The sequence below is a fragment of the Paenibacillus sp. PsM32 genome (assembly GCF_030433815.1).
Lineage (GTDB): Bacteria > Bacillota > Bacilli > Paenibacillales > Paenibacillaceae > Saccharibacillus > Saccharibacillus kyungheensis.
The window spans coordinates 1-51,158 of sequence record NZ_JARUWY010000019.1 but is presented as its reverse complement, the minus strand read 5'-3'; the positions used below and the strand labels follow the sequence as shown (position 1 = coordinate 51,158).

Below are 51,158 nucleotides of genomic sequence, written 5' to 3'. Positions count from 1 at the left end.
ACTTGGACCGCAGGGTCCTGGGAGAGTAGGACGTTGCCAAGCAACGCGCAAGACCCAAAAGAGCGATTCCTGATTGTAGGATTCGCTCTTTTTTTGTGTATAAAATTGTGTGTAAAGGCATCTAAACCATAGTGTTGGAATAAGTCTGGTGAACGGGGTAGAGGGACAGGTGTAGGGATAGATGATTTACTGCTGTTGATGTAGGCGAGGAATATACAAAATCTGGTGGCTGGATCGCTTCGTTTGATGAGTCGTCTGGCGAGTCTTTCTAACTTTCTTCAAGTAGTTTTTTAGTGGGCGTTCCTTCGTCTCTCTAAAAAAACGTTTCCGATACCCGCGCTCACGTTCCATTATTTCTATGTACTGTTGATGCTCCGTTCTCTCTACTGATTGGCTCTGCCTAAATGCTGTCTTTCTCTTCCCCTAGTGCCATTTATGATTTCCTGATAGTACATTACATATATATTAGTAGAGTTCTCTGTTTTTCTACTTTAGGCTTGTTGGATAGCTTTCCTTAGGTATTTTTACTTTGCTTTTCTAATTATGTTTATTTCTATCAGCTTTCTGCTATTTAAGGAGGAAGATTATAATTATTTGCGCTATCTCTTATCATCTATATGCATACTCATTAAGCTAAATATAAAAATATTATCATTTTATAATCTATATACAGCTAGAAAAAATAAAAGTATAAAAAAACCTTTTTTGCATCATACTTATATTTCTTTTCCTTGATAAATAAGGAAAAACGTAGGTGAATGTCTCTACTAGGTGGACATTCGTTTGCGAGGAGAAATCAATTGTAGATAATACTTTAACATTCTTGACAGTCTGTAATACGCTTTGCTAAGATTGCAATAATATATTTTCAGAAACTAATGCAGAAACTCATTTTCAGCTATTTTAACGCCTTATTTGTGTAAGGTTTTTTTATTATAGAATAAAAAAGAATAAGGGAGGAACATCCTTGTGTGGGAAACAAAATTTGCTAAAGAGGGACTAACATTTGATGATGTATTGTTGGTACCCCGTAAGTCTGAAGTTTTACCAAAAGAGGTAAGTGTTGCTACAGTTCTTAGCAAGCACGTGAAATTAAATATTCCTTTGATCAGTGCAGGAATGGATACAGTAACCGAAGCAGCTCTAGCTATCGCTATGGCTCGTGAAGGCGGTATTGGTATCATTCACAAAAATATGTCTGTAGAACAACAAGCAGAAGAGGTAGACCGTGTAAAACGTTCTGAAAGTGGTGTTATCACGAATCCATTTTCTTTGACACCGGACAAAAAAGTATCTGATGCTGAAGCAGTAATGGCGAAATATCGTATTTCTGGTGTACCTATCGTAGATGAGAATAATGCATTAGTAGGTATTATTACTAACCGCGATCTTCGTTTTATTCATGATTACAATATTGATATTACAGAAGTGATGACTAGTGAGAAATTGGTCACTGCTCCTGTAGGAACTACTTTACAAGAAGCAGAAGTATTATTGCAACAACACAAAATCGAGAAATTACCTTTGGTGGATGAGAATAATATTCTTAAAGGTCTTATTACGATTAAAGATATTGAAAAAGCTATTCAATTCCCTAATGCAGCTAAAGATGCTCAAGGACGTTTGTTAGTAGGTGCGGCTATTGGCGTATCTCAAGATTCGTTTGTACGTGCCGAAGCATTAGTAAATGCAGGTGTGGATTTGTTAGTAGTAGATTCAGCTCATGGTCATCATATTAATATTTTGGATGCTGTACGCAAACTACGCTCGATGTTCCCTGAACTTACTATTGTAGCGGGTAATGTGGCTACTGGTGAAGCAACTCGTGATCTGATCCAAGCAGGAGCTTCTGTCGTTAAAGTCGGTATTGGCCCAGGTTCGATCTGTACAACACGTGTTATTGCAGGTATTGGTGTACCGCAAATTACAGCGATCTATGATTGCGCAACAGTAGCTCGTGAATATGGTATTCCGATCATTGCAGACGGCGGTATCAAGTATTCTGGTGAAATCACTAAAGCTCTGGCCGCTGGTGCGGATGCTGTTATGTTAGGAAGTCTATTTGCTGGAACAGAAGAAAGCCCGGGCGAATCTGAAATTTATCAAGGTCGTCGCTTTAAAGTGTATCGTGGTATGGGTTCTATGGCGGCAATGAAACAAGGAAGTAAAGATCGTTATTTCCAAGATGATGATAAAAAGCTTGTTCCTGAAGGTATTGAAGGACGTGTCGCTTATAAAGGACCTTTATCTGAGACGATTCATCAGTTGATTGGTGGTCTTCGTTCTGGTATGGGTTACTGTGGTACAGGGGATCTAACTGAATTACGTAATGATACTCAATTTATTCGTATTACAGGTGCTGGATTACGCGAAAGTCATCCACATGATATTCAAATTACAAAAGAAGCTCCTAACTATTCGATGTAATTGCGTTTATTCTATAATGTAGCTTTGTCTAAAGCTACATTATAGATATAAATAAGCCAATATAAGCAAAAGAATGAAGATTTTATAGCTTCTTCTTTTACATTTTAATTGACGTTTAGACAAGCTTGTGATTTTAAGACAAGCTTGTCTTTTTTTGCGTTTAACCGTATGTTAAAATGAGAAAGTCGTTGTGATATTCGGTAATTTTCGGTATATACCTCTATATGGTGATACATAATGACCAAGAACAAGAAATTGTAGAGATTTATACGAATTTATTGGATTGTATGACTATTTTTGAATTTAATTTAGGTTAAATTGTACCGTTCATATAACTGTAAGCTACTTATTTGGAATAGACTCCTAATAAGGTCTTGGTATATTCACACATACCAAGTTTATTTTGAATTGAATTGCAATCAAGTAGTAGGTAGTCTTTGAACAATATTCACATGCTTAAACATTTGAGGGGAGCATCAGCACATTGAAACGCAACAAATGGTTAGAAAACGGAATTTGGAATAAGTCGAAACGTCAAATGGTTACAAAAGGAATTACAGTTATTATGGTGGCAAATATGTTCTGTATGGCGGTTATTCCTACAGTTACTATGGCTGCGGCATCTGCTACAGATTCGAAGAGCACCACTACAGACAGTAAATCTACACCAGCTACTTCAAATGCTACAGGCAAATTACCTACTGCTGAATCACTTGGTTTGGATGTAAAATCGGCTGTCTTAATGGAAGCTTCTACAGGTAAGATTTTATTGTCTATTAATGCAGATGAAGCATTACCACCTGCTAGTATGTCCAAAATGATGACAGAATATCTAGTATCTGATTATGTCAAACAAGGTAAAATTAAATGGGACGATGTAGTAACTGTATCTGAAAATGCTGCTGCTCAAATCGGATCACGAGTATTTTTGGCTAAAGGCGACAAGCATACAGTACTTGATCTTTATAAAGCGATGGCTATAGGATCAGCAAATGATGCTTCGGTAGCGCTAGCAGAATTTATTGGTGGAACAGAACAAGACTTTGTAAAAATCATGAATGAAAAAGCAAAAGAATTTGGCATGAAAACTGCTCATTTTGCTAACTCTACAGGCTTAGATATTGCAGATATGCCTGCTGCAACAAGACCGGATTCAAATCAAGAAACGATCATGTCCGCAATGGATACTGCGTTGTTAGCTCAACATATTGTAGATGATCATCCTGATTTTAACGATGTTACTAAAATTCAATCGTTCAAATTCCGTCCAACCGATAAAGATCCGGTTGTCAACTGGAACTGGATGTTAGAATCGAATGCTTCGATCACTAACTTTAAAGCTTATGCTTATAAAGGATTAGACGGTCTAAAAACAGGGCATACGAATGCAGCCGGTCAATGTTTTACAGGTACAGCTGAGCGTAATGGTATGCGTCTAATTAGCGTCGTAATGGGTACAACTTCTGAACCTGAACGCTTTATTCAAACGAAAAAGATTCTTGATTATGGATTTGATAATTTTGAAGTCAAACAAGTAGTTGGTGCAAAAGCGGCTGTATCGGGTCTTGCTTCTCTGCCAGTTGTAAAAGGTACAGCGAAAGAAGTTCCTGTTGTCACAGATGCAGCTGTCAATGTGGTTGTTCCTAAAGGGACAGCACCTAAAAATGTTACGTATACTGTAGCAGCGGCAAATGAAGCAACACGTACAGCACCGATAGCAGCAGGTAAAGCATTAGGAACGATTACGTACACGTATAAAGATTCCAATATGCCAGAAGATCAAGTTGAAACGGTAAACTTGATTGCCGCAGAACCTGTAGAAAAAGGTAGTTGGATACGATTATTTTTCCGGGCTATTGGTGATTTGTTCGTTGATTTATTCGATTCCGCTAAAAATATGTTTTAATACCTAAAAGTTGGCTGATTGCAATATAGATGATCCTATCAAATGTATTGTATATTCAATAGCTCTACTGTAAAATGATGAGTTAGATTCTGTCTCAAATTTAACGATGAATTTGAGACGTAAGCATCCAGTTATTTATGATTCCTTATGGAGTATAAATAGTCTTTGTAATCGAAGAATAATCTTATGTTATATATCGAATTCAGGGGGCATGAACATGGAAACCGGTACATCCAGAGTTAAAAGAGGTATGGCAGAAATGCAAAAAGGCGGCGTCATTATGGACGTTATGAATGCAGAGCAAGCTAAGATTGCAGAAGCTGCTGGTGCTACAGCAGTTATGGCTCTTGAACGTGTGCCTTCTGATATTCGCGCCGCTGGTGGCGTAGCTCGTATGGCTGATCCAACGATCGTAGAAGAAGTTATGAAAGTTGTATCAATTCCGGTAATGGCTAAGTCTCGTATCGGTCATTATGTAGAAGCTAAAGTATTAGAATCCCTAGGCGTAGATTATCTGGATGAGAGTGAAGTTTTGACTCCAGCGGATGAAGTGTTCCATATTGATAAACATGAATTTACAGTTCCATTTGTGTGCGGTGCTAAAGATTTGGGTGAAGCTCTTCGTCGTATTGGTGAAGGTGCATCAATGATCCGTACCAAAGGTGAGCCAGGAACAGGTAATATTGTAGAAGCTGTTCGTCATATGCGCTTTATCAATAGCCAAATTCGTAAAGTAACGAATATGTCTAAAGATGAGTTATATGCTGAAGCGAAAAATCTTGGTGTTTCTTACGATCTATTGGTAGGTGTACACGAAGCAGGTAGTCTTCCAGTAGTTAACTTTGCAGCAGGTGGAATTGCAACTCCAGCAGATGCAGCATTGATGATGTATTTGGGAGCAGACGGAGTATTTGTTGGTTCTGGTATTTTCAAATCAGATAGCCCTGAGAAATTCGCACGTGCTATCGTTGAAGCAACTACACATTTTGATGATTATAAATTGATTGCAGAAGTATCCAAAAACTTGGGTGCTCCTATGAAGGGTATCGAAATCTCCAAATTGGCTCCTTCAGAACGTATGCAGGATCGTGGCTGGTAAGAAAGAAGGTAGACCATGAAGATTGGTGTATTAGCATTACAAGGTGCTGTTGCAGAGCATTTGAAAAGCCTTCAACTGGCGGGTGCAGAAGCGATCCGTATTAAGCGTATCGAGCAATTAGAAGAGATTGATGGATTAGTAATCCCTGGTGGGGAAAGTACTACGATCGGTAAATTGATGCGTAAGTATGGATTTATCGAAGCGATTCAGCAATTTTCGGAGCAAGGAAAGCCACTGTTTGGAACGTGTGCAGGACTGATTGTATTATCAGAACGAATTGCCGGGCAAGATCAACCTCATCTTTCTTTAATGGATATGACCGTTTCACGTAATGCTTTTGGCAGACAACGTGAAAGCTTTGAAACCGATCTGGATGTGGTTGGAATTGACGAACCGATTCGTGCAGTATTTATACGCGCTCCTCTTATTCAAGAAGTTGGAGAAGGCGTACAAGTATTGTCTACGTATCATGATGAGATTGTAACAGCAAGACAAGGGCATTTGTTAGCTTGTTCTTTTCATCCAGAGTTAACAGATGATTATCGCTTGCATCAGTATTTCGCAGACATGGTGCAAGAGTACGTCTCTCATAAGTAATCGCATGTTGTAATTAGCTAGATCGTTTAAATACATTACACCTTAACTCTTGGCAGCTTCTGTGATTAGGAATTTCTCCTGATACAGATGGCGGCAAGTTCTCACTTGCCCGGTATAAAGCGTTCACTCTTTTTGTAAAAGAATGAAGCTTGACGGCGGAAAAGAGAACCAGGAGTTAAGGTTATTTTCATTAGGAGGGGTTTATTGATGTTAGACGTAAAGATATTACGTAATGACTATGCACGTGTAGAACAAGCATTACAAAGCCGTGGCAAATCGTTAGATTTAATCGCAGAATTTCCTGCACTTGATTCCAAGCGTCGTGAATTATTACAAGAAACAGAATTACTTAAAAATCGCCGTAATGTGGTATCAGGTGATGTAGCTAAACGTAAAAAGAACAAAGAAGATGCCGAAGAATTAATTCTTGAAATGCGTGAAGTATCTGATCGTATTAAAGGATTAGATGAAGAGATTCGTCAATTGGAAGCACAAATCGATATGATGATGTTATCGATTCCTAATATTCCGCATAGCAGTGTACCTATTGGTGCTTCTGAAGACGATAATGTAGAGATTCGTCGTCATGGAGAACCACGTGAGTTCGCATTTACTCCAAAAGCACACTGGGATGTTGCTCAAGATCTAGATATTATTGATTTTGAAGCGGCTGCTAAAGTAACAGGTTCACGCTTTGCTTTTTATAAAGGGTTTGGAGCACGTTTAGAACGCGCACTGATTAACTTTATGATGGATCTGCATAGCAGTGAGCATGGATATGAAGAAATTCTACCTCCATATATCGTAAACAAAGATAGCCTTGTAGGTACAGGACAACTTCCTAAGTTTGAAGAAGATTTGTTTAAGCTAAATGATACGGAATATTATCTTATTCCTACAGCAGAAGTACCGGTGACCAATTATCATCGTGAAGAGATTTTGCCAGCCGATCAATTACCAAAACATTACGTAGCATATAGCTCTTGTTTCCGTTCTGAAGCAGGTGCTTCGGGTCGTGATACTCGTGGCTTGATTCGTCAACATCAATTTAACAAAGTTGAAATGATCAAAATCGTACAACCAGAGACATCTTATGATGAATTAGAAAAAATGACAGCCAATGCAGAGCGTGTATTGCAGTTATTGGGTCTACCTTATCGTGTACTTGCTCTATGTACAGGGGATATGGGCTTCACAGCTGCTAAGACGTATGATTTGGAAGTATGGTTGCCTGAGAGTAATATGTACCGCGAAATCTCTTCTTGCTCGAATGTAGAGGATTTCCAAGCACGTCGTGCCAATATCCGTTTCCGTCAAGATACGAAGAGCAAACCTGAATTTTTGCATACGTTGAATGGATCAGGATTGGCTGTAGGCCGTACGGTTGCAGCGATTCTAGAGAACTATCAACAGGAAGATGGCAGTGTCATTATTCCTGAAGTATTGCGTCCATATATGCGCGGAGCAGAAGCAATTACAAGCAAAAAATAATTTTTTAAATCTTTTTTTATAAAAAGCTTGTCAAATCTTAGAATCCATGATATGATATTTATGTTGTGCAAGATTGATAAAGCTTTTCTGGAGAGGTACCGAAGCGGTCATAACGGGGCGGTCTTGAAAACCGTTAGGGGGCAACTCCACGTGGGTTCGAATCCCACCCTCTCCGCCATATATTTAAATCCAAGTCGTTCCTTTACAGGAGCGGCTTTTTTGTTGTTCATTGATAAGCTATAAGTATTTTTATACTATCTGCATTTGATTTTTGTAGGACAACCAACTATTTTATGTCATAATAAATAGTGACTACTCTGATATATAGATTATGGACTCCTGATCATATGGTATGTGGTCATTTCACCCATTATCATCTACTGCAAGAAAAAGATGTTACCAAACTCTATATCTCTACGTACATAAGAATAGGAGGACATACCATGGTAGATATGAATCAACCTCCCGATTTATCCACATTCGTGCCGATCAAGCACGGTAGACGGTCTTTGAAAAGTACAGTGATGCGTACATTGCTTATCGTGCTCGGTGCTATGATTGTAGCTGTCGCGTTAGAGCTGTTTCTGGTTCCTAACAATATTACAGATGGCGGAATTACAGGCATATCTATTATTTTGTCCTATATCACAAAGTGGCAATTAGGTCTGTTTCTATTTGTAATTAATATTCCGTTTTTGATTATTGGTTATAAGCAAATAGGTAAAACATTCGCTTTGTCTACTTTGTTAGGTATAACTGTGATGTCGATAGGCACATTTTTATTGCACCCTGTAGAAGCATTTGTAAAAGAAACCGTACTTGCTTTTGTATTTGGAGGTATGTTTCTCGGATTAGGCACAGGACTTGTACTACGTTCTGGCGGATCATTAGACGGTACAGAGATTGTAGCAATCTTATTGTCGCGACGGTCTATTTTTTCAGTAGGCGAGATTGTTATGATTATCAACGTGTTTATTCTATGCGGAGCAGGTTTTGTATTTGGCTGGGATCGAGCAATGTATTCTATTATTGCGTATTATATTGCCACCAAAGTGATCGATATTACAATTGATGGTCTGGATCAATCCAAGTCCGTATGGATTATAAGTGATCGTATTCAGGATATCGGAGATGCTATTATTCATCGTCTGGGACGAACAGTCACCTATCTGTCCGGTGAAGGTGGATTTTCCGGAGAAGAGAAGAAAGTCATTTTCTGTGTAATCACCCGCTTAGAAGAAGCCAAGTTAAAAGAAATTGTGAATCATTTTGATGAAACCGCATTTATGGCTGTTGGTAATATCCATGATGTTAAAGGTGGAAGATTCAAGAAAAAAGATATCCATTAACAAAGTGTAACTTCATTTTCCAGAATGTATGTTATGTTGGTAAAAGCTTCATCGTCAGTATATTCGTAAAAAGTAAGTATTAATAACCAATTTTGAGTTTTTGTATTTCAAAATTAGCTAAAATGGGTTATTATGTATGCTGGCTTTATACCTGTCGTATTTTGAAAATGAAGTAAAACTTCATCGCTGTAAAAAAAGAGAGGGGTAACAAAATGAAAAAAAGAATGACACTTGGGCTGTTAGTTATGCTCATGATACTTACAGTTGCACTTGTAGGTTGTACAAAGAAAGCTGAACCGAAAGAAGCGGTAAAGGCGGCAACAACCAACGCAGCTAAAATGACATCTTATGCAATTGCAACTAAGTTGAAAGTAAATGAATTATCTTTTACTACTGCTGATGGCAAAGCTACAACAGATGCTCAAAGTGCACAAATCGCAAGTTTACTTAAAAATGCAGAATTTAACGTAACAGGGGTATATCAAGGTGACCCTATGCAAACAGAATTGACGATGGAGTTGAAATTGAGCGGCGATATGGCAATGACATTTACAGTGCCTATGGTTATGACTCAAGAAGTTCTGTATATCAAAATTCCACAGATTCCAATGTTGGCTTTGCCTGATACATTAGTAGGTAAATTCTTGAAATTGGATCTAAAAGAATTGGCTGCTCAACAAGGTCAAGAATACAAACCTTTAAGCCCTGCTACAACACAACAATTAACTCAAGACTTGTCTAATGCAGTGTTAGACAAATATGACCAAGCTAAATACTTCAAAGATGTAGATACAAAAGATGCTGCGCTTCCTGAAGGTGTAGATGCAAAACAAGTAGTTCAATTCGCAGTAACAAATGACAATGCTAAAGAAGCAGTAACAATCTTCGTAAAACAAGCCTTGCCAGCTGTATTGGATGTATTGTCTAAAGAAGAATACCGTAATGCTTTGAATATCAAACAAACAGATATTGATGAAATGAAAAAAGAACTTCAATCTGAAGATTCTCAAAACAGCTTCAGCAAATCTGTCAACGAATTGGATAAATATTTGACTCTAAACCAATTCCATATCAATACAGCAATCAACAAAGATGATTTCCCTGTATATCAACAAATGGTAATGGATGCTGTATTCTCTGATCCTGATACTAAGCAGAATGTGAAATTGTCTGTAGATGGTAGCAGTCAGTATTCCAAAATCAACGAAAAACAAACATTTGCTATTGGTATCCCAGCAGATGCTGATGTTGTAACAATGGATGAATTCCAAAAACAAGTTGGTTCCATGTACGGTGGTAACTAATCATTTGGTAGCAAAAAGCTCACTGCTTATACGCAGTGAGCTTTTTTTATGTGTGAAATCAATCTAGATACCAGTCAGTTTAGTTATAATGTAGAAGTATCTGCTGTAGAATCTGTTGAGAGACGCGTAAATTCTTCTTCTAAAATCGAAAACATCTGGTGGTCTTCCCACTGATCGTTGATTTTGACCAACTTGCGTGCAATTCCTTCTGCTTGAAAGCCGCATTTCTCCAGTACACGCCTTGAAGCAATATTATGAGGCAAAATACCTGCTTGTACCCGGTGAAGCCCTAGAGAGCGAAAAGCGTACGCTAAAAGCAATTTTACACCGCCAGTCATATACCCTTTACCTTGAAAACTAGAATCCATAGAATAACCGATGTCTGCAAATTGACCTACACCGCGTACTAGATGTGTCAAAGATAACGTACCTCGTAACTCATGATCTTCTGAAGAAAATAAGCCAAACAGATACGCTTTATCTTCCCATGCTTCCTGTTGTCTGCGATAGATCAAGTCCAATTGACTAGGAAGTGTAAAAAACTCATTGGGATATCTCGGTTCAAAGGCTTGATTGGCTTCACGACTATTGACTCGTAACTGGAGAAGGGCAGAAGCATCCTCTGGCTCAAGTAAACGAATATAAAGACCTAATGTACGATCAGACAATTCTAGCGACATACAACCCCTCCTTATACAGAATTATGATTGTAACGGTTTGCGCTTTTTGAGTCGCAAGCGTAGCTGTTTGAAAAAGTCAGTTAATAGTAACGCACATTCAGGTTGCAATATATCTGTAATGATCTCTGTACGATGGTTAAATCTAGGTTCTTGTAGCAGATTCATCAATGTACCAGCACAGCCTGCTTTGGGATCTACAGTTCCGTAGACTACAGTTGGTACACGACTCTGTACAATCGCCCCTGCACACATCGGGCAAGGTTCTAAAGTAACATAAAGGGTACAATCTAATAATCTCCAGGCGCCCAATGTTTCACTTGCCTGTCTAATCGCTATAATTTCGGCATGAGCAGTAGCATCGAATGAAGTTTCACGTAAATTATAACCCCGGCCAACGATCACATTATCTTTGACTACAATCGCTCCGATCGGTACTTCACCGAGCTGTTCAGCTTTGCGAGCTTCGGCTATCGCTTCTCGCATCCAATACTCATGTACTTCTTGAGAAATAATAAACCCAACCTTTCACTGTGGATACTTTCTTTACTTGTACATCGAACAGATATTCGTTGTTAACACGTTGTGGATAGAACTGTGGATAACTCTTGAAAAACGAAAATGATACCGTTTTAGCGGAAAAAGTTGTGGATAACTATATTTAAATGATAAAAATTAGCCCGTATTCTATTTTAGGCAAACTATTGTCTATTTTCAATCTATCGTTATTATTTTGAAATAAAAAAGAAACTTTAGAGAGATCTCTAAAGTTTCTTTTGTTAGTTTGATTGTTATTTACCGTTGTTCGCCATAGATTGAAGTGTAGGATTCACATCTTCGTCTACATACTTACGAATAATCGATACTTCTACCCGGCGATTTTCTGCACGTCCTAGATTAGTAGAGTTACTAGCCACAGGTCGATATTGTCCATATCCGATTGCACTGAATTTACGAGGATCTAATTTGTTGTTTAACAGTAGAATTTTCATAAAGTTGAGTGCACGGTCTGAACTTAGATTCCAGTTCGATTCATATTGCGAGTTCGAGATTGGAATATTGTCTGTATGACCAGACACGATAATATCGTAATTCGGGAATTGTTGCAAAATATTAGAGATCGATTTGGCTAGTATACGAGATTCTGGTTTTACGGTAGCTCGTCCAGAAGCAAATAACGTATTATCACTGATTGTGATACTTAATTGAGATTGATTGAGCTTGGTAGCTAACTGCTGGCTCAATCCATTGTTTTTGATATAACTATCTAATTGTTTTTTTAGTTTTTCTAAATTTTCTTGTTCTTGCTGTTTGAGTTTTTCACGTAAACTTTCTCTGCTTTTTTGAGTATTGTCTGCCGGTGAAGCCGCAGAAGCAGGTGTTTCATTATCGTCGGATTTAGGTGTTTGTCCGCTGGTTTCTTCCATAGCATTTTGATCCAAAACACCTGTACCACCGGTGAACGCTGCATTCATCGCTGCTGCCATTTGTTGAAATTTGGATGCATCCAATGAACTCATAGCAAATAGAGTAATAAATAATGCTAGCAAAAGGGTCATTAAGTCAGAATAAGGAAGCAACCAACTTTCATCTGGGTGTTCTTCATGAGGCTCGTGTCTACCTTTTTTACTCACTGGCTACCGCCTCCCCTACAGCCCCACCGCTACTTTCTTCGCTGTTCATTTTTGCATTTTCAGTAGGTGTTAAGAACACAGCTAATTTCTGGCTAATCGCAATAGTAGATACACCGGATTGAATAGATAGTAAGCCTTCTACCATCATTAATTTAACTTCTACTTCAGCTTTGGATAAACGTTTAAGCTTCGTTGCAATAGGATGCCATAATACATAACCACTAAAGATACCGAGCAATGTTGCCATAAAAGCCCCTGCAATCGCATGAGAAAGCTTTTCCAAGTCAGTCAAATCCGCCATCGCAGCAATCAGACCTACTACCGCTCCAAGTACACCCAGTGTAGGAGCATACATACCTGCTTGTGAGAAAAGAAGTGCACCTGAACGGTGACGTTCTTCTGTCGCATTAATATCTTCCATCAATACATCTTGTACAAACTCTTGATCATTACCATCAATAATCATACGCATTCCGTTACGAAGGAAAGGATGATCAATTTCTTCGACTTTGGATTCCAATGCAAGTAGACCTTCACGACGCGTAATAGAAGCCCACTCCATAAACATACCTACTAGATCTTTTTTGTCCATTAATTTTTGTTGAACAAAAACAACTTTGAACAATTTGCCAAGACGTTTAACTTCATTCATTGGAAAAGCCATAAAGATTGTTGCTGCTGTACCAACAAAAATGATGACATAAGCAGCCGGGTTATTAACCAGATTGATAAGGGGGGCACCTTTTAGAAGCATACCGAATATAAGTGAACCCAAACCAAGTATTAGACCAATAATTGTTGAAATTTGCATAATACACCTCGTCCGTGAGTATATAGTTTATCTCTCTCATCATCCACTTCCATGTAATGATGTGTTTTCCAAAAACATCTGATACTCTTTTATCGACAAGATATGCTGCATTGTTAAGAGTTTTTTAGTGTATATTTGCGTTATAATGTAAATAAGTTGGGAATTGTAACAATATCGACAGATCGGGAGGTTGAGTATGGGCGTTAAGCATGGAAGAGATTATGAAGAGATATTGAGTGATTTAACATCAGCAGTAGCCATGATTCCAGACAGTTATTTGTTTTTTGATATGGAACCTCAAGAGTGGGAAGTGCTTGCTGAAGGTGAACGAAATGAAGTAAATGAAGCGTTGGCAGAAGACTTATTTTTTGCGCTCGGTTCACAATCTATGATCCATGTAGGTAGTGGGGTCGTTATCTATGATGCAGATACACATCGCATTGATATTTTGATTGGCAAAGAAGAAATGACATTTGTGACCTTGATCTAACAAAAGATTAATAAAATACGTATATAGCAAAAGCACAGAGCAGATGAACTAGAAGATCATCTACGCTGTGCTTTTTGTTTGTTTATATATCAAGATAACGTGCATCAGTAGGTGCTTGATAGACCATACAATAAAAAGGCTTCATACCATCAGGCGTTCTACGCTCATACATATCTGTAATATAAAAGCCTGCTTTTTGATACGTACGAATAGCCCGCTGATTCCAGGTCAACACTTCCAGATCGATTTCGGCTGTCGCGTTACGGTTTTGAGCCGTTTTTACAATAGCTGCTACAAAATCTTCTCCATAACCATGACCACAAAGATCAGGACGCATACCAATCCCTAAGCGTATCGTATCTCCTAATGGAAAAAGTTGAGCAAATCCGGCTAACTGTTCTGTCTGATCCAATACCGATACATACTGTTGTTGCCGAATCTCAGGATCACCGAACTCAATCCCTAATTCTTTCATTTGATCCCAGGGCATCCAGCCGTAGATATTATAAGGAGGATCATATATCCATGTACATACTTGGGCAGCATGTTGTTCTGTCAAAGGAATCGTATGAAAAATAGAATGTGACAGTGAGCTCATGACATAACCTCCTCTGACTGTACTTTATATATACCATAAAAAAAACTTAAAAAATTTGCAATATCCTGTTTACCATAATTACGAGTAGGTTAATAATAAGTAGACATAATTATAAAGAACAATTGATATAAATTTATTATTTTATGTAACCTATTGGATGTTTAATACGTCTTACTTATATAGGAACATAAAAAAACCACTAAAGATTCTGGCGGGAATCTTCAATGGTTTATAGGTTCATTTATATGAGTTGTAAATACGATGATTAATTGTCAGTTGCGAAGGTGTTATATGTGGAATCGCTCATAACACGTTTAGCACCAACGTAACGATTTTGATAGTAATCCATGCTCAAACTGTCAATTCTCACACCTTTGGAAGTAGAAGCGTGTGCGAAGTTACCATTTCCTACATAAACTGCTACATGTGAAACGCCAGCCCCAGTAGTATTGAAAAATAACAGATCTCCAGCAATTAAATCACTTTTTGATACAGGCTCGCCTACTTGATATTGAGAGCTAGATTGGCGAGGAAGATCAATGTTCATTTTGCTGAATACATATTGTGTAAATCCCGAGCAGTCAAAACCGCTAAAAGATGTTCCACCAATACGATAAGGTGTTCCAATAGCTCCATCGATAACTTGATCCATTTTAGAATCTGCATGCGCACTTGTTACTCCAAGTGACGTAAATGCAATAGCAAGTCCCATTACTGCGGCTGTTAGTTTCTTTTTCATGTTCAAAATCAATTGTCCCCTTCCAATTGCCTACGAGGTTAGCTTAAGGATTCGGTAGAAGGTATTCCCCTATGATCCCTCCGAAACAAGATCAATTCACCCAAAACGGTTCCCCCGTTTCCCGGTACCACGGAATTTGGCTCAAAGCTTGGTGTGTACCGTACACGGATCATTACGACAAAACGACAAAATTTTCAGTTGCTATAAAGGTTACAGCATTTAGTTTTAAAGTTTACAAAGTTGTTACTAAAATCTCACTGGATTTATTCTACCAGAGGTTTTTTACTTTGGCAAACGTTTATTCATCTGTTTTTAAGATTTACTTTTGTATTTTAGTATTAAATCTCTGTGAAACCCTACGGTTATCGTCTTTTTAAAAGTTAAAAAATTTTAATCTTTTGCTCATATAGTGGCGTTTGATGAAGAATTGTGATCACTATATATACTTTATTCGGTTCGTCGATCCCAATAATGAACGTTTTTTTCCTTTTTTTATGAAAATTGATGACAATAATCGACTTTATTGGCTTTTAAGGCAATATTCGATACAATATGAATAATAAATCGAACCATAAATCTATGTATAATAACCTTATTTATACTGACCCCACAAAGGAGTATTTGAACGATATGGATGAAAATCAACCAAGTAAAAAGTCGATGTCACTTAATATTGTAAGTAGTAGTGCAAAAAGCAGTAAACACAAAGGTTTTGGAGCAGGAGCGATTAACCTCAATAATGTGTCCCCTATCATTATAGACCATGGCGAAGCAAAAATCGATGTTGGTGCAATGCACGCCAAAAGTAAAGTAGAAAAAGGGATCAAATTTACGACTAACCGCGAAGAAGTAAATGGCGGTCGTCAAGTATGGTTAGTATGGGTAGCAGTCGATAAATTAGCTGAAGGTGTCAATTATGCTGGTGCTACAGCTTGCGAAATGTGGATTAATGAAGAAGAGAAAAAAGGCTGGAAAATCCTCGCAGAGCATGTGAACAAATTGGATTATGCTATCAAGCGTCGCATTATGTTAGAAGGTTTGGGAAGCGAAGAAAAAGCTGCACTTAAAAAATTATTGGTCGCTCATAACAAAGAATGGTGGAACCAATCTTCTGAAGAGTTTAAAACAGCATTAGAAGGTTAATAATACTTTATATAGTCTACTATTTACACAAAAGACCGACGACCCTCAGATCGTCGGTCTTTTATTATTCGTAGTGTTTTGAAGCATTCTCCAAATATGTAGCTTCTATAGAAGAATTATATTTTAAAAGCAATTATTCAGGATTCAAAATAGTAGGATTATCTTTATTTATATCATATAATAACAAGTAAAATATGGTAAAAAAGGTTGTGAATACAATGCGTCTTTTTCTGCCCTTACCAAAATTGGAAATTTGCTTTCTTCTATCGATAAAGCCTTGCTATAATTAAGATAAAGTTATCATCGTAAGAAGCTGTCCCTTGCTTGACTAAAATATTCTACAGATGGAGGGAACACTACATGCAAAAAAGTGAAGCTGCTTATATTAGTACATTAAAACAGCCAATTAGTACAGGTATCCCGGGACTGGATGATATTTTATGTGGAGGCATACCGCCAGGAGGCGTCGTGATTCTGGAAGGTGAACCAGGCACAGGAAAAACTACAATAGGCATGCAATTTTTGGTTGAAGGTGCTATTAAACATAATGAACCGGGGATATACATTACATTTGAAGAACTTCCTGAACAAATTTACGATGATATGGAACGGTTCGGTTGGAATTTGAAAGAGTTGGAACGGCGTAACTTATTACGTGTGATCTGTATAGAACCCGAGATTTTATTAGAGCAAATGCTCGAACCCAATGGTCTTTTTGAACATATGATCAAAGAAATTGGTTGTAAACGCGTAGTTATGGATAGTATCAGTTTATTTCGCTTACTCAGTAGTGAACAAGAAGCCAGGACAAATGTTTATACCATTCGTAACATTATGCGCAAGCATGCTTTAACTTCTTTTTTTATAAGAGAATATTCAGAAGTAGAAGGGATGAATATTCCTTTCGAGAATTATATCTGTGATGGGATTATCAGACTTTCGTTAAAGCCTTTAATGGAAAAGTATCGTAAGCGTACTATTGAAGTGCTTAAAATGCGTGGTACCCGAATTTTGGAAGGCGAACATACTTATAAGTTTATCGAAGATGGAGTATATATCATTCCTTCGTTATCAATGGCAGAAGATAAAATATTGGTACAGGAAACTGAAGTGCTATCCACAGGTATTGATTCATTAGATGATCTGTTGATGGGTGGTATTCCTAAAGGCAGTGTCTTTATGATCGATACGAATAGTAAAGCCAACTATAGATATCTACTTTCTTCTATTTATGCACAACGTATCAAAGACGATGATTGTACCGTAACGATGATGTCTGGTAATACTACTTTAGATATGTTTGCCGATACGATCGATTTGTTCGGAGTGTCTTTACGTCAGGCTGCCGATGAAGGGAAAGCTCATTTTATTGAGCACTATAAGCGTGCTGTAGACAGTGGATTAGAAAAAGCGCTTATTCGTGTAGATGATGTAGAGAATGATGAATATGCTAATACGTTAAATGAAAAGCTTTCTCCTATTTTTGAATGTGAAGAGCTTTGTGATAAGCGTTGGTTCATCTATTATGATCTAAATACAATTATTTCAGAACGGGGCAAAGATTTCGTTGTGAAATACTTCTCAGAAGAAATTTCACTTTGGCGGGCGCTTGGCATTACTGTAATGGCGCATTGTAATTTTAGTGAAATTGGAACAGAGACGGCTTCATTTTTGGAACGTACTTGTAATGGAGTAATCCGAACATGGGTTGATGGTAATTATCAGTATTTACAAGTGACTAAATCACCAAGCGGAAGAGTGTCAGCACCACACATCGTAGCTAATATTTCAGAAACACCATTTGTCCGGCTGGTATAAGGAGGGATTAAGCTTTTATGGTATCAGAAAGCGATGTAATCACATTACAGATGGAATGTACCTTATTTTTTGAAAATAATCCTTATGCATTAGAAACCAGTACGGGCATGTCCAAACGACTTGGACGCAATGCGCATTTAATTGAACGTGCGCTTGATCGTTTGACTGAATTATCGATTTTAGAAAAAAATGGTCAGGGTACGCGTGCTATTTATCGTTATAAAACGCCTTATATTCAAACAGAAGTGGACATGAATGCTTATGATTGAAAGCTATTTTATAAATGATAACTTGGACAGCTGTCAGGAACTCCAAAATGTATATGCAGAACTTACAGGTTTATTTATTTTTATCACAAATCATGAAGGGCATTTGTTAAGCACACCTTCAGATGCTGAAATCGCTAATTTGTTCATCACGTATCCCAAAGAACTTGAAAGTATGTTAAAAGCAGAAATCGATAAGTTGAAAAGGCTTCGAGTTACTGCTTTATCTGATCAATGGATACCTGGAATCAAGTGGATTATTTCACCTGTCAGTATCGATCAGCAACCGATTGAGATGTATATCTGGGCAGGAATTATTATTCAAGAAAATACCAGACAAAACATTATCGATCATGTGAATTACAATAGCCCTGATTTGAAAGGGCCTGCGGAACTTTTCCGTCTTATGAGAGAACGAATACAAAGAACACCAGAAGACGATGTTACGCAAATAGAATATAAAAAAGATAAGATTAATAAATTATCTAAAGCTATCGCTCTTATCTTGAAATCAGGATATAAAGAGAAAAAGTTCGCAGAACGTCTGACGACTCTTAATGAAACGTTGCGGTCGGATTCCAGTCGCAATATGCCTATAGAAGAAGTGACACGAGCGGTGCTTGCTTCTAGCGATCTGGCAGATGTATTCGGATTTGCTTTAAAAACATCTTCTGGTACTTATCGTATTGTGAGCAGTACAGGGCCTGCCGCCGCTGAATTAAAAGGAGCTATTTTCCACGAAGGCGAAGGTTTTCTTGGTCAAGCAGTACTTAGCGAGCAATTAAGTCACTGGAAAGATGTAGGTAGAGATCCACGCAGTCACTTTTTTCTACAAAAAGGATTAGCTTCGATCTATGAAGTACAATGTTTTCCGATTCGGTATGACGATGAAAATTACGGGTTGTTATTTGGAATCGGTTTGGAAGAAAAATTATCAACAAATACCAATATTCGTTTTGAAGAAACATTGATCTCTTTAATTGGTTGGTACATTGGTAACCATATTACTCATGGTCGTATGGAAAAGCAGATTCAGCGCTTCAAGCCGTTAATGGAACTAGCCAGTGTAATGGTATCTGTGCAGGATATCCAGCGGGTTCTATTTATGCTGGTAGATATGAGTCTGAATCTGGTATGGAGTCCATCTGCGTCAATCGTTGTTCATCGGGCAAGTGAAGATGAGAAAGTACAGATGGTCGCTCGTGGTATGGAAAGCCCGCGCGGAGAAACGTATGCCCGCGATATTGCTCGTCGCTATTTGGAAAATGGAAATAATCAACCGGCAACGAATTCATATCTAAATCGTTCAGTGCCTTCATCATTGATGATTGAATATCCTATCGTTTATGCAGACAAAACTAGAGCTGTACTTGCTGTTGCGATAGGAGATGAGCAAGAAGGCGAAGAATGTCGTGAGATTTTGTCTGCTCTGGCAACGATGGGCAGTGTCATTATGAAGCTACTCTATGATCGACAACAGTTTTTATCAAACAGTAATCGATTTGCTCATATTTTGCATGAATCGATTCGGGAGTGGAATGTAGCGCAATATCAACTGGCTACGGATGCACAGAAAATCGTGATGGAATTTGCATTATGGGGTGGATTACGTAAGGACGAAGGAGAAACGATTGCACGCGCCTGTCTGATGTCGTTCTCAGATCCGGCTACTTTACGTAGTTTTCCTCACTTGTTTGAACAAGAAGCAGAAATGATTGAAGATTTTAGAAAAATTCAACAGAATCAAAATAGCCCAACCTCTCATCCATATAGTAAAGGCGGGCAAACAATGGTATTAGTATTTGCTCTGGCTGCTTCAGGCGATAACGATATCCAGTTGATGAATGATTCCCAATTTACTAATATTGATCCTGCTTTGATCAGTCAGTTCCGTTTATTCATGCTTAGTCGTCATACTTTGCAAACGGAAATTAGCTTAATGGAAGAAAAACCTGTTCCTCGTGCGTTAACTGCTGAAGTAGCAGAGGGACGTGGTCTGGAAGCGATCGTCAAAGAATTTGGATTATCTCCACGGGAAAAAGAAGTATTAGAGTTAGTCGTCAAAGCTTCCAGTAATAAAGAGATTGCTGCGGCTCTATTTATTAGTGAACATACTGTCAAAAATCACTTAACGAATATTTTTAATAAGATGAGTGTAACCGACCGTGCACAAGCAATTGCGGCTGTTTTTAACAAAAGTATAGGTTGAATAAAAAAGATCACCTTTATTTCAAAAAGGGTGATCTTTTTCCTTTTTATAGGCGAAAAAAAGAAAGAGGAGGGTTTTCCTATTTCCTAAAATGTATAAAATAGGAAATAAAGTCTATATATAACTGCCGCTGTTTCTAGGAAAATGAATCTGTAAGCTATAACAAGATGTGTTATTTGTTGCGACAGGCAATTTAACTAAAACAAAAGGGGAGAAAAATATGAAGAAACGGAGTTACTCGGTTTTTATAGTATTTTTAATCGTAACTTTGATTTTTACAGGCTTGCCTCGGTACGCAAGTGCAGCTGCAGGTTCGATGACTATTACTTCTGCTGATGGAGTACAAGTTGTGGGACAATCAGCTAATTTGAGTGTTACTTATAATTTAGGAGATGTAATTAGTCTTCTGGGCAGTATCACGTATACTTTACCTGCCGGAATTAAAGCAACAACAGCTGACCAGATTAACGGTAGAAATTTGGTAGCTAGTGAAATTACGAATAATGGACAAACAGTTACGATTACTACCGCAGCTCTTCTTTTATTACCTTCTACAACGTTGACCCTCAATAATAAAATATTACCAGCCGCTGGTAATTATCAATTTACCGGAACTTCTAAAAATACATTAAATGTTTCTATAGGCAGTGCAACACAGCAAGGAACCTTTACTATACTTCCTGCTCCTACTGCCCCTTCTTCTGCACAAATCAGTGTAAACAATGTAGTCGTCGGTTCTTCAACGGTTACAGTTACAGGACAGACTCAAGGAGATACTATCTCTGTTTATAACACTAGCAATACATTGCTAGGCTCTGGAGTCGTCAATGCGCAAGGAACAGCCGTTATCGCAGCAACGCTAGTTCCAAGTGGTGGCACAATCAATGTTAGTACGGTTCGAGGTACTGCTGAAAGTACTAAAACATCTTTTACGTATGGTAGTGCTGTACTCAATTCTATTCCAGCCGCTAATATTGCTATTGATAATCAATATGGTGATCAAGATACAGTGACCGTTACAGGTGTAAGTGCTGGAGATGTAGTCACTGTCTATAATGGTACAACAGCTATTGGCAATGCTACAGCAAACGCAAGTGGAGTTGCTACTGTAACAACTACATTAACTCCTGGTGGGGGTAGCGTAGGTGTTACTTTAAAACGAAATACGATTGAAAGTACTCCAACTACAGTAAGTTATGGAGCGCAGGTTATTCCACCTATCGTTTCTGGAAATATTACAGTAACCAATTCGTATGGAGGTACTTCTACGGTTAAAGTAAGTGGTTTGACAGTAGGAGATATCGTTACGGTTTCTTCAGGGAATACCGTATTAGCTACTGCTCCAGCAACAACAAGTAGCCTAAGTTTGCCAGTTGTTTTGGCTCCTACAGGTGGCAGTTTAAGTGTCACTATCAAGCAAGGATTATTACAAAGCGCAGCAACAACAGTCAATTACCCTTCGATTACTGTTCCTGTTATTGGATCAGCTAATATTCAGGTGAACAATCGTTCAGGTAATACTTCAGATACGGTTGTCGTGACAGGTCAATTGGCAGGCGATACTGTTAATGTATACAATGCTGATGGTTTATTAGGTACAGGAACCGTCAATGCTCAAGGTACTGTGACAATTCCAGTAGTATTAACTCCTATCGGTGGGAGTGTAAATATCGGTTTGAATCATAATGGAGTAGATAGTGCTCCAACAGCAGTCAGTTATCTGGCAGAAGTGGTGACACCACTATTAACTAATCAGATTTCACTTTCTCCTATTGTTGGAGGGAACGCAACAGCAACAATTAGTGGTTTGACCAATGGAGATATTGTGAAAGTCTATGGAAATGGTACTGTTTTGGGAACTGCGACCGCTGGAGTGACAGGAACTGTTGCTATTCCAGTCGCGGTTAATCCTTTAGGTGGTAGCCTTGGAGTAGGCATTACACGAAATGGAATTGATAGTGTAACGACTTCGATCACATATGGTGGCGTTGTTGTACCTGCTATTCCAGTTGCTAATATTACTGTAAACAATGCTTCTGGTAACTCGGATACTGTTCAAATTACAGGACAGACTGCGGGAAATATTGTAACCGTATATGGAAATGGAAGTGTAATTGGAACAGGTGTAGTCAATGCTCAAGGAACTGCATTATTAAATGTTACGTTGGTACCTCTTGGAGGAACGATTGGCGTAACGATTACAAATCAAGGAGTCGAAAGTATTGCGTCAACAGTGATTTATGGAGCAGAAGTGACTCCTGCTATTTCTGCTAATGCTATTTTAGTGACAAATAATTCGGGTGATAACGATATTGTGCAAGTAAGTGGCTTAACAGCAGGCGATAGTATTGATGTGTATGGAGCAGGATCATTATTAGGAACTGCAACTGTACAAGCTGATGGCAAAGCTACATTAAATACAACTTTATTGCCGATTGGTGGTACGGTGGGAGTGACTTTGATTCGTAATGGAGTCGAAAGTGCACCTACGCTTGCAAACTATACGACAGAAGTAGTAGCTGCTCTTTTACAAGAAAATGTAGCTATTGTGAATGATATTGCAGGCAACTCCTCAGTCACTGTCAAAGCATTACAATCAGGAGATATTATCAATGTGTATGCTAACGGTACACTAATTGGTACAAGTCCTGCTGATGCAAATGGATTAGCAAAAGTAAATACAGATTTGGCACCTAACGGTGGTGTAATCAGTGTAAGTCTGGTTCGCAACACGATAGAAAGTACAGCGATTCAGGTTGGATATGCTGCTGTTTTAATACCAGCTATTCCTTCAGAAGATATAGTGCCAGCTAACAATTATGGTGATAACGATACCGTAACTATTGAAGGTTTGGACGAAGGTCAAAAAGTAAATATCTATTCTGGCTCAGATCTTATCGGTACAGGAACAGCTCCAGCCAATGGTAATACTGTTATCAACTTAACATTAATACCAACTGGTGGCTCTGTCAGTGCTACTTTAGAATATTTAGGATTAGAAAGTCAGCCAGTCTCTGTAAACTATCCAACAGAAATTGTACCTCCTATCCCAGCCGCAGCGATTACTGTTCTCAATAATGCCGGCAATGCAGATAGTGTGACTGTTACTGGCTTACCAGAAGGTAATAAAGTCACTATATCTGAAGCAGGATCAATTTTAGGTACAGGAACAGTAACGTCATCTGGAGATGTCACTATCAATCTTACTTTAAATCCAACAGGCGGTACGATTTCAGCGATAAATACGCATAGCAATATAGACAGTGTGCCTACACCTGTTGTGTATCTGACTGAACCTGGTCCAGTTTTATTAGCAGCAGATGTACAAGTGATTAATAATATTGGTAGCAACGATACAGTCAAAGTAAGTAATGTGCAATCTGGAGATATGATTTGGGTTCTAGATGCCAATAATACTGTTTTGGGTACAGGATTAGCCGATGGTAGTGGATTAGTGACTATCCAACTTGCTCTGTTGCCTGAAGGTGGACAAGTATCTGTTATTTTATCTCGTAATCAAATTAATAGTAATCTTGTAAATGTTAATTATATAGCGGAAGAAGTAGCTCCACCAGCAGATACACCTACAGCAGAGATCACGCAAGTACAAGGTGTTGATGGAGTAATCACAGTGATCGGTATGACTGAAGGAGAAACAGCCAAAGTCTACGATGACGATGATCAAGTATTAGGTACAGGAGTAGCTAATATCGATGGACAAGCGATCATTAATTTCAAATTCTTGAAAGCTCAAGGTAGATTGTTTGTTCGTACAGTTGTAAATGGAGTAGAAACAACAGTAAACACATTTGATTATCAAGGTATCCCAATTCCAGTAAATCCAACGACACCAACAGCTGTATTATCTGATATCGATGGTGCACAAGGAACAATTGATATTGCTAATGGTGTAACAGGCGATATTGTAAAAGTGTACAGCGATGATGATCAAGTATTAGGTACAGCTACAATTGGATCAGACGGAACAGCGATTTTGAACTTTACTTTCCCGAATGTTCAAGGGGAACTGTCTGTTCGAGTAACGACAAATGGAACAGAAACCGAAATTGCTACATTGCCATACAGCGGAATCGATATTCCAACGACACCAACACCAGCTGCTACGATTACCGACATTACAGGTGATCAAGGAACTGTAGATATTACGGGCGTAGCTGTAGGAGAAGTCGTGAAAGTATACGACGAAGATAATAACGTTCTAGGAACAGCAGTGGCAGGAAGTAATGGATCTGCCCAGATCATATTTACCTTCCCGAACGCTCAGGGTGAACTATCCGTACGAGTGACGGTGAATGGAACGGAAACAGAAATTACTACACTACCATATAGCGGAATTGATATTCCAACCACGCCAACACCAGGTGCTGTGATTACTGATATTGCAGGTGATCAAGGAACTATCAATATCACAGGAGTAGCTGTAGGCGAAGTCGTGAAAGTGTATGACGAAGATAATAACGTTCTAGGAACAGCAGTGGCAGGAAGTAATGGATCTGCCCAGATCGTATTTACCTTCCCGAACGCTCAGGGTGAACTATCCGTACGAGTAACTACAAATGGAACGGAAACCGAAATTGCTACATTACCTTATAGCGGAATCGATATTCCAACCACGCCAACACCAGCTGCTGTGATCGCTGATATTACGGGTGATCAAGGAACAGTGAACATTACAGGAGTAGCTGTAGGTGAAGTAGTCAAAGTATACGACGAAGACAATAACGTTCTAGGAACAGCGGTAGCAGGAAGTAATGGATCTGCCCAGATCGTATTTACTTTCCCGAACGCACAAGGAGAATTGTCCGTACGAGTAACGGTGAATGGAACGGAAACGGAAATTACTACACTACCATATAGTGGAATTGATATTCCAACCACGCCAACACCAGATGCTGTGATTACTGATATTGCAGGTGATCAAGGAACAGTGACGGTAAGTGGAGTAGCAGTAGGCAATACTGTTTCAATCTATAGTGATGCCAATGAAGTACTCGCAACAGGAACAGCGAATGCAAACGGAGAAGCTATTTTAACCTTTACTTTCCCGAATGCACAAGGTGAACTGTCCGTACGAGTAACGATCAATGGAGCGGAAACGGAAATTGCTACACTACCGTACAGCGGAATCGACATTCCAACGACACCAACACCAGCCGCTACGATTACCGATATTACGGGTGATCAAGGAACTGTAGATATTACAGGCGTAGCTGTAGGAGAAGTCGTGAAAGTATACGACGAAGATAACAATGTTTTAGGAACCGCAGTAGTAGGAAGTAATGGATCTACACAGATCATATTTACTTTCCCGAATGCACAAGGAGAATTGTCCGTACGAGTAACGGTCAATGGAACGGAAACAGAAATTACTACACTACCATATAGTGGAATTGATATTCCAACGACACCAACACCAGGTGCTGCGATTACTGATATTACAGGTGATCAAGGAACAGTAAGAATAAGTGGAGTAGCAGTAGGCAATACTGTTTCAATCTATAGTGATGCCAATGAAGTACTCGCAACAGGAACAGCGAATGCAAACGGAGAAGCTATTTTAACCTTTACTTTCCCGAATGCACAAGGTGAACTGTCCGTACGAGTAACTATCAATGGAGCGGAAACGGAAATTGCTACACTACCGTACAGCGGAATCGACATTCCAACGACACCAACACCAGCCGCTACTATTACTGACATTACAGGTGATCAAGGAACAGTGAACATTACCGGAGTAGCTGTAGGAGAAGTCGTGAAAGTATACGACGAAGACAATAATGTTCTAGGAACAGCAGTAGCAGGAAGTAATGGATCTGCCCAGATCGATTTTACCTTCCCGAATGCACAAGGAGAATTGTCGGTACGAGTAACGATTAATGGAACAGAAACGGAAATTGCTACACTACCATACAGCGGAATCGATATTCCAACTACGCCGTCTCCTAATGCTGTGATTACCGATATTACAGGTAATCAGGGAACAGTGAACGTTACAGACGTAGCAGTAGGTGAAGTGGTCAAAGTATACGACGAAGACAATAACGTTCTAGGAACAGCAGTGGCAGGAAGTAATGGATCTGCCCAGATCGTATTTACTTTCCCGAACGCACAAGGAGAATTGTCCGTACGAGTAACGGTGAATGGAACGGAAACGGAAATTACCACATTGCCGTACAGCGGAATTGATATTCCGACGACGCCGTCTCCTAATGCTGTGATTACTGATATTACTGGTAGTCGTGGAACAGTGAATATTACTGGAGTTACAGCAAACTCTCCAGTTACTATTTACAGTAATGCTAATGAGGTGCTTGCTACAGGAACAGTAGATGGAAGTGGGCAGTTAACATTAACATTCATATTCCCGAACGCTCAAGGAGAACTGTCCGTACGAGTAACCGTAAATGGACTTGAAACCGAAATTGCTGCATTGCCATACAGTGGAATCGACATTCCAACGACACCAACACCAGGTGCGGTGATCACCGATATTACAGGTGATCAAGGAACTGTAGATATTACAGGCGTAGCTGTAGGTGAAGTGGTCAAAGTATACGACGAAGATAATAACGTTCTAGGAACAGCGGTAGCAGGAAGTAATGGATCTGCCCAGATCGTATTTACCTTCCCGAACGCTCAGGGTGAATTATCCGTACGAGTAACGGTGAATGGAACGGAAACAGAAATTACCACATTGCCATACAGTGGAGTTGTCATTCCAACAACGCCGTCTCCTAATGCTGTGATTACCGATATTACAGGTGATCAAGGAACAGTGAACATTACAGGCGTAGCTGTAGGAGAAGTCGTGAAAGTATACGACGAAGATAACAATGTGTTGGGAACAGCAGTGGCAGGAAGCAATGGATCTGCCCAGATCATATTTACCTTCCCGAATGCACAAGGGGAACTATCCGTACGAGTAACGGTGAATGGAACGGAAACTGAAATTGCTACACTACCATACAGCGGAATCGATATTCCAACTACGCCGTCTCCTAATGCTGTGATTACCGATATTACAGGTGATCAAGGAACAGTGAACATTACAGGCGTAGCTGTAGGAGAAGTCGTGAAAGTATACGACGAAGATAACAATGTGTTGGGAACAGCAGTAGCAGGAAGTAATGGATCTGCCCAGATCGTATTTACTTTCCCGAATGCACAAGGAGAATTGTCAGTACGAGTAACGATTAATGGAACGGAAACCGAAATTGCGACACTACCATACAGTGGAATTGATATTCCAACGACACCAACACCAGGTGCTGCGATCACCGATATTGCAGGTGATCAAGGAACAGTAACAGTAAGTGGAGTAGCAGTAGGCAACACGATTTCAATCTATAGTGATGCTAATGAAGTACTTGCAACAGGAACAGCGAACGCAAACGGAGAAGCGGTATTAACCTTTACTTTCCCGAATGCACAAGGTGAACTGTCTGTACGAGTAACCATCAACGGAACGGAAACCGAAATTGCGACATTGCCATACAGCGGAATCGATATTCCGACAACACCAACCCCAGCCGCTGACTTAACAACGATCAATGGAGATCAAGGAACAGTGACGGTAAGTGGAGTAACAGTAGGCAACACGATTTCGATCTATAGTGATGCGAATGAAGTACTCGCAACAGGAACAGCGAACGCAAACGGAGAAGCGGTGTTAACCTTTACTTTCCCGAATGCACAAGGTGAACTGTCTGTACGAGTAACTATTAACGGAACGGAAACCGAAATTGCTACACTACCATACAGTGGAATTGATATTCCAACCACACCAACACCAGGTGCTGCGATCACCGATATTGCAGGTGATCAAGGAACAGTAACAGTAAGTGGAGTAACAGTAGGCAACACGATTTCAATCTATAGTGATGCTAATGAAGTACTCGCAACTGGAACAGCGAACGCAAACGGAGAAGCGGTATTAACGTTTACTTTCCCGAATGCACAAGGTGAACTTTCTGTACGAGTAACCATCAACGGAACGGAAACCGAAATTGCGACATTGCCATACAGCGGAATCGACATTCCGACCACACCAACCCCAGACGCTGACCTAACAACGATCAATGGAGATCAAGGAACAGTGACGGTAAGTGGAGTAACAGTAGGCAACACGATTTCGATTTATAGTGATGCCAATGAAGTATTGGCAACAGGAACAGCGAACGCAAACGGAGAAGCGGTATTAACCTTTACCTTCCCGAATGCACAAGGTGAACTGTCTGTACGAGTAACCATTAACGGAACGGCAACCGAAATTGCGACATTGCCATACAGCGGAATTGATATTCCGACAACACCAACCCCAGCCGCTGACCTAACAACGATCAATGGAGATCAAGGAACAGTGACGGTAAGTGGAGTAGCAGTAGGCAACACGATTTCGATTTATAGTGATGCGAATGAAGTACTTGCAACAGGAACAGCGAACGCAAACGGAGAAGCAGTATTAACGTTTACCTTCCCGAATGCACAAGGTGAACTTTCTGTACGAGTAACTATTAACGGAACGGAAACCGAAATTGCGACATTGCCATACAGCGGAATTGATATTCCGACAACACCAACCCCAGCCGCTGACCTAACAACGATCAATGGAGATCAAGGAACAGTGACGGTAAGTGGAGTAGCAGTAGGCAACACGATTTCGATTTATAGTGATGCGAATGAAGTATTGGCAACAGGAACAGCGAACGCAAACGGAGAAGCAGTATTAACGTTTACCTTCCCGAATGCACAAGGCGAGCTGTCGGTACGAGTAACCATCAATGGAACGGAAACGGAAATTGCGACATTGCCATACAGCGGAATTGATATTCCAACGACACCAGCACCAGCCGCTGACCTAACAACGATTAATGGAAATCAAGGAACAGTAACAGTAAGTGGAGTAGCAGTAGGCAATACCGTTTCGGTTTATAGTGATGCTAATGAAGTATTGGCAACAGGAACAGCGAATGCAAATGGAGAAGCGGTATTAACGTTTACTTTCCCGAATGCACAAGGTGAACTGTCGGTACGAGTAACGATCAACGGAACGGAAACGGAAATTGTCACATTGCCATACAATGGAGTTGAAGTTCCACCTACTACACCACCAACACCAGTTGTCAATTTGGTTGATGTACAAGGAACGCAAGGAACTATTCAATTGAGTGGTCTACAAGCCGGAGATATTGTTACTGTACAAAGCGATGTGTATGAGCAAGGTACAGTACAACTAGGAACGATTACGATTGGAGCAGATGGTAACGGAAATCTTAATATTCAACTTCCAGCCTCTGAAGGACAATTGGTAATTACACTGAATCGTAATGGCAATACAAGTATACTTCAGACGATTAATTATCGTGAAGGAGAAACACCGCCGCCAACCAATCCACCAACGAATCCTGGAACATCGGATGATGACGATAATGTAGGTTCTAATCGTACACCAGGAGTTCTAGGAATACCGGCACCAGTAACTGCTGCTACAGTAGATACACCAGTGCCTGCTGTAGAAGAACCAGTAACACCACCAGCTGACAATGCGGTAGAAGCAGCTAGTGGAGAAGCGACAGATGTAGAGCTAGATAATACTACAAAAGTTACTTTAGTAACGACAAATAAACAAAACTTTAATGATGTGAGTGGACACTGGGCAGAATCAGAGATTAATAGACTACAAGACTTGTCCATTCTAAATGGTGTAGGCGATAATCAGTATAATCCAGATGCCTTGATTACGCGTGCACAATTCACACAAATGATTAATAACTTATTACAAGTGTCGTCTAATACTGACAATGTAACGTATTCAGATGTTGCACCTGATAAATGGTACTATAATGCGATTAATGCTGTATCCGCTACGGGTATCACTAAAGGATATACAGACGATTCATATCAACCAGATCAACAGATTACACGTGAAGAAATGTCGAATATTCTTAATAACACATTAAGCTACTTGGAGCCGTCTACTTCATTTGCAGCAGATGCTAACCAGGCACTTACACCATTTACAGATCGCAACAACACATCCAATTGGGCTAAAAATAGCCTTGCTACAGCCGTAAATCAAGGTATTATGCAAGGTAGACCAAATGGACAGATTGCACCAAAAGATAATACAACACGTGCAGAAGCAGCTATGACGATTTCACGTTTAATGGACAAAATGGCAACACACTTCAACATCACAGAATAACTACAGTGGAGTGATATCTTTTTATTAACAAATAGATGGTATGATTCGTAACAGAATCTGCCATCTATTTTTTTAAAATAAAAATTGGGATAATTTACTATAACTAAAACAAGGAAAATAACCGTTTTATATAAGTAGAGAGTCGTTTGAAAGGAGGATGAGTATGGAACATATGGATATTCATTATAATACTGAAATTGTAGTACTATCATTAATCATTTCGATATTCGCTTCTTATTTAGCGCTTAATCTGGCAAATAAAGTCTCTCAATCGAGAGGTACGCATAAAATTATATGGTTGAGTTCAGGTTCTTTTGTCATGGGTGGCGGAATCTGGGCTATGCATTTTGTAGGCATGTTGGCTTTTCATACAGGTGTAAATATTCGTTATGATGTTGGAACTACATTTTTATCTGCTTTTGCCAGCATCACTGCTTCGTTGATTGCCTTTTATGTAACTTTAGATTCAGTAATGCGCTTATGGAAAGTAGCTGTCGGTGGAGCAGCGATGGGCATAGGAATCGTAACGATGCATTACACCGGTATGGCGGCGATGCAGATGGATGCAGATATTACGTATAATCCTTTTTATTTGATGCTATCTGTACTTGTAGCTTTGGGAGCTTCTTATGCTGCTTTATTTTTATTTCGGCGTTTTCGTAGTCGACCTAATTTTAGTCTGTGGAAATTGTATAGCGCGATCGTAATGGGTTTTGCTATATCAGGTATGCATTATACAGGTATGGCGGCAGCGCAATTTCATTATACTCATACGGCTTCCACTGATGAGTCAATGAAAGGGCAACTGTTTTTGATTACAGGAGTAGCCGTAGTGACTTTTTTGATTTTGGCGATTTCGTGGGCAGCGATTTTTGTAGAACGTCATATTTTGGAACGGATGGCTTACAGTGATCCTTTAACCGGATTGCCTAATCGTCATGGCTTACAACGTTATTTTGAAAAAGAATTTAAACTGCAAAAAGAAGGCGCAGTTTTATTTCTAGACTTGGATCGCTTCAAATCGATTAATGATACACTCGGGCATGATATTGGGGATGAATTATTAGTACAGGTAGCCCAAAGGCTTAAAGTTTGTATGGTGGATCAAGGGATTGTGTTTCGCTTGGGTGGTGATGAATTTTTGATTGCGACTAGCAAAGGAATTACCCAAGATATTGAACAACTTGCAGAGCATATTCTAGATGTTGTTAAAAAACCATATCAATTGGGCGGTATTGAATTATTTATAACTGTAAGTATAGGCATTGCTCTAGTACCTCAACATGGATATGAACGTTCTTTTTTAATGCGTGCAGCCGATACAGCGATGTATGTATCCAAAAATTCAGGCAAAAACAAATACAGTATCTTTAGTGAAGATATGAATCGTCGTCAGATTCGGAGAATGGAGCTTGAAAATGATCTGCGGCGAGCTTTTGAAAGTAACCAGCTTTTTATTGTTTATCAGCCGAAATGGGATTCAAAGAATAATCGTCTGACAGGAATGGAAGCATTATTACGTTGGAACCATCCAGAATTAGGTATGGTATCTCCGGCTGAATTTATCCCTGTAGCAGAAGAAACAGGCTTGATTATGCCTATTACGCATTGGATGTTAGAAGAAACCTGTCAACAGAACTTGATCTGGCAAAAACAGCATCATATCTACGTACCTATTTCAGTTAATATGTCCGCGCGTATGTTCGAATGTCCTGGATTTGCAAATCGGGTAGAACAAATCATTGCTGAAACAGGTATCGAAGCTCGCTATTTGGAATTGGAGATCACAGAATCGATTGCGATGGATGGTATCGAAGGAACGGTAGAACAGTTGCAGTATATTCAACAACTTGGAGTAAAAATTTCTTTAGATGATTTTGGAACAGGATATTCATCATTAGGTATTTTGGATGAACTTCCGATAGATATTCTCAAAATCGATCAGATTTTTATTCGCAAAAGCGATATCGCTTCCAAGCAAGCTATTATTAGCACCATTGTAGCGATCGCTGATAATCTCAATTTAGATTTAGTGGCAGAAGGGGTAGAGACCCAAGCTCAAGTCGAATTTTTACAATCTAAAGGTTGTTATGTGATACAAGGGTATTATTATGGCCGACCGATGACCATTTCACAGATGGATCAATGGATACAGTCGATAGACAAAAAGATGTCGCTAGCAGAGTAACTATTCTGCATGAAGCGACATCTTTTTTTGTATTAAGAGTCCAATAATAGTGAAGTGGGCGTCGAATTTTTGGCAGAGACATAGAGATGATCTTTGATATAAAAGCGCCACGGCTTGCTTGCATATTCTTCGGCATAATCAATATTAATACGTGGGCCACATTCAATTTCAAATGGATGTTGCTCTAAATCAGGCGACTGTTCTAAGCGAAGCAGACCCCCACTAGCTAACAGATTCAGACCATTTAAAGACTTATCAATCGCTAATGCCTGACAGAGCTTTCCTGGCCCATTTGATAAATTCCGAATCCGACGTGAATCGGTCGGTCTTAATTGCAGCATCAATTGTTCGTCTCGCGTCGATACAGGTTCTACCGCACGAATCAATACCGCTTGCGGATCATCTACATCACCAGTAACTACATTTACACAATGATACATACCGTAAATGAGATACACATACGAAGTACCTCCTTGTCTAAACATCATTTCTGTACGAGCAGTACGCCGATTACCGTAAGCATGACTGCCTTTATCTTCAGCGCCCCCATAGCTCTCTGTCTCGATGATCCGACAACGTATTTCACCTGCTGGCGTAATCCGGCTAATGATTTGACCGAGTAGACGTGGAGCCGCATCAAGTGCCTTCATTTGGACAATGTCTGAGATGTTCATCGAATCGACTCCTTTTTCAAATGTAAGATATTTTGGCAACGTATCCTTTTGTACAAATCGGTTTAAAGTTCCTTTTGCAGTCTAGGGTTATATCGCGTATAATGCGAAATGAATGTGGTAACATCGACCTTTCCAATTCCGATAAATATATGCGAAAGAAGGTAATAAATATGGAATTATGGTACACCGAAAAACAAACGCCGGTATTCGGCATTACAGCTAAAATTCGTGAGACACTGGTAACTGAAAAAACAGAATTTCAAGATTTAGCGATGATCGATACAGAAGAATTCGGACGCATGCTTGTACTAGACGGCATGGTAATGACTACAGTTAAAGATGAATTCGTTTATCACGAAATGGTCGCTCACCCTGCATTAAACACACACCCTAATCCTAAACACGTATTAGTTGTAGGTGGTGGCGATGGTGGTGTTATTCGTGAAGTCTTGAAGCACCCTGAAGTGGAAAAAGCGGTATTGGTTGAAATCGATGGTAAAGTGATCGAATATTCCAAAAAATACCTACCAGAAATCGCTGGAGAACTCGACAACCCGCGTGTTGAAGTATTGGTGAATGATGGTTATATGCACATTATCGAAAGCAAAAATAAATATGATGTTATTATGGTTGATTCTACAGAACCTGTAGGACCTGCTGCGCCACTATTTGAGCGTGGATTCTATCAAGGTATCTATGAAGCACTTAAAGAAGATGGTATCTTTGTAGCGCAAACAGACAACCCTTGGTTCAAAGCAGATCTTATTCAACAAGTAAACAAAGATGTTAAAGAAATCTTCCCGATCGTACATGTATATGGTGCGAATATTCCAACATACCCAAGTGGTCTATGGACATTTACAATGGGTAGCAAAGTACATGATCCACTTCAAGTCGACGAGACAGCGATTCCTGAAATGGAAAGCAACAAATATTATACACCACGTCTACACAAAGCAGCATTTGTGTTGCCTAAATTTGTAGAAGACCTTTGCAAATAAGGATTATAGATTGTACGTATTTATAAGTTGATTAAGAAGATCTGTATCCTCTTTTATATAATATAGAAGAAGACAGGTCTTCTTTTTGTATGATTAAGGTTAATACTATAGTACATAGACTAATATTCCATGTATGTAACATATTCTAGGAGGCTGAATATATGAAGATGAAAGATAATCGTTTTCAATATGGATCGTATCCATCACTTAGTATTATGATGGCATTTGTATTGTTGTTAGGAATGGTTGGATGGAGTGGAACACCTGCATCTGCGGCAACGTCTAAAGTATGCGATGTGAATGGAACTACGCTGCAATCTCAATTGGAACAAGGACGTTCATCTAGTATCCAAGAAGATATTCATTTTACCGATACCGACTTTTTGAGTCAGACGACAGGGCGAGTAGCAGGCAATGGATTTTTGATCGGTACTTCTGACGGTGGATGTCACTGGCAGAAGATTTATACAGGTACATGGCAGTTTAGTCAGATTGAATTTACAAGTAATACCCAAGGCTGGGCTCTGGCAAGTGCTGCTTCTGGACAAAAACCTGTCTTTTTAACGACAACCGATGGCGGTACGACTTGGAAAAAGCCATATAACGGAAATCTTCGCTTTACCAAAATCGATAAAAAGTCTGGAAGTACTGGATTTGCATATACCACATCAGGTGTATACAAAACGATTAATGGTGGAGCCGCATGGACAGCGATCCCTACACCGACTAATACACGCGGTGGTTATTTCCAGGATAGCAACACAGGATGGGTAGTCAAAACAGTATCCGGTAGCAATAGTGGATACCGTATTATGCAAACGATTGATGGCGGAAACAAATGGACAACTTCGCTTAGTGTAGGTTCGCTTGAAGTATCTGGCGGCGAAATTTATGCTAGTGGCAAGCAAGTATGGGCAATCTTATACAGTGGATCAGGGATGTCTCAAGTATCGTATTCGGTCTATGCCAGTGCAGATAGTGGCACAAGCTGGCGTCAAGTGTTCGGACAATCGACAGCAGGTGGCGGTAAAGCACCGGGTACAGGCGCTTTAGGTAATGGTGAAGGCCCTGCTCAGCCAGGTGGACAACCAGGTAATATGCAATTTGTAGGTAACACAATAGCGTATCTTGCAGGTGGATCACCAGCAGGTGGTAAAGTAGCTGTCGGAAGATCGCTAGACAGCGGCAAAACGTGGAAAAATATGCCGGCTACAATTGACGGTAGCAGTGCTAACATTTCATTTTTAAGTCAAAATGTAGGTTATCTTGCTGTTACCGATTCTTTAACACCATCGATCTATATGACCAAAGATGGCGGTAAAACATGGTCTGCTACATTAAAATTTACAGCAAAAGATAATAATTAATATAACCAAAAGCAATCTGTCTTTTTAGATAGGTTGCTTTTGGCTTTTATCTACTTCGTTGTGATGGAGTTTAGCAACATTTACGCATAATGAATTCGATAGGACCTCGATCTACTCGTTTACGCCAAAAGGAAGAAAAGATCAGCGCAACTACAAAATACAAAAGTGCATAACATGTAGAAAACACTACATTTTTATTTTCTAAGTATCCAATCAATTGCAAAAATTCTAACCCTATCAAAATATGCCCGATATAATGTGTAAGAGAAAGTTGCCCTGTAGCGATTAAGTTTCTTGTTAACCAGAAATGACTCGTTTTATCAACAATATAAAAACAAGCAGTCAATACACATAAAGCTGAACAGGTGGCAGAACAAATATATAGGGTAGTAGGTGGCATAGGCTTGGTAGTGAATAAGTAGGTGGCTGATTCATAATCTAACCATGGAGACGAAAAGCGAATACATAGATACGAAATGATCTCAAATATAAAAGTACCTGTTAACGATACAATGAATATCTTTTTGCGATACTGCGGAGAAGTCCAATCTTTACGTCCCAACCACATACCGATTAGAAAAAAGCTGAACCATGGAAAAAGAGGATGAAATCCATTTAAAAATAGATTGCGCAAAAATCCTTGGAGCGTCCAGAAATCTACATATTCATGAAAAGAAGAATCCCAGCCTTTACCATAATTAAAAACGATTAGAAATAACTGCGAACTCACTAAAATCAGAATAGTTAATCGTACTAGTAGACGATCTGAAGCCGTAATAAGTAACGAACCCAAAATCATAAATACAGCATAATAATGCAATATATCTGCATTCCAACCTACAAGCAGTAATACGAATCCAGCAATCAATAAAAATAATGAGCGGTAGTACAATTGTTGGCGATTTTTACGTATTAGTGTAGGCTCCTTAGATATTCTGGCTCGACGTGTCATTAAAGAAATGCCAAACCCTGCTAAGATCACAAATAACGCAGAGGCTCTCCCTTCAAAGATTCCTGTAAATAAGTTGAGCCATGCTAAATGACTCTGAGTGGCTTCCATCGCTATTTTGTAGTTAACAATAATCATACCCAAAATCGCCAGTGCTCTTGCATAATCTAGAGCTACAATACGAGAAAGCCTAGTATTCATGTTTAATCTCCTTTGATCATAGTCTGAACCGTTTTAGTCCAAATATCCTCGTATCTGTAATGGAATCCATAGCCTACAAAGTTGTCCATACCATCAATAATCATAGTGAGCGTTTGAGCGGCTAGAGAAAGATCTTGGGTATGAACAACTTCGCAAGAAGCCCCGTATTGCAGTAACTTTTCAAAACCCGTCTGAAATCCTTCCAAAATATTTATCAATGTCTGAGCATAATGCACTTCCCGATAACCGAGTGCTTGGTACTGATTCATAATTCGAGCATAATATTCGTCTGTCTGTTGAGCAGCTAAGATTTTTAATCCATCATTTATAAACTGTTGCTCAAAATTTTGCTTGGTATAGCTGGTAATATCAAAAAAATATTCAAATCTAATACTCTGGCAAATTTCATTAAATAAAGCGTCAATAATAGAATTTTTAGAGGGGAAATGATAATAAAGAGCAGGTTTGGTCATTTTCAATTCCTTGCTGATCATAGACATACTGGTTTTATCAAAACCATGTTCAGCAAATAAACGATACGCAATTTCTAAAATGTCTGCATAAGTCGACTTTTTAACCATAGTGATATCATGACTCCTTTTATTTTACTTACCGGTAGGTAAAATTAGTTTATAACAAAAGAAATTAAATTTCAATCGCTAATTATTAAACTATTCATTGAGATAACAAAATACGCATTTGGCTATAAAAACGGATTTTTTTGCTCAGAATCTCTACGTACGGTTCAATATAATGGTACAATAGAAAAGATTGAGCTTATTGAATTAATCGTGAAAATGTTCTATATTCAACAAGCTAACATGGCGCATCATCAAAAATGGAGCTGGATCTTATGACTGAATTCAATCAGGTACAATTGACATTGCAGAGCGATCAAGATGGAGAGCTAAGCACAACTCAATTTATCGGGCAGGCTTTTCAAAAAGGCAGCAGTTTATATATTCGTTACACCGAATCCGCAGATACTCTTCAGCAGGAAGTTCGTACTGTCGTGAAGATCGATGATCATGAAGTGAAAATTATGAGACGTGGTGCTGTAGAATCGGATCAGACTTTTCGTCAAGAAGAGCGATTGCCGGGTTCGTACCGTTCACCGTTTACGACATTTACACTTTTGACACACACTACACAATTGACACAAGCGCTAGATGGACATCTTGGACGTGTAAACTGGGAATACGAATTGTATGTGCACGAAGAGCTTACAGGGACATTTAAGATCAGTTTACATATACAGGCATTGGATACACATGAAGTAGCAGAAATGTGAGCCATGCGAACACAGGAGGAGCAGTAGAAGATGACACGTAATCCATTGGAACAAAGTCGCAGTGCAGTAAAAGAAGCTGTGCATGCAGCGGTAATCGCAGCGAATATTGTAAGCAGTGAAGAAGTACCAGAAGTGGTGCTTGAAGTACCCAAAGACAAAGCGCACGGAGACTTAGCAACCAATATTGCAATGCAATTAACTCGAATCGCTAAAAAGAATCCTCGTCAGATCGCAGAAGATATTATCGCTAATCTTGATCTTCAACAAGGCGATATTGAACATGCAGAGATCGCAGGACCAGGATTTATCAATTTCACGTTGAACAAAAGTTATCTGTATCCAGTTATTCAAGTGGTAGCAGAGCAAGGTGAAAATTATGGTCGTATTGAGCATGGCAAAGGGGAAAAAGTAGAAGTTGAGTTTGTCAGTGCTAACCCAACAGGAAGTCTACATTTAGGGCATGCTCGTGGAGCTGCTTTTGGCGACGCATTGTGTAATATTTTTGACTTTGCAGGCTATCAAGTAACCCGTGAATATTATATTAACGATGCTGGTAATCAAGTATCGAATTTAAGTAGCTCTATTGAAGCACGTTATTTGCAAGAGCTAGGTCAAGATGCAGCTATGCCAGAAGATGGTTATCATGGCGCAGATATCAAAGGATTTGCCAAAGAGTTAGTAGAGCAAGAAGGCGACCGCCTACTATCCCAATCACCAGGTGAACGTGCTGCCTTTTTCCGTCAATATGGTCTGGAAAAAGAATTGCAAAAAATCCAACGTGATCTAGAAGCGTTCCGTGTGAAGTTTGATATCTGGTTCAGTGAGACATCTCTTTATGAGACAGGTCAAGTACTGGATGCATTAGACGAGCTACGCGAGCGTGGAGAAGTCTACGAACTTGATGGTGCAACATGGCTTCGTACAACTGCTTATGGTGACGATAAAGACCGTGTATTGATCAAAAATGATGGAACGTATACGTATTTGACACCGGATATCGCTTATCACAAAGACAAATACGGTCGTGGTTACGATAAAATGATCAATATTTGGGGTGCTGATCATCATGGATATATTCCACGGATGAAAGCAGCGATGCAAGGATTAGGTAACGATCCTGAGAAATTAGTCGTATTGATTGCACAAATGGTAAGTCTGTTCCAAGATGGCGAAAAAGTTAAAATGTCCAAGCGTACAGGTAAAGCGGTAACGATGGAAGACTTGATGGCAGAAGTAGGCGTAGATGCTATTCGTTACTTCTTCACAATGCGCAGTATCGATTCTCATCTTGATTTTGATATGGACTTAGCGATTTCAACATCAAATGAAAATCCTGTATTTTATGTTCAATATGCACATGCACGTATTTGTAGTATTTATCGTCAAGCAGAAGAGCAAGGTATTCAATTACCTCCATTGTCTGAGATTGATTACAGCTTGTTAACAAGTGAGCATGAGTACAATCTATTGCACAAAATGGGCGAATTGCCTCAAGAAATAGCTTTAGCTGCTGATAACTATGCTCCACATCGCTTGATTCGCTATGTATACGAGCTAGCATCTATGATGCATAGCTATTATAAAGCAGAGCGTACATTGACAGATAACGAAGCACAAACGGCTGCTCGTCTAGCTCTATTAGGCAGCGTTCGTACAGTTATCGTGAACGTACTTCGCCTTGTTGGAGTATCTGCTCCAGAACGTATGTAATCGTCAGATATTGTCGTAAATTTAGAACGTTATATCTCAAAACACGCAAAACTTCCGATTTTTTGTAAAAAACTTGATTTTTGCTGATAAATAGGTTTTACTTAACTCAGCATTTTGCATTTTTTGTGCGAAAAAACGTGAATAATAAAGCGTGAAAATGGATCCGAGAGGAAGTGTCCGTAAGTGAGTACACCGCAAGAATTAAAAATCGATCCGGAAAAGGTACACGAAATTCCGATGGTAGATTTGGCTGTTGCTATTTTGAAAAAAATCAATACGCCTCTATATTACCGTGACCTTATGAAGGAAGTTGCAGAACTACGTGGCTTTACTAAAGAACAAACTGATGAGTATATCGCTCAACTATATACTGAAATTAATGTAGATGGACGTTTTGCATGTGTAGGTACTAACCTATGGGGTCTTAAACGTTGGTATCCGCTTGAGCGTGCAGAAGATCCAATCGCGAATGCGAAGCGCCCTCGTATCATCAACGATGAAGAAGATGATGATATCGAAGACGAAGAATTCAACAACGAAGATGTTGTTGATGCAGATGAAACAGAAGATGAGAACTACGATGCAGTAGACGAAGATTCTGATGATATCTTTGTTGACGGCGAAGATGACGATGAAGACAAAGCTGATCTTGTTATCGACGACGAAGATGACGATGACGACGATGAAGACGAAGATGAAGAATATGTAGAAGAAGACAATAAAGAGTAATCTTGATTAAAGAACGATGAAAGTCTGCCTGTTTTGGGCAGGCTTTTTTTCTTGCGGATATGTCTTGACATGGTACAAAGATACAGAGTAAACTATTGCTTGGGCTTATCATTTAAACCTATAACTAAACGTATACGCATTTTCTCAAATGCTGTAATAAATAAAAGTGCCCCGTAGCTACGGGTGTCACTTTTTTTGTTTTTTATAAGGAAAAGGGGCTGTGTAACCCCCCATATATCGCCGGAATTTCTGGAAAATAATTAGGAGGTCATACAGTGGCAAAGTATATTTTTGTAACAGGCGGAGTTGTATCTTCACTCGGCAAAGGGATTACAGCAGCATCACTTGGTAGATTGTTAAAGAACAGAGGTTTGAAAGTAACGATTCAAAAGTTTGACCCGTACATCAATATCGATCCAGGTACGATGAGCCCTTATCAACATGGCGAAGTATTCGTAACAGATGATGGCGCAGAGACAGATCTAGATCTTGGACATTACGAGCGTTTTATCGATATTAACTTGTCCAAAAATAGTAACGTAACAACAGGTAAAGTATATTCCTCCGTAATTAGCAAAGAACGTCGTGGTGAATATTTGGGTGGAACAGTACAGGTTATCCCACATATTACAAATGAAATTAAAGAGCGTGTATTCCGTGCAGGTCGCGAATCTGGTTCTGATATTGTTATAACCGAAATCGGTGGTACTGTTGGTGATATCGAAAGCCTTCCGTTCCTTGAAGCGATTCGTCAGATCAAAAGCGATGTAGGCCGCGAAAATGTAATGTATATTCATGTTACCTTGATTCCTTATATCAAAGCAGCAGGTGAAGTAAAAACAAAACCGACTCAACATAGCGTTAAAGAATTACGCAGTATCGGTATTCAACCTAACGTGATTGTATGTCGTACAGAATATGAATTATCTGAAGATATGAAAGCCAAAATTGCATTGTTCTGTGATATTGATGCAAATGCAGTTGTAGAATGTCGTGATGCTTCTTCTCTTTATGAAGTACCACTTAATTTACGTGATGAAGGTCTAGACGAGATCGTTGTTAATCATCTCAAACTAGATACTCCTCAACCGGATATGACAGAATGGGAAAGCCTTCTTAATCGTATCAAAAACTTGGAAAAAACAGTTGAGATCGCGATTGTTGGTAAATATGTAGCTTTACATGATGCTTACTTGAGTGTGGTTGAATCGTTGTCACATGCAGGATATCATGCAAATGCTGACGTGAAATTACGCTGGGTTAATGCAGAAGAAATCACTGACGAGAACGTACACGAATTGCTTGGTGGTGTAGGTGGTATTCTGGTTCCAGGTGGATTCGGTGATCGTGGTATTGAAGGTAAAATCAGTGCAATTCGTTATTCACGCGAACGTAGCATTCCTTACTTTGGTATTTGCTTGGGTATGCAAGTATCGGTTATCGAATATGCTCGTGCTTTTGCAGGATTAGAAGGAGCGAATAGTTCTGAGATTAATCCAGCTACTCCTTATCCGGTGATCGATTTATTGCCAGAGCAAAAAGATATTGAAGATCTAGGCGGCACTATGCGTCTTGGCTTATATCCTTGTAAATTGCAACCAGGTTCACTGGCGATGGAATGTTATGGAGAAGAATTGGTATATGAACGTCACCGTCATCGGTACGAGTTCAACAATCAATACCGTGAACAAATTGAACAAATGGGTATGAAAATCTCTGGTACTTCTCCAGATGGTAGACTGGTAGAGATCGTAGAAGTTCCTGAACATCCGTGGTTCTTAGCAGTACAATTCCATCCAGAATTTACTTCTCGTCCGAACCGTCCACAACCGTTATTCCGTGAATTTGTCAAAGCTTCTATTAAGCATCAAGGTTAATATATACTAGATCGATAACAGGCGATTTCTTTCTCACTATAGAGGAAGAAATCGTCTTTTTTTTGCAATACATTAAAGTGACATATTTTTATATTCTCTTCTATACGATGCACCGTTTATAATTAATAGAAGAAAAGAGTAATTATAAATAATGGTTATTATTAGAAAGTAAACCTAAATTTTGTTGGGACAAATTTGTAGAATAAGCAGGAATTTCGCAAGTCAGAGCGAATTTGTATATTATGTTATACAACATAAACTTTGACATCTATCTAACAACCGTTTAAATTGTGTGTTCGTCATCATTCTAATTAAGAAAAAAATCACAGCATAATACTTTAGCAGCGATGAAGGGAAGGATGACAAGTGGAACAAAAGAAAATACTTATCGTAGACGATCAAAATGGAATTCGAATTTTACTGATGGAGCTTTTTGGAAATGAAGGATATCAGATGTATCAAGCAGCTAACGGTAAAGCAGCGCTTGAAGTGGTAGAGAAAGATAACCCGGATCTTGTTCTTCTAGATATGAAAATTCCAGGTATGGATGGACTGGAAATTTTGAAGCATATCAAATCTACCCATCCTCATATTAAAGTGATTATGATGACAGCTTATGGAGAATTGGACATCATCAAACAAGCCAAAGATCTAGGGGCGATCAGCCATTTTACCAAGCCATTTGATATTGATGAAATGAGAAATGTAGTAGATCAAAACCTAAGAGGTAATCAAGTGGATCAGCAAAAATAAAATCCTATCCTCTAAGATAGGTTTTTTGCTATGCAAAGACGCATAGCCCTTTTTAAATTGCTTGTTTAGTATTTGAAGTGGGTTGTGTTATAATAAGCAACGTATGCGAGTATCGGCTTACAAATACCATCATTCTCAAGGAGGATATCATTATGCCATTAGTATCTATGACAGACATGTTAAACAAAGCACTTGAAGGAAAGTATGCAGTTGGACAATACAACATCAATAACCTGGAGTGGACTCAAGCGATTCTGGGAGCAGCGGAAGAAGAAAAATCACCAGTAATCCTTGGTGTATCTGAAGGTGCTGCACGTCATATGGGCGGATTCACTACTGTTGTTAAAATGGTAGAAGGATTGCTTCATGACATGAAAATCACTGTTCCAGTTGCTATTCACTTGGATCATGGTTCAAGCTTTGACAAATGTAAAGAAGCGATCGACGCTGGATTTACATCTGTAATGATCGATGGATCTCACCATTCAATCGACGAAAATATCGAAATGACTAAAAAAGTAGTAGACTATGCACATGCTAAAGGTGTTTCTGTTGAAGCTGAAGTTGGTACTGTAGGCGGACAAGAAGATGACGTTATCGGTGGTATCATGTATGCTGATCTTAACGAATGTGTACGCATCGTTAAAGAAACAGGTATCGATACATTAGCTCCAGCATTGGGTTCTGTACATGGTCCTTACCACGGCGAGCCTAACTTAGGATTCAAAGAAATGGAAGAAGTGCGTGACGCAGTTCAAATTCCATTAGTATTGCACGGTGGTACTGGTATCCCTAAACACGATATCGACAAAGCAATCTCTTTGGGTACATCCAAAATCAACGTAAATACTGAGAACCAAATCGTATTTGCAAAAACAGTTCGTGAAGTACTTGCTGCTAAACCAGATGCTTACGATCCTCGTACATTTATTGCACCAGGTCGCGACGCTATCAAACAAACAGTTATCGGTAAAATCCGTGAGTTTGGAACAAGCAACAAAGCGTAATCATATTGTTTTTGTCAAAAACATTTTAAATAACAGATTGTGGGAAGCACACCGCCTAGTCGGTGTCTTTCCATTTTCATTACCAAAATTCAACATCACGTATCGTTTACCGGATGCAAAACACGTAGGGGGACATTAAGCTTTATGGAAAAATTAATGATTAGTGGCGGACGCCCGTTGCAGGGAACTGTAACGATCAGCGGTGCAAAAAATAGTGCCATTGCGCTTATTCCTGCGGCATTGCTTGCGGAATCGGAAGTCGTGTTGGATAACTTACCGCTATTAAGCGATGTAGCCGTTTATGCAGAAATTTTAGAAAATTTAGGAGCAAGTGTAAGCTGGCACGAAAGTGAAAACCAGATGCGCATTGATCCAAGTGACGTTCGATCAATTCCAATGCCCAATGGCCCTGTCAAAAAGCTAAGAGCTTCGTATTACATGATGGGTGCATTACTTGGACGTTTTGGAGAAGCAACGATCGGTTTACCGGGAGGATGTAATTTTGAACCTCGTCCAATCGATCAACATATCAAAGGATTTGAAGCGTTAGGTGCAACAGTAACAAATGAGCATGGTTCGATTCATTTATATGCTAAAGAATTACGTGGAGCTAAGATTTACTTGGACGTTGCTAGTGTAGGAGCAACGATTAACATTATGCTTGCGGCTGCAAGAGCCAAAGGGCATACTATTATTGAAAACGCGGCGAAAGAGCCTGAGATTATAGATGTAGCAACACTATTAAATGCTATGGGCGCAAGTATCAAAGGTGCAGGTACAGAGACTATTCGTATTGAAGGTGTCACTGAAATGCATGGCTGTAGACATTCTATTATTCCTGACCGTATTCAAGCAGGAACGTATATGGTAGCAGCAGCAGCGACTCGTGGTAATGTTTTAATTGATAATGTTATTCCTAAGCATTTGGAAGCTATTACTGCCAAATTATTAGAGATGGGCGTGCAAGTAGAAGAGTTAGATGAAGGTATCCGCGTGATGGGGAGACCTACGTATAACCATGTTGATGTAAAAGCATTAACGTATCCTGGATTTGCTACTGATTTGCAATCACCGATGACAAGTCTACTTACACAAGCTCAAGGTGTCAGTGTACTTAGCGATTTTGTGTATAGTAGCCGATTTAAGCATGTTCCTGAACTGGCGCGTATGGGCGCTAAGATCAAAGTAGAAGGTCGTTCTGCTATCATTGAAGGCGCACCACTTAATGCGGCCAAAGTCAAAGCGATGGACTTGCGTGCAGGAGCTGCGCTTGTTATTGCCGGCTTAACCGTGCCTGAAGGTATTACAGAAGTGTCTGGTGTTGAATTTATTGACCGTGGTTATGATCATTTGGTCGAGAATTTGCGTAATCTAGGCGCAGATGTGTGGAGAGAAATCGTCTAAATAGGTTATATCATCATATTTCAAGTCATCCCTCTGTTGGGGAGGAGAACTCTTTTGTATTTTTTATAAAATACATACCTCTTGAATATCTCCTCCCAAAATGGGTAATGCTATCCTATGAACAAATTTGAAAAATTCCACTCCTTTTACATGTAGTTTCTCAATCTTCCGAATAATAGTAGTTTTGTTTTAGTTTACTTATATTTGTCTCAACAATCTTGATAAAATTGAATAGGTGGTTATTTTATGGATTTACAAATTTCCGATTTGGAAGAAATGAAGCTGACTGATCTGTATAAGCTAGCCAAACAGTATCAGATTCCTTATTATGGACAGCTCAAGAAAAAAGAATTGATTTTTGCTATCTTGCGCGCACAAGCTGAAAAAAGTGGTTTGATGTTTATGCAAGGTGTACTTGAAATTTTACCTGAAGGTTACGGATTTTTACGACCGATTAATTATCTTCCCAGTCATGAAGATATCTATATTTCAGCCTCACAGATTCGTAAGTTCGATCTTCGTACAGGTGATTTAGTATCTGGTAAATGTAGAGCACCAAAAGAAAATGAACGTTACTTTGGATTACTTCAAGTCAATGCAGTCAATGGAACAAGCCCTGAACAAGCCGCAGAGCGTCTTCATTTCCCAGCATTAACTCCTCTTTATCCACAGGAAAAATTAGTATTAGAAACCGCTCAAAATAAACTATCAACTCGTATTATGGATGTTCTTGCACCGGTTGGACTAGGACAACGTGGTCTAATTGTTGCACCTCCCAAAGCAGGTAAAACATTGCTTCTTAAAGAGATTGCTAACAGCATCTCCACCAACAATCCTGAGATTGATTTGTTTGTATTATTAATTGATGAGCGTCCTGAGGAAGTAACAGATATGCAGCGTTCGGTCAAAGGTGAAGTAGTTGCTTCTACATTTGACGAATTGCCAGAAAATCATATTAAAGTAGCTGAATTGGTACTTGAACGCGCACTTCGTCTTGTAGAACACAAAAAAGACGTTGTTATTTTGTTAGATAGTATTACTCGTCTGGCACGTGCGTATAACCTGGTTATTCCACCATCTGGACGTACACTAAGTGGTGGTATAGATCCAGCAGCTTTCCATCGTCCGAAGCGTTTCTTTGGTGCTGCCCGTAATGTAGAAGAAGGCGGTAGTCTTACGATTCTGGCTACAGCTTTGATCGATACAGGTTCACGTATGGATGATATTATCTACGAAGAATTTAAAGGTACAGGTAATATGGAACTTCATTTGGATCGCAAATTGGCAGAACGCCGTATTTTCCCGGCAATCGATATTCGTCGTTCCGGTACACGTCGTGAAGAAGATTTGTTAGGTAAAGAAGAATTAGATACGATCTGGCATATTCGCAAAAATATGAACGAAACCCCTGACTTTGTTGATGGTTTCCTCAAAAAAATGCGCAATACAGAGACTAACAAAGAGTTCTTAGCATCTTTCGATACCGCTGAAGAAACAAATGCAAAAGGCAAAAGCAGCAGTGCTAAAAAGCCAGCAAATAGCAGTACTTCAAGCAGTCCTGGAAGACGTCCAACACGTTCCACTGCTTCAGCTTCAACCAAATAATATTCAGATTGCAATTTAGTAGCGTGTTACATTTGGAGCGCTATTTTATTGGATAAAAATGAATTTTTTGAAAACAATATATCTGTCCATTGCAATAGAAGCTTCTCTCGGTTATAATAATTTAATGCCGTGCTAGACGGGGAGGTAGCGGTGCCCTGTAACTCGCAATCCGCTGTAGCGAGGTTGAATTCCTGTTTTAGGTTTTGTCGATGTGAGGCTGGTATCTGAATACGGTGTTGACGGCTGGGTCCTTCGCAAAGGACGTCTGTGAATCTGGTCAGGTTCGGAAGAAAGCAGCCATAAGCAGTTTTGTTCTTGTGCCGAAGGAGTGCCTATCCTGAGTCGTGGTTCAGAAGAACCGCTTGGATCGCAATAATCAATGACAGGTGCACGGTATATTATAATTGTATGTAATAACACCTTTTGTCTTAGGACATCAGGTGTTTTTTGTTTGTTAAATAAGGTTACTGCTGTTTTGCTTGGCTCTAATCTATAGTATAATTAAGTGAAGTATTAAAAGAAGAAAGAGGGTAAGCAAGTGGAGCATATCGCACTTTATCGTGCTTGGCGACCACAGTCGTTTCAGGACATGGTTGGACAGCAGCATATTATTCAGACGCTGCAAAATGCCATTCGGGAAGAGCGTATTTCACATGCCTATCTGTTCAGTGGTCCCAGAGGAACAGGTAAAACGTCTGCTGCCAAAATTTTTGCAAAAGCGATTAACTGTGAACATGGGCCAGCTATAGAGCCGTGTAATGAATGTGAAACTTGCAAAAGGATCACATCAGGCAATATTATGGATGTGCTTGAGATTGATGCTGCATCCAACCGTGGTGTAGAAGAAATTCGTGATCTACGGGAAAAAGTTAAATACGCGCCTACTGAAGTACGACGCAAAGTATATATTATTGATGAAGTTCATATGTTAACAACAGAAGCATTTAATGCGTTGCTTAAGACGCTTGAAGAACCACCCGCTCATGTTGTTTTTATTTTAGCTACAACAGAACCTCATCGATTGCCAGCTACGATTATATCGCGTTGTCAACGTTTTGATTTTCGCCGTGTATCTTTGATTGAGCAGACCGATCGTCTTGCATTGATCGCAGGCGAAGAACAGATTGAAGCCGATCGTGACGCATTAGAATATATTGCTCGCCTATCAGATGGTGGGATGCGTGATGCAGTAAGTATTCTGGATCAAGTATCTGCTTTTACAGATGGCAAAGTAACATATACTCAAGTGTTGCAAATGACAGGTGGTATCGCTTCTGAACAGTTTGCTGAACTTGCTTCTGCTTTGTTACATGGTGATATCGCCAAAGTATTACAGATGGTAGAGTCATTTATGCAAGAAGGTAAAAGTGCAGAGAAGTGTATGGAGAACCTGCTTTATTATTTCCGGGATGTTTTAATGATTAAGATGATTCCACAAGCAGGTGATTTGACAGAGCGAATGCTGGATCCTGAGATTTTTCGAGAAACAGCGTCCGCATTTACAAAAGAACAATTGTTTGCCATGATTGATACGTTGAATCATTATCAGACTGAAATGAAGTATGCTGCTCAGCCTCAGATGTTATTTGAGGTCGCTTTACTAAAATTAGGCAGTATACCGAACAGTGGAGCCAATGGAAGTTCTACAGCAGATGTAGCTTCTTCCTCAAGTAGTCACGCACCCACAGATGCTTCAGAGATTCGACAACTCAAACAGCAATTAGCCCAATTAGAACAAAAGTTAGATAAAGCTTTGAAATCAGGAATAGCAGCGAGTAGCGAGGCGAGCGACCGTAATCAAACAGGTAGTTCAGGCAGACGCACTCCAACAGCAAGAGTATCTTCAGCCGCTAAGATTCCTTCTCAGATTCAGAGCTATGTAAGCAATCGCAATCATAGTGATTTTACAAAAGTATCTGGATCATGGGGCAAAATCCTACAACGGGTTAAAGAAGAGAAGGTGACAATTCACGCGTGGTTTGTGAACTGTGAACCTGTTTCGATTCATGAAGATGCCGTTTTAGTTGCTTTCAAACACGATATGCATCGGGAAACGATCGAAAAGTCTGTGAATAAGCAGATCGTAGAGTCTGTACTAGAAGAAGTTCTAGGAAGTTCTCACCGATTGGTCACTATGATGCAAAAAGATTGGTTAGAAGCGATAGAAGGAGCTCATGAAGATCCTGTAGAAGCACTAGAGCTAGAACACGAAGGTGAAAATGCCGGCGAACCGCTAGTAGACGAAGCGATTCAACTATTTGGCGAAAGCTTGGTTGTTGTCAAAGAATAGCTGTAATACAAAGACGTATACTTTAATTGAGGAGATGATCATAATGGGTAACATGAACCAAATGATGAAACAAGTTAAAAAAATGCAGGAACAAATGCTAAAAGCACAGGAAGAACTAGGTACTAAAACATTAGAAGGTAGCTCTGGTGGCGGTGTAGTTACAGTACAAGTCAATGGACACAAAAAAGTAACAGCAATTACGATCAAACCAGAAGCAGTAGATCCAGACGATGTAGAAATGCTACAAGATCTAGTAATCGCTGCTGTTAATGATGCTATGGGCAAAGCGGAAGAGCTTGCTAACAAAGATATGGGTAAATTTACAGGTGGCATGAATATTCCAGGCCTGTTCTAAAATAACGAATTGTCATCAACAAAATGACTGTTCTCAAAGGAGATCGCTGTATTGTATTATCCCGAACCGATTGCCAAACTGATAGAAGCCTTTACACACTTGCCGGGAGTCGGACCCAAAACAGCAGGGCGACTTGCTTTTCATGTGCTCCGTATGAAGGAAGACGACGTGATCGATTTTGCTAAGGCTCTGGTTAATGTAAAGCGTAATCTCCACTACTGTTCTGTATGTGGTAATATCACAGACACAGATCCATGTCAGATTTGTCAGGATAAGACGAGAGATGCCTCTGTTATTTGTGTTATACAGGAAGCCAAAGATCTAGTAGCGATGGAACGTACTAGAGAATTTGATGGATACTATCATGTGTTACATGGAGCAATTTCTCCTATTGAAGGTATTGGCCCTGATGATATCAAATTAAAAGAGCTGTTAAATCGTCTTAGCGATGAGCGTGTACAAGAAATCATTCTGGCAACTAACCCAAATATTGAAGGCGAAGCGACTGCTATGTATATTTCTCGGCTGGTCAAACCTTTCAATATCAAAGTCACAAGAATTGCTCATGGATTACCTGTAGGTGGAGATCTAGAATATGCGGATGAAGTTACATTATCCAAAGCATTAGAAGGACGCCGAGAATTGTAAGAGGTGGATGGATATCTCTTACGGATTAATAGACATATTTAAAAAGGCACAAAGCCCAGTATTAAAGGCTTTAGTGCCTTTTTATTTATAAATACAAAGCAAGTTAGCCACCAATAGATATCCATTCAATATCAATTGTAAAAACAGTTTAAATAAATAGTTGACGTTTATTAAATATTCGTGCTATATTAATCAACGGTCATTTTATTTCTGACACCAATGCTTAACAAAGCATTTTAATCTAAATATAAAGCTTCATCTTATAGAGCTAAAAAAAAGATTGAAAAAAAGTGTTGACGAAATGAAATGAGCATGATATATTATAA

Annotated in this window: 36 protein-coding genes, 1 tRNA gene, 1 other RNA gene and 1 riboswitch; of the genes, 29 read left to right on the top strand and 9 right to left on the bottom strand. The window is 39.4% G+C overall.

All coding sequences use genetic code 11. The features are described from left to right. Positions 1-969 precede the first annotated feature (969 nt). The 8 genes from guaB to QCD85_RS22305 all read left to right on the top strand — a co-directional run bounded on the left by guaB (position 970) and on the right by QCD85_RS22305 (position 10,173). Entirely contained in the window at positions 970-2,427 is a 1,458-nt protein-coding gene (gene guaB / locus QCD85_RS22340) for an IMP dehydrogenase (protein WP_273614342.1), read from the top strand. 484 nt (positions 2,428-2,911) lie between these two features. Further along, on the top strand, positions 2,912-4,333 hold the full coding sequence (locus tag QCD85_RS22335) for a D-alanyl-D-alanine carboxypeptidase family protein (RefSeq protein WP_373462013.1): 1,422 nt from the start codon (positions 2,912-2,914) through the stop codon (positions 4,331-4,333). A gap of 217 nt (positions 4,334-4,550) precedes the next feature. Further along, on the top strand, positions 4,551-5,432 hold the full coding sequence (gene pdxS, locus QCD85_RS22330) for a pyridoxal 5'-phosphate synthase lyase subunit PdxS (protein ID WP_273614343.1): 882 nt from the start codon (positions 4,551-4,553) through the stop codon (positions 5,430-5,432). A 15-nt stretch (positions 5,433-5,447) separates the two neighbouring features. Then, positions 5,448-6,029: a pyridoxal 5'-phosphate synthase glutaminase subunit PdxT gene (gene pdxT, locus QCD85_RS22325; protein ID WP_301263909.1), complete on the top strand. Its 582-nt coding sequence runs from the start codon at positions 5,448-5,450 to the stop codon at positions 6,027-6,029. A 207-nt stretch (positions 6,030-6,236) separates the two neighbouring features. Continuing rightward, complete coding sequence (serS, locus tag QCD85_RS22320) at positions 6,237-7,520, top strand: serine--tRNA ligase (RefSeq protein WP_301263908.1); 1,284 nt, start codon at positions 6,237-6,239, stop codon at positions 7,518-7,520. A gap of 89 nt (positions 7,521-7,609) precedes the next feature. Beyond that, positions 7,610-7,698: transfer RNA gene (locus QCD85_RS22315), tRNA-Ser, on the top strand. Positions 7,699-8,044: 346 nt separating this feature from the next. Continuing rightward, positions 8,045-8,869: a YitT family protein gene (locus tag QCD85_RS22310; protein ID WP_273616210.1), complete on the top strand. Its 825-nt coding sequence runs from the start codon at positions 8,045-8,047 to the stop codon at positions 8,867-8,869. 212 nt (positions 8,870-9,081) lie between these two features. Continuing rightward, positions 9,082-10,173 (top strand): hypothetical protein, encoded by a 1,092-nt coding sequence (locus tag QCD85_RS22305; protein WP_273614346.1) that lies wholly within the window; start codon positions 9,082-9,084, stop codon positions 10,171-10,173. A gap of 83 nt (positions 10,174-10,256) precedes the next feature. Here the strand turns inward: QCD85_RS22305 and QCD85_RS22300 are convergent, their stop codons facing one another. The 4 genes from QCD85_RS22300 to motA form a co-directional block, all read right to left on the bottom strand. After that, positions 10,257-10,853: a GNAT family N-acetyltransferase gene (locus tag QCD85_RS22300; RefSeq protein ID WP_301263907.1), complete on the bottom strand. Its 597-nt coding sequence runs from the start codon at positions 10,851-10,853 to the stop codon at positions 10,257-10,259. Between the two features lie 21 nt (positions 10,854-10,874). Continuing rightward, the gene (gene tadA, locus QCD85_RS22295) at positions 10,875-11,363 is read right to left on the bottom strand and encodes a tRNA adenosine(34) deaminase TadA (protein ID WP_273616211.1); all 489 of its coding nucleotides are present in this window, start codon (positions 11,361-11,363) and stop codon (positions 10,875-10,877) included. A gap of 278 nt (positions 11,364-11,641) precedes the next feature. After that, positions 11,642-12,484: a flagellar motor protein MotB gene (motB, locus tag QCD85_RS22290; protein WP_273614348.1), complete on the bottom strand. Its 843-nt coding sequence runs from the start codon at positions 12,482-12,484 to the stop codon at positions 11,642-11,644. Continuing rightward, positions 12,477-13,295, bottom strand: coding sequence for a flagellar motor stator protein MotA (motA, locus tag QCD85_RS22285; RefSeq protein ID WP_273614349.1), 819 nt, complete (start codon positions 13,293-13,295; stop codon positions 12,477-12,479). Before motA ends, motB begins: the two co-directional genes overlap by 8 nt. Positions 13,296-13,491: 196 nt before the next feature. Here motA and QCD85_RS22280 point away from each other — a divergent pair, with 196 nt between their 5' ends. Continuing rightward, positions 13,492-13,785 (top strand): hypothetical protein, encoded by a 294-nt coding sequence (locus QCD85_RS22280; protein WP_273614350.1) that lies wholly within the window; start codon positions 13,492-13,494, stop codon positions 13,783-13,785. Between the two features lie 82 nt (positions 13,786-13,867). On the opposite strand, the gene QCD85_RS22275 is transcribed toward QCD85_RS22280, so the two are convergent. Both QCD85_RS22275 and QCD85_RS22270 read right to left on the bottom strand, forming a co-directional pair. Then, complete coding sequence (locus QCD85_RS22275) at positions 13,868-14,383, bottom strand: GNAT family N-acetyltransferase (RefSeq protein ID WP_301263906.1); 516 nt, start codon at positions 14,381-14,383, stop codon at positions 13,868-13,870. Positions 14,384-14,648: 265 nt separating this feature from the next. Then, positions 14,649-15,122, bottom strand: coding sequence for a C40 family peptidase (locus tag QCD85_RS22270; protein WP_204827361.1), 474 nt, complete (start codon positions 15,120-15,122; stop codon positions 14,649-14,651). A 12-nt stretch (positions 15,123-15,134) separates the two neighbouring features. Next, positions 15,135-15,274, bottom strand: a riboswitch (cyclic di-AMP (ydaO/yuaA leader). Between the two features lie 478 nt (positions 15,275-15,752). Between QCD85_RS22270 and QCD85_RS22265 the strand changes: the two genes are divergently transcribed. The 6 genes from QCD85_RS22265 to QCD85_RS22240 all read left to right on the top strand — a co-directional run bounded on the left by QCD85_RS22265 (position 15,753) and on the right by QCD85_RS22240 (position 32,971). Next, positions 15,753-16,265 carry a YwhD family protein gene (locus QCD85_RS22265; RefSeq protein ID WP_301263905.1) on the top strand — a complete coding sequence of 171 codons (513 nt, stop codon included), beginning with the start codon at positions 15,753-15,755 and terminating at the stop codon, positions 16,263-16,265. Between the two features lie 360 nt (positions 16,266-16,625). Continuing rightward, on the top strand, positions 16,626-18,083 hold the full coding sequence (locus tag QCD85_RS22260; protein ID WP_273614352.1) for an ATPase domain-containing protein: 1,458 nt from the start codon (positions 16,626-16,628) through the stop codon (positions 18,081-18,083). A 17-nt stretch (positions 18,084-18,100) separates the two neighbouring features. After that, on the top strand, positions 18,101-18,352 hold the full coding sequence (locus QCD85_RS22255) for a hypothetical protein (RefSeq protein WP_273614353.1): 252 nt from the start codon (positions 18,101-18,103) through the stop codon (positions 18,350-18,352). Continuing rightward, positions 18,339-20,558, top strand: a complete 2,220-nt coding sequence (locus QCD85_RS22250; protein WP_301263904.1) for a LuxR C-terminal-related transcriptional regulator — start codon at positions 18,339-18,341, stop codon at positions 20,556-20,558. Before QCD85_RS22255 ends, QCD85_RS22250 begins: the two co-directional genes overlap by 14 nt. Before the next feature lie 220 nt (positions 20,559-20,778). Then, positions 20,779-30,783: an S-layer homology domain-containing protein gene (locus QCD85_RS22245; protein ID WP_301263903.1), complete on the top strand. Its 10,005-nt coding sequence runs from the start codon at positions 20,779-20,781 to the stop codon at positions 30,781-30,783. A 163-nt stretch (positions 30,784-30,946) separates the two neighbouring features. Beyond that, positions 30,947-32,971, top strand: coding sequence for a putative bifunctional diguanylate cyclase/phosphodiesterase (locus QCD85_RS22240; RefSeq protein WP_301263902.1), 2,025 nt, complete (start codon positions 30,947-30,949; stop codon positions 32,969-32,971). A 32-nt stretch (positions 32,972-33,003) separates the two neighbouring features. Here the strand turns inward: QCD85_RS22240 and QCD85_RS22235 are convergent, their stop codons facing one another. After that, entirely contained in the window at positions 33,004-33,645 is a 642-nt protein-coding gene (locus QCD85_RS22235) for a DNA-3-methyladenine glycosylase (RefSeq protein WP_274171307.1), read from the bottom strand. 170 nt (positions 33,646-33,815) lie between these two features. Here QCD85_RS22235 and speE point away from each other — a divergent pair, with 170 nt between their 5' ends. Further along, positions 33,816-34,646, top strand: coding sequence for a polyamine aminopropyltransferase (gene speE / locus QCD85_RS22230; RefSeq protein ID WP_301263901.1), 831 nt, complete (start codon positions 33,816-33,818; stop codon positions 34,644-34,646). Positions 34,647-34,807: 161 nt separating this feature from the next. Next, positions 34,808-36,013 carry a WD40/YVTN/BNR-like repeat-containing protein gene (locus tag QCD85_RS22225; protein ID WP_301263900.1) on the top strand — a complete coding sequence of 402 codons (1,206 nt, stop codon included), beginning with the start codon at positions 34,808-34,810 and terminating at the stop codon, positions 36,011-36,013. A gap of 70 nt (positions 36,014-36,083) precedes the next feature. Here QCD85_RS22225 and QCD85_RS22220 read toward each other — a convergent pair whose 3' ends face one another. After that, positions 36,084-37,163, bottom strand: coding sequence for a DUF418 domain-containing protein (locus QCD85_RS22220; protein WP_301263899.1), 1,080 nt, complete (start codon positions 37,161-37,163; stop codon positions 36,084-36,086). A gap of 2 nt (positions 37,164-37,165) precedes the next feature. Beyond that, a complete protein-coding gene (locus tag QCD85_RS22215; protein WP_301263898.1) occupies positions 37,166-37,744 on the bottom strand; it encodes a TetR/AcrR family transcriptional regulator in 579 nt (192 codons plus the stop codon). A gap of 272 nt (positions 37,745-38,016) precedes the next feature. On the opposite strand from QCD85_RS22215, the gene QCD85_RS22210 reads away from it, so the two are divergent. The 12 genes from QCD85_RS22210 (at position 38,017) to recR (ending at position 50,832) form a co-directional block, all read left to right on the top strand. After that, positions 38,017-38,454, top strand: coding sequence for a DUF1934 domain-containing protein (locus tag QCD85_RS22210; RefSeq protein WP_274171302.1), 438 nt, complete (start codon positions 38,017-38,019; stop codon positions 38,452-38,454). Positions 38,455-38,484: 30 nt separating this feature from the next. Continuing rightward, positions 38,485-40,164 (top strand): arginine--tRNA ligase, encoded by a 1,680-nt coding sequence (gene argS, locus QCD85_RS22205; protein WP_273614363.1) that lies wholly within the window; start codon positions 38,485-38,487, stop codon positions 40,162-40,164. Positions 40,165-40,347: 183 nt separating this feature from the next. After that, on the top strand, positions 40,348-40,893 hold the full coding sequence (rpoE, locus tag QCD85_RS22200; RefSeq protein ID WP_273614364.1) for a DNA-directed RNA polymerase subunit delta: 546 nt from the start codon (positions 40,348-40,350) through the stop codon (positions 40,891-40,893). A 275-nt stretch (positions 40,894-41,168) separates the two neighbouring features. Then, on the top strand, positions 41,169-42,770 hold the full coding sequence (locus QCD85_RS22195; protein WP_204827335.1) for a CTP synthase: 1,602 nt from the start codon (positions 41,169-41,171) through the stop codon (positions 42,768-42,770). A gap of 366 nt (positions 42,771-43,136) precedes the next feature. Next, positions 43,137-43,523, top strand: a complete 387-nt coding sequence (locus QCD85_RS22190; protein WP_273614365.1) for a response regulator — start codon at positions 43,137-43,139, stop codon at positions 43,521-43,523. 152 nt (positions 43,524-43,675) lie between these two features. Further along, positions 43,676-44,530: a class II fructose-1,6-bisphosphate aldolase gene (gene fba, locus QCD85_RS22185; protein ID WP_204827334.1), complete on the top strand. Its 855-nt coding sequence runs from the start codon at positions 43,676-43,678 to the stop codon at positions 44,528-44,530. A 144-nt stretch (positions 44,531-44,674) separates the two neighbouring features. Then, complete coding sequence (locus tag QCD85_RS22180; protein WP_273614366.1) at positions 44,675-45,934, top strand: UDP-N-acetylglucosamine 1-carboxyvinyltransferase; 1,260 nt, start codon at positions 44,675-44,677, stop codon at positions 45,932-45,934. 246 nt (positions 45,935-46,180) lie between these two features. After that, positions 46,181-47,539: a transcription termination factor Rho gene (gene rho, locus QCD85_RS22175; RefSeq protein WP_273614367.1), complete on the top strand. Its 1,359-nt coding sequence runs from the start codon at positions 46,181-46,183 to the stop codon at positions 47,537-47,539. Positions 47,540-47,666: 127 nt separating this feature from the next. Next, positions 47,667-47,933: signal recognition particle sRNA large type (gene ffs, locus QCD85_RS22170), an RNA gene on the top strand. 144 nt (positions 47,934-48,077) lie between these two features. Beyond that, the gene (gene dnaX, locus QCD85_RS22165; protein ID WP_301263897.1) at positions 48,078-49,829 is read left to right on the top strand and encodes a DNA polymerase III subunit gamma/tau; all 1,752 of its coding nucleotides are present in this window, start codon (positions 48,078-48,080) and stop codon (positions 49,827-49,829) included. A gap of 43 nt (positions 49,830-49,872) precedes the next feature. Then, on the top strand, positions 49,873-50,184 hold the full coding sequence (locus QCD85_RS22160) for a YbaB/EbfC family nucleoid-associated protein (protein WP_069328593.1): 312 nt from the start codon (positions 49,873-49,875) through the stop codon (positions 50,182-50,184). A gap of 51 nt (positions 50,185-50,235) precedes the next feature. Beyond that, positions 50,236-50,832 (top strand): recombination mediator RecR, encoded by a 597-nt coding sequence (gene recR, locus QCD85_RS22155; RefSeq protein ID WP_273614369.1) that lies wholly within the window; start codon positions 50,236-50,238, stop codon positions 50,830-50,832. Positions 50,833-51,158 lie beyond the last annotated feature (326 nt).

Excerpts from the sequence above, each read along its gene's own strand:
- pdxS (WP_273614343.1), top strand. The coding sequence starts at position 4,551 with ATGGAAACCGGTACATCCAGAGTTAAAAGAGGTATGGCAGAAATGCAA.
- pdxT (WP_301263909.1), top strand. The coding sequence starts at position 5,448 with ATGAAGATTGGTGTATTAGCATTACAAGGTGCTGTTGCAGAGCATTTG.
- serS (WP_301263908.1), top strand. The coding sequence starts at position 6,237 with ATGTTAGACGTAAAGATATTACGTAATGACTATGCACGTGTAGAACAA.
- QCD85_RS22310 (WP_273616210.1), top strand. The coding sequence starts at position 8,045 with ATGCGTACATTGCTTATCGTGCTCGGTGCTATGATTGTAGCTGTCGCG.
- QCD85_RS22305 (WP_273614346.1), top strand. The coding sequence starts at position 9,082 with ATGAAAAAAAGAATGACACTTGGGCTGTTAGTTATGCTCATGATACTT.
- QCD85_RS22300 (WP_301263907.1), bottom strand. The coding sequence starts at position 10,853 with ATGTCGCTAGAATTGTCTGATCGTACATTAGGTCTTTATATTCGTTTA.
- motA (WP_273614349.1), bottom strand. The coding sequence starts at position 13,295 with ATGCAAATTTCAACAATTATTGGTCTAATACTTGGTTTGGGTTCACTT.
- QCD85_RS22280 (WP_273614350.1), top strand. The coding sequence starts at position 13,492 with ATGGGCGTTAAGCATGGAAGAGATTATGAAGAGATATTGAGTGATTTA.
- QCD85_RS22275 (WP_301263906.1), bottom strand. The coding sequence starts at position 14,383 with ATGAGCTCACTGTCACATTCTATTTTTCATACGATTCCTTTGACAGAA.
- QCD85_RS22270 (WP_204827361.1), bottom strand. The coding sequence starts at position 15,122 with ATGAAAAAGAAACTAACAGCCGCAGTAATGGGACTTGCTATTGCATTT.
- QCD85_RS22265 (WP_301263905.1), top strand. The coding sequence starts at position 15,753 with ATGGATGAAAATCAACCAAGTAAAAAGTCGATGTCACTTAATATTGTA.
- QCD85_RS22260 (WP_273614352.1), top strand. The coding sequence starts at position 16,626 with ATGCAAAAAAGTGAAGCTGCTTATATTAGTACATTAAAACAGCCAATT.
- QCD85_RS22255 (WP_273614353.1), top strand. The coding sequence starts at position 18,101 with ATGGTATCAGAAAGCGATGTAATCACATTACAGATGGAATGTACCTTA.
- QCD85_RS22250 (WP_301263904.1), top strand. The coding sequence starts at position 18,339 with ATGCTTATGATTGAAAGCTATTTTATAAATGATAACTTGGACAGCTGT.
- QCD85_RS22245 (WP_301263903.1), top strand. The coding sequence starts at position 20,779 with ATGAAGAAACGGAGTTACTCGGTTTTTATAGTATTTTTAATCGTAACT.
- QCD85_RS22240 (WP_301263902.1), top strand. The coding sequence starts at position 30,947 with ATGGAACATATGGATATTCATTATAATACTGAAATTGTAGTACTATCA.
- QCD85_RS22235 (WP_274171307.1), bottom strand. The coding sequence starts at position 33,645 with ATGAACATCTCAGACATTGTCCAAATGAAGGCACTTGATGCGGCTCCA.
- speE (WP_301263901.1), top strand. The coding sequence starts at position 33,816 with ATGGAATTATGGTACACCGAAAAACAAACGCCGGTATTCGGCATTACA.
- QCD85_RS22225 (WP_301263900.1), top strand. The coding sequence starts at position 34,808 with ATGAAGATGAAAGATAATCGTTTTCAATATGGATCGTATCCATCACTT.
- QCD85_RS22220 (WP_301263899.1), bottom strand. The coding sequence starts at position 37,163 with ATGAATACTAGGCTTTCTCGTATTGTAGCTCTAGATTATGCAAGAGCA.
- QCD85_RS22215 (WP_301263898.1), bottom strand. The coding sequence starts at position 37,744 with ATGGTTAAAAAGTCGACTTATGCAGACATTTTAGAAATTGCGTATCGT.
- QCD85_RS22210 (WP_274171302.1), top strand. The coding sequence starts at position 38,017 with ATGACTGAATTCAATCAGGTACAATTGACATTGCAGAGCGATCAAGAT.
- argS (WP_273614363.1), top strand. The coding sequence starts at position 38,485 with ATGACACGTAATCCATTGGAACAAAGTCGCAGTGCAGTAAAAGAAGCT.
- fba (WP_204827334.1), top strand. The coding sequence starts at position 43,676 with ATGCCATTAGTATCTATGACAGACATGTTAAACAAAGCACTTGAAGGA.
- QCD85_RS22180 (WP_273614366.1), top strand. The coding sequence starts at position 44,675 with ATGGAAAAATTAATGATTAGTGGCGGACGCCCGTTGCAGGGAACTGTA.
- rho (WP_273614367.1), top strand. The coding sequence starts at position 46,181 with ATGGATTTACAAATTTCCGATTTGGAAGAAATGAAGCTGACTGATCTG.
- QCD85_RS22160 (WP_069328593.1), top strand. The coding sequence starts at position 49,873 with ATGGGTAACATGAACCAAATGATGAAACAAGTTAAAAAAATGCAGGAA.